This is a genomic window from Paenarthrobacter sp. TYUT067 (assembly GCF_023656375.1).
Classification (GTDB): domain Bacteria; phylum Actinomycetota; class Actinomycetes; order Actinomycetales; family Micrococcaceae; genus Arthrobacter.
In genome coordinates this window covers 75028-132698 of the sequence record NZ_JAMOIT010000016.1, presented here as the reverse complement: position 1 = coordinate 132698, position 57671 = coordinate 75028, and the positions used below count along the sequence as shown (strand labels likewise).

General features: G+C 62.5%; 51 protein-coding genes and 3 riboswitches (2 of these 54 only partly in view). Of the genes, 31 read left to right on the top strand and 20 right to left on the bottom strand.

Going from position 1 to position 57671, the window contains the following annotated elements:
• A protein-coding gene (locus MOD31_RS15395; RefSeq protein WP_250821043.1) for a cyclodeaminase/cyclohydrolase family protein crosses the window boundary here: on the top strand, positions 1-577 show its 3' portion. The gene continues 83 nt to the left of window position 1, outside the view; only the last 577 of its 660 coding nucleotides appear in the window; its start codon lies beyond the left edge, outside the window; it ends in the stop codon at positions 575-577.
• Positions 578-661: 84 nt separating this feature from the next.
• On the opposite strand, the gene MOD31_RS15390 is transcribed toward MOD31_RS15395, so the two are convergent.
• Positions 662-2212, bottom strand: coding sequence for an MFS transporter (locus MOD31_RS15390; RefSeq protein ID WP_250821042.1), 1551 nt, complete (start codon positions 2210-2212; stop codon positions 662-664).
• Between the two features lie 73 nt (positions 2213-2285).
• Here MOD31_RS15390 and MOD31_RS15385 point away from each other — a divergent pair, with 73 nt between their 5' ends.
• From MOD31_RS15385 to MOD31_RS15340, 10 genes are all read left to right on the top strand, one after another.
• On the top strand, positions 2286-2825 hold the full coding sequence (locus MOD31_RS15385; protein WP_105691509.1) for a TetR/AcrR family transcriptional regulator: 540 nt from the start codon (positions 2286-2288) through the stop codon (positions 2823-2825).
• A 93-nt stretch (positions 2826-2918) separates the two neighbouring features.
• Positions 2919-3016: riboswitch (glycine riboswitch) on the top strand.
• A gap of 180 nt (positions 3017-3196) precedes the next feature.
• Complete coding sequence (gcvP, locus tag MOD31_RS15380) at positions 3197-6043, top strand: aminomethyl-transferring glycine dehydrogenase (RefSeq protein WP_250821041.1); 2847 nt, start codon at positions 3197-3199, stop codon at positions 6041-6043.
• A gap of 13 nt (positions 6044-6056) precedes the next feature.
• Positions 6057-7205: a glycine cleavage system aminomethyltransferase GcvT gene (gcvT, locus tag MOD31_RS15375; RefSeq protein ID WP_250821040.1), complete on the top strand. Its 1149-nt coding sequence runs from the start codon at positions 6057-6059 to the stop codon at positions 7203-7205.
• A gap of 323 nt (positions 7206-7528) precedes the next feature.
• Positions 7529-7915, top strand: coding sequence for a glycine cleavage system protein GcvH (gcvH, locus tag MOD31_RS15370; protein WP_024819780.1), 387 nt, complete (start codon positions 7529-7531; stop codon positions 7913-7915).
• A gap of 173 nt (positions 7916-8088) precedes the next feature.
• Positions 8089-9501, top strand: coding sequence for an L-serine ammonia-lyase (locus tag MOD31_RS15365; RefSeq protein WP_250821039.1), 1413 nt, complete (start codon positions 8089-8091; stop codon positions 9499-9501).
• A gap of 41 nt (positions 9502-9542) precedes the next feature.
• Positions 9543-9794 carry a hypothetical protein gene (locus tag MOD31_RS15360; protein WP_142940109.1) on the top strand — a complete coding sequence of 84 codons (252 nt, stop codon included), beginning with the start codon at positions 9543-9545 and terminating at the stop codon, positions 9792-9794.
• Positions 9795-9809: 15 nt separating this feature from the next.
• The gene (locus tag MOD31_RS15355) at positions 9810-10631 is read left to right on the top strand and encodes a DNA/RNA non-specific endonuclease (protein ID WP_250821038.1); all 822 of its coding nucleotides are present in this window, start codon (positions 9810-9812) and stop codon (positions 10629-10631) included.
• 108 nt (positions 10632-10739) lie between these two features.
• On the top strand, positions 10740-11828 hold the full coding sequence (locus tag MOD31_RS15350; RefSeq protein WP_142940107.1) for a peptidoglycan bridge formation glycyltransferase FemA/FemB family protein: 1089 nt from the start codon (positions 10740-10742) through the stop codon (positions 11826-11828).
• A 110-nt stretch (positions 11829-11938) separates the two neighbouring features.
• On the top strand, positions 11939-13255 hold the full coding sequence (locus tag MOD31_RS15345) for a peptidoglycan bridge formation glycyltransferase FemA/FemB family protein (RefSeq protein WP_142940106.1): 1317 nt from the start codon (positions 11939-11941) through the stop codon (positions 13253-13255).
• A 27-nt stretch (positions 13256-13282) separates the two neighbouring features.
• The gene (locus MOD31_RS15340; RefSeq protein ID WP_142940105.1) at positions 13283-14770 is read left to right on the top strand and encodes a threonine/serine exporter ThrE family protein; all 1488 of its coding nucleotides are present in this window, start codon (positions 13283-13285) and stop codon (positions 14768-14770) included.
• Between the two features lie 94 nt (positions 14771-14864).
• Here the strand turns inward: MOD31_RS15340 and MOD31_RS15335 are convergent, their stop codons facing one another.
• Positions 14865-15704, bottom strand: coding sequence for a siderophore-interacting protein (locus MOD31_RS15335; RefSeq protein ID WP_250821037.1), 840 nt, complete (start codon positions 15702-15704; stop codon positions 14865-14867).
• 82 nt (positions 15705-15786) lie between these two features.
• Positions 15787-16554, bottom strand: a complete 768-nt coding sequence (locus tag MOD31_RS15330; RefSeq protein WP_250821036.1) for a uracil-DNA glycosylase — start codon at positions 16552-16554, stop codon at positions 15787-15789.
• Between the two features lie 110 nt (positions 16555-16664).
• Here MOD31_RS15330 and MOD31_RS15325 point away from each other — a divergent pair, with 110 nt between their 5' ends.
• The 5 genes from MOD31_RS15325 to MOD31_RS15305 all read left to right on the top strand — a co-directional run bounded on the left by MOD31_RS15325 (position 16665) and on the right by MOD31_RS15305 (position 21271).
• Positions 16665-17000 carry a DUF3263 domain-containing protein gene (locus MOD31_RS15325; protein ID WP_024819788.1) on the top strand — a complete coding sequence of 112 codons (336 nt, stop codon included), beginning with the start codon at positions 16665-16667 and terminating at the stop codon, positions 16998-17000.
• Between the two features lie 49 nt (positions 17001-17049).
• Complete coding sequence (locus MOD31_RS15320) at positions 17050-17682, top strand: LytR C-terminal domain-containing protein (protein WP_250821035.1); 633 nt, start codon at positions 17050-17052, stop codon at positions 17680-17682.
• A 171-nt stretch (positions 17683-17853) separates the two neighbouring features.
• On the top strand, positions 17854-18057 hold the full coding sequence (locus MOD31_RS15315; RefSeq protein WP_011773737.1) for a cold-shock protein: 204 nt from the start codon (positions 17854-17856) through the stop codon (positions 18055-18057).
• A 297-nt stretch (positions 18058-18354) separates the two neighbouring features.
• Positions 18355-19980: a chaperonin GroEL gene (gene groL / locus MOD31_RS15310; protein WP_142940101.1), complete on the top strand. Its 1626-nt coding sequence runs from the start codon at positions 18355-18357 to the stop codon at positions 19978-19980.
• Positions 19981-20191: 211 nt separating this feature from the next.
• A complete protein-coding gene (locus MOD31_RS15305; RefSeq protein WP_223941954.1) occupies positions 20192-21271 on the top strand; it encodes a ribonuclease HI family protein in 1080 nt (359 codons plus the stop codon).
• A gap of 131 nt (positions 21272-21402) precedes the next feature.
• On the opposite strand, the gene MOD31_RS15300 is transcribed toward MOD31_RS15305, so the two are convergent.
• From MOD31_RS15300 to MOD31_RS15285, 4 genes are all read right to left on the bottom strand, one after another.
• Positions 21403-21693 carry a WXG100 family type VII secretion target gene (locus MOD31_RS15300; protein ID WP_142940099.1) on the bottom strand — a complete coding sequence of 97 codons (291 nt, stop codon included), beginning with the start codon at positions 21691-21693 and terminating at the stop codon, positions 21403-21405.
• Positions 21694-21812: 119 nt separating this feature from the next.
• A complete protein-coding gene (locus tag MOD31_RS15295; RefSeq protein WP_166841606.1) occupies positions 21813-23276 on the bottom strand; it encodes a HAMP domain-containing sensor histidine kinase in 1464 nt (487 codons plus the stop codon).
• A 3-nt stretch (positions 23277-23279) separates the two neighbouring features.
• A complete protein-coding gene (locus MOD31_RS15290; RefSeq protein WP_024819794.1) occupies positions 23280-23990 on the bottom strand; it encodes a response regulator transcription factor in 711 nt (236 codons plus the stop codon).
• 78 nt (positions 23991-24068) lie between these two features.
• A complete protein-coding gene (locus MOD31_RS15285) occupies positions 24069-24704 on the bottom strand; it encodes a LysE/ArgO family amino acid transporter (protein ID WP_166841605.1) in 636 nt (211 codons plus the stop codon).
• A 68-nt stretch (positions 24705-24772) separates the two neighbouring features.
• Here MOD31_RS15285 and MOD31_RS15280 point away from each other — a divergent pair, with 68 nt between their 5' ends.
• Positions 24773-25732 (top strand): LysR family transcriptional regulator ArgP, encoded by a 960-nt coding sequence (locus MOD31_RS15280; protein WP_250821034.1) that lies wholly within the window; start codon positions 24773-24775, stop codon positions 25730-25732.
• 350 nt (positions 25733-26082) lie between these two features.
• Here the strand turns inward: MOD31_RS15280 and MOD31_RS15270 are convergent, their stop codons facing one another.
• From MOD31_RS15270 to MOD31_RS15250, 5 genes are all read right to left on the bottom strand, one after another.
• Positions 26083-28218: a multicopper oxidase family protein gene (locus MOD31_RS15270; RefSeq protein ID WP_250821033.1), complete on the bottom strand. Its 2136-nt coding sequence runs from the start codon at positions 28216-28218 to the stop codon at positions 26083-26085.
• 12 nt (positions 28219-28230) lie between these two features.
• Positions 28231-28704 (bottom strand): hypothetical protein, encoded by a 474-nt coding sequence (locus tag MOD31_RS15265; RefSeq protein WP_142940093.1) that lies wholly within the window; start codon positions 28702-28704, stop codon positions 28231-28233.
• 208 nt (positions 28705-28912) lie between these two features.
• Positions 28913-30571 carry a DNA repair helicase XPB gene (locus MOD31_RS15260; RefSeq protein WP_250821032.1) on the bottom strand — a complete coding sequence of 553 codons (1659 nt, stop codon included), beginning with the start codon at positions 30569-30571 and terminating at the stop codon, positions 28913-28915.
• A 13-nt stretch (positions 30572-30584) separates the two neighbouring features.
• Positions 30585-33050, bottom strand: coding sequence for a helicase-associated domain-containing protein (locus MOD31_RS15255; protein WP_250821031.1), 2466 nt, complete (start codon positions 33048-33050; stop codon positions 30585-30587).
• 53 nt (positions 33051-33103) lie between these two features.
• The gene (locus MOD31_RS15250; RefSeq protein WP_142940090.1) at positions 33104-33319 is read right to left on the bottom strand and encodes a hypothetical protein; all 216 of its coding nucleotides are present in this window, start codon (positions 33317-33319) and stop codon (positions 33104-33106) included.
• Positions 33320-33579: 260 nt separating this feature from the next.
• Between MOD31_RS15250 and MOD31_RS15245 the strand changes: the two genes are divergently transcribed.
• From MOD31_RS15245 to MOD31_RS15235, 3 genes are read left to right on the top strand one after another with little or no spacing between them, the layout of a single operon-like run.
• Positions 33580-33963 carry a cold-shock protein gene (locus MOD31_RS15245; RefSeq protein ID WP_026543217.1) on the top strand — a complete coding sequence of 128 codons (384 nt, stop codon included), beginning with the start codon at positions 33580-33582 and terminating at the stop codon, positions 33961-33963.
• Positions 33964-33970: 7 nt separating this feature from the next.
• Positions 33971-34531: a DUF3027 domain-containing protein gene (locus tag MOD31_RS15240; RefSeq protein ID WP_142940089.1), complete on the top strand. Its 561-nt coding sequence runs from the start codon at positions 33971-33973 to the stop codon at positions 34529-34531.
• Positions 34532-34574: 43 nt separating this feature from the next.
• Complete coding sequence (locus MOD31_RS15235; RefSeq protein WP_250821030.1) at positions 34575-35882, top strand: MFS transporter; 1308 nt, start codon at positions 34575-34577, stop codon at positions 35880-35882.
• A gap of 81 nt (positions 35883-35963) precedes the next feature.
• Here the strand turns inward: MOD31_RS15235 and serC are convergent, their stop codons facing one another.
• Positions 35964-37094 (bottom strand): phosphoserine transaminase, encoded by a 1131-nt coding sequence (gene serC / locus MOD31_RS15230; RefSeq protein WP_166841597.1) that lies wholly within the window; start codon positions 37092-37094, stop codon positions 35964-35966.
• A 293-nt stretch (positions 37095-37387) separates the two neighbouring features.
• Here serC and MOD31_RS15225 point away from each other — a divergent pair, with 293 nt between their 5' ends.
• The 10 genes from MOD31_RS15225 to MOD31_RS15180 all read left to right on the top strand — a co-directional run bounded on the left by MOD31_RS15225 (position 37388) and on the right by MOD31_RS15180 (position 50765).
• Positions 37388-38083, top strand: a complete 696-nt coding sequence (locus MOD31_RS15225; protein WP_142940086.1) for a metal-dependent transcriptional regulator — start codon at positions 37388-37390, stop codon at positions 38081-38083.
• Positions 38084-38264: 181 nt separating this feature from the next.
• Positions 38265-38506, top strand: a riboswitch (cyclic di-AMP (ydaO/yuaA leader).
• A gap of 4 nt (positions 38507-38510) precedes the next feature.
• Positions 38511-39347 (top strand): M23 family metallopeptidase, encoded by an 837-nt coding sequence (locus MOD31_RS15220; RefSeq protein WP_166841596.1) that lies wholly within the window; start codon positions 38511-38513, stop codon positions 39345-39347.
• 138 nt (positions 39348-39485) lie between these two features.
• A riboswitch (cyclic di-AMP (ydaO/yuaA leader) is annotated at positions 39486-39654 on the top strand.
• 4 nt (positions 39655-39658) lie between these two features.
• The gene (locus tag MOD31_RS15215; RefSeq protein WP_238703480.1) at positions 39659-40402 is read left to right on the top strand and encodes a C40 family peptidase; all 744 of its coding nucleotides are present in this window, start codon (positions 39659-39661) and stop codon (positions 40400-40402) included.
• A 99-nt stretch (positions 40403-40501) separates the two neighbouring features.
• Complete coding sequence (locus MOD31_RS15210) at positions 40502-41299, top strand: NlpC/P60 family protein (RefSeq protein ID WP_250821029.1); 798 nt, start codon at positions 40502-40504, stop codon at positions 41297-41299.
• 216 nt (positions 41300-41515) lie between these two features.
• Positions 41516-42016 carry an HNH endonuclease gene (locus MOD31_RS15205; protein ID WP_142940082.1) on the top strand — a complete coding sequence of 167 codons (501 nt, stop codon included), beginning with the start codon at positions 41516-41518 and terminating at the stop codon, positions 42014-42016.
• 42 nt (positions 42017-42058) lie between these two features.
• Positions 42059-42982 (top strand): NTP transferase domain-containing protein, encoded by a 924-nt coding sequence (locus MOD31_RS15200; protein ID WP_250821028.1) that lies wholly within the window; start codon positions 42059-42061, stop codon positions 42980-42982.
• Positions 42979-44337, top strand: a complete 1359-nt coding sequence (locus MOD31_RS15195; RefSeq protein ID WP_250821027.1) for a molybdopterin molybdotransferase MoeA — start codon at positions 42979-42981, stop codon at positions 44335-44337. Before MOD31_RS15200 ends, MOD31_RS15195 begins: the two co-directional genes overlap by 4 nt.
• Positions 44338-44388: 51 nt before the next feature.
• A complete protein-coding gene (locus tag MOD31_RS15190; protein ID WP_250821026.1) occupies positions 44389-46695 on the top strand; it encodes an FdhF/YdeP family oxidoreductase in 2307 nt (768 codons plus the stop codon).
• Between the two features lies 1 nt (position 46696).
• Positions 46697-47608: a formate dehydrogenase accessory sulfurtransferase FdhD gene (gene fdhD, locus MOD31_RS15185; protein WP_250821025.1), complete on the top strand. Its 912-nt coding sequence runs from the start codon at positions 46697-46699 to the stop codon at positions 47606-47608.
• Between the two features lie 127 nt (positions 47609-47735).
• A complete protein-coding gene (locus tag MOD31_RS15180) occupies positions 47736-50765 on the top strand; it encodes a glycoside hydrolase family 38 C-terminal domain-containing protein (protein ID WP_250821024.1) in 3030 nt (1009 codons plus the stop codon).
• 31 nt (positions 50766-50796) lie between these two features.
• On the opposite strand, the gene MOD31_RS15175 is transcribed toward MOD31_RS15180, so the two are convergent.
• The 7 genes from MOD31_RS15175 to MOD31_RS15145 form a co-directional block, all read right to left on the bottom strand.
• Complete coding sequence (locus tag MOD31_RS15175; protein ID WP_250821023.1) at positions 50797-51804, bottom strand: hypothetical protein; 1008 nt, start codon at positions 51802-51804, stop codon at positions 50797-50799.
• Between the two features lie 2 nt (positions 51805-51806).
• Positions 51807-52703: a hypothetical protein gene (locus MOD31_RS15170; RefSeq protein WP_223941966.1), complete on the bottom strand. Its 897-nt coding sequence runs from the start codon at positions 52701-52703 to the stop codon at positions 51807-51809.
• 66 nt (positions 52704-52769) lie between these two features.
• On the bottom strand, positions 52770-53576 hold the full coding sequence (locus MOD31_RS15165) for an amino acid ABC transporter ATP-binding protein (protein ID WP_142940075.1): 807 nt from the start codon (positions 53574-53576) through the stop codon (positions 52770-52772).
• On the bottom strand, positions 53563-54222 hold the full coding sequence (locus MOD31_RS15160; RefSeq protein WP_166841587.1) for an amino acid ABC transporter permease: 660 nt from the start codon (positions 54220-54222) through the stop codon (positions 53563-53565). The genes MOD31_RS15165 and MOD31_RS15160 overlap by 14 nt, the downstream gene beginning before the upstream one ends.
• Complete coding sequence (locus MOD31_RS15155) at positions 54223-55038, bottom strand: amino acid ABC transporter substrate-binding protein (protein ID WP_142940073.1); 816 nt, start codon at positions 55036-55038, stop codon at positions 54223-54225.
• A 228-nt stretch (positions 55039-55266) separates the two neighbouring features.
• Positions 55267-55974, bottom strand: coding sequence for a hypothetical protein (locus MOD31_RS15150; protein ID WP_250821022.1), 708 nt, complete (start codon positions 55972-55974; stop codon positions 55267-55269).
• Positions 55971-56693, bottom strand: coding sequence for a hypothetical protein (locus MOD31_RS15145; RefSeq protein ID WP_166841584.1), 723 nt, complete (start codon positions 56691-56693; stop codon positions 55971-55973). Before MOD31_RS15145 ends, MOD31_RS15150 begins: the two co-directional genes overlap by 4 nt.
• Before the next feature lie 209 nt (positions 56694-56902).
• Between MOD31_RS15145 and MOD31_RS15140 the strand changes: the two genes are divergently transcribed.
• A protein-coding gene (locus MOD31_RS15140; RefSeq protein ID WP_142940065.1) for an ABC-F family ATP-binding cassette domain-containing protein crosses the window boundary here: on the top strand, positions 56903-57671 show its beginning. It continues 893 nt past the right edge of the window; the window shows 769 of its 1662 coding nt (coding positions 1-769); its start codon is at positions 56903-56905; its stop codon lies beyond the right edge, outside the window.

Here is a 57671-nt window from a genome sequence, read left to right as displayed (position 1 = left end):
GGGAGGCGGTGCTGGAACCGGGGTGATGCTCTCCATCGCGGCGTCGTTGACGTCCATGGTGGCCGGATATACCGAGCCGGAAAAGTCGCAGCACCAACAGCTCGACGGCATTCACTCCCGTGCCCTCAAACTCCGGCAAACTGCCCTGCAACTAGCCGATGACGACGCTTCCGCTTCCAATGCCTTCGGCGCCGCTTTCCGCCTGGATCCCGGACCTGAACGCGAGAAGGCCATCCATCAAGCCTCCGTCGATGCCGCTAAGGCATCCGCGGTGCTCGGGGAGCGGGCCATTGATGCCATTGAAGACCTCGGGTGGCTCGCCGCCAACGGAAATCCTGCGCTGATCGCCGACGTCGTAGTGGGTTTCGGGGCACTCCGGGCAGCCATAGCCGGGGCCCGAACCAACGTAAGCTTCGACCTCGCATCCCTGACCTCCGCCGGCGCCACGCTGCAGGAAGTCAGGGAACAACACCCGGAGTTGTGGAACACAGTCAGCCAGCTCAGCGAAGCCCTCGACAGAATCGACCAACTGACTGCCGGCGTCGACAAGAAAGCGGCGCCGACCGAAGCCTTGTGAGGCCCGGTTTGCATGGCAAGTCCCTACGGAACCATGCAGAGCGGGCCTCACAACGGCATTACTGCGCCTTCGGCGCTCTGCCTATTACTGCGCCTTCGGCACACGCCGGAGCACGACGGCGGCGAGCACTGCCGCGCCAGCCATCAGTACCAGCCCAATCGCCGCAGTGATGTGGACGCCGGACTCGAAAGCTGTCCGGGCGGCATGTGTGAGCGCCTCCGACAATGGAGCCGGAAGAGCGCCCGCCGCATCAACAGCACCGGCGAGGGTTTCACCGGAATTCCCGGCGGCCTGCTCGGAGATGCCGTCCGGCATGATCAGGTTGTGCTGGTAGGACGCCGTGAGGATGGAGCCAAGTACTGCCGTTCCCAGGAGCGACCCCAGCTCGTAGCCGGTCTCGGAGATGGCCGAGGCGGCGCCGGATTTGTCGGCCGGCACCGATGCCAGGATGAGGTCATTTGAGATCGTCTCCGCCGCGCCAACCCCCACGGCCAACACGGTGAGCGCCGACAACAGGAACACGGGGCCGCTGCCGTGATCGCCCACTACGACGATCAGATAACCCACAGCGCTGAGCGTCAGGCCTGCGGCCACAACGAACCCTGGCCGCACGCGCTTGACCAATGGCACCACCAGTAGTCCGGCGATGACCGTGGCCAGGAGGGCGGGAATCATGGCGATACCGGCCTCCATAGGGGACTGGCCCTCAACAAGTTGCAAGTGCTGTGCGAAGAAGTAGATGAAACCCGTCATGGAGAACAGGGACAGCACGTTCGCCACGATGGCCGTGCTGAACACCTTGTTCTTGAACAAGGCAACATCCAACATGGGGTTCTCGATCCGCTGCTGGCGACGCACGAACAGAATGCCCATCACCACGCCAAAGCCCATGAAGGCTGCTGCGGAGGCTCCGAAACCGTGAACCGCAAATTCCTTGATCCCGTATACGAACGGCGCCATGGTGACCACGGAGAGGAGAATACTGCGCACATCCACACGTCCAGGGTTGGAGTCCATGGACTCCGGAATCAGGACCCGGCCGAAAGCCAGCAGGGGGAGAAGTAGGAATGCTGCAACCAGGAAGACGGCGCCCCACCAGAAGTGCTCCACCAGCCAGCCGCCAAAGATCGGGCCAAGGGCGGCGCCACCGGAGAACCCGGCTGCCCAGACAGCGATCGCCAAGCGGCGACGGTTGGGGTCGGTGAAGATGTTCCGGATCAAGGACAACGTGGACGGCATCAACATGGCGCCGAAGACACCAAGACCGGCGCGCCCGGCGATCAGCCATTCAGCGGACGGCGCGAATGCTGTAGCAGCCGACACCGCCGCGAAGCCCGTGCTGCCGATCAGCAGCAGCCGCCGTCGTCCGATCCTGTCGCCCAAGTTGCCCATGGAGACGAGCAGTGCTGCGAGGACCAGCGGGTACGCATCAACAATCCACAGCAACTGCACGCCACCGACATTCAGGGAGCGGGCAATCTCCGGCAAGGCAAAGGTGAGCGCGGTGTTGTCGACGGCCACCAGCAGCACCGGAAACATCAGGAGTGCCAAGGCCGTCCAGTCGCGCCACGGTGCCGCTTGGCCCTTGACGGGGTGAGCGGAACGGGGTGCTTGGGTTGAGGACGGCGAGAACATGGATTCAACTATACCGTCCAGACGGTACAGTTTCAACTATAGCCCCCATGAACCTTTAGGGAATGATGGATACATGCCACGAAAACCAATTGCCCGGGACGCCGTCCTGGATGCCTTTGAAGCCCTCCTCATAGAAGTAGGGGAGCGGGCTGCCACACTAGACGCCGTCGCCAAGCGCGCAGGGGTGTCCAAAGGCGGACTGCTCTACCACTTCCCCAACAAGGAAGCGCTGATTACGGCCCTTTTGGAGCGCCTGGACCTGCTGGCCGATGAAGATACTGAACTCATGAAGGCGGCGCCGGATGGTTCAGCGGCATACTTCATCAGGTCCTCTCTCTGGGCAGATACGCCCATGGACCGGGCATTCGTCGCCGCTACCAGGCTGGCTGAGGTGGCTCACGAGGAAACCCGCCGCAGGTTTGCCGCAATTCAACAGCGGTGGCTTGACGTGCTGGCAGAAGACGTCGGACCCGAGGTTGCCAAGGCTGTCAGCTATATGGGCGACGGACTCTATTTCAACGCGATCTTTGAAGGCGGCCAGGAGGGCGGCAATGCCGGGCGGGAGGCCGACGTCGAAATCCTTCTGGGGGTCCTTGAACGCCTGCGGAAGTAGCAGCTCATCCATTTGCTGCTGAGGCCCGAGCGTAGGACAATTAACTCTTGTGGCGTGCCCTACATGGTGCCCATACACAATTGAACATGCCTTTGATCTGCGGCGGGAGAGTCCTGCAGGCAAGTGATGCAGGCGCCGTAGGAGCAAACCCTCCCCAGGAATCTCTCAGGCCCACGCACCGCCGCGGCGAGGCAACTCTGGAAAGCAGCAGGTACTCAGCCTATCCACGGGCGAACGGGTATTGTGCTCACCGACGGTGCAAGCGATGGTTGTTCACGCAACGCGCGGAAACTCTCAGGTCCAATACAGAGCGGGGAGGAACCCAGCCGCTGTGGCGTACCCAAACGCCGCCCAAGTAATGGAGTTCCTTCGTGACGGTTAGTTCTGCCTCCACCACCTTCGTCGATCGGCATATCGGCGCCCGCCGCCAGGCCGACATTGAGACCATGCTCAAGTCCATCGGCTACGACACCGTCGATTCGCTGGTCGACACCGCCGTCCCGAACGATATCCGCCAGGATGTTGCGCTCACCCTGCAAAACGCCCTGAGCGAAGTTGAGGTTCTTGCCGAGCTCCGCAAGCTCGCCTCCAAGAACAAGACTGCCGTTCAGATGATCGGCCAGGGCTACTACGACACCGTGACGCCGCCGGTGATCCGCCGCAACATCCTGGAATCTCCGGCTTGGTACACCGCCTACACCCCCTACCAGCCGGAAATCTCGCAGGGCCGCCTCGAAGCGCTCCTCAACTTCCAGACCATGGTCCAGGACCTGGTTGGCCTGCCGATCGCCAACGCCTCCCTGCTGGACGAAGCAACTGCCGTGGCCGAGGCCGTCCTGATGATGCGCCGCGCCAACAAGAACAAAGCTGCCCAGGATGGCAAGACCGTCCTTGACGCCGACTGCCTGCCGCAGACCATCGCGATCGTGAAGGGCCGCGCGGAAGCGCTTGGCTTCGAGGTTGAGGTGGCCGATCTGTCCCTGGGCCTCCCGGAAGGCACCATTAACGGCGTCGTCCTGCAGCAGCCCGGTGTCTCCGGCCGCGTGTTCGACCACTCCGCCGTCATCGCCGCAGCCAAAGAACGCGGCGCACTGGTCACCGTGGCTGCAGATCTTCTGTCCCTGACGCTCATCACCCCTCCGGGTGAGCAGGGCGCCGACATCGCCGTTGGTTCCGCGCAGCGACTGGGCGTTCCGCTGTTCTTCGGCGGCCCGCATGCTGCGTACATGGCCGTCCAGAAGGGGCTGGAGCGTTCCATGCCCGGCCGTCTGGTTGGCGTTTCCAAGGACGACGCCGGCGTCCCCGCCTACCGCTTGGCGCTGCAGACCCGAGAGCAGCACATCCGCCGCGAGAAGGCCACCTCCAACATCTGTACTGCGCAGGCGCTCCTGGCCATCGTCGCGTCGATGTACGCCGTTTACCACGGCCCTGAAGGCCTGAAAGCGATCGCGGAGACCGCGCACGGTCACGCCCGTACCCTTGCAGCGTCCCTGAAGGCGGCCGGCGTCGAGGTCCTCCACGGTTCCTTCTTCGACACCATCACCGTCCACGTCCCCGGTAAGGCTGCGGAGATCGTGGCCGCCGCTGAGGCCAAGGGCATCAACCTCCGCGGCGTTGACGCTGATTTGGTGGGCATCTCTGTAGACGAGACCACTACATCTGAGATTGTCGGCGGTCTCCTTGAAGTCTTTGGTGCTTCGGTAACCGAAACCGCTGAAGGCTTCGCCCTGGAATCCTCCGTGGAGCGCACCAGCGATTTCATGCAGCACCCGGTGTTCAACACGCACCGCTCCGAAACCCAGCTCCTGCGCTACATCCGCAAGCTCTCTGACCGCGACCTCGCGCTGGACCGCACCATGATTCCGCTGGGCTCCTGCACCATGAAGCTCAACGCTACGGCAGAGATGGAAGCCATCTCCTGGCCGGAATTCGCCTCCATCCACCCGTTCGCACCGGACTCCCACACCGAGGGCTGGCGTGAACTCATCGGCGACCTCGAAGCCCAGCTGACCGAGATCACCGGCTACGACCAGGTTTCCATCCAGCCCAACGCCGGTTCTCAGGGCGAGCTCGCGGGCCTGCTGGCGATCCGCGGCTACCACCTGTCCAACGGCGATGATCAGCGCAACGTGTGCCTCATTCCTGCTTCCGCGCACGGCACCAACGCTGCCTCGGCAGTGCTCGCCGGCATGAAGGTAGTGGTTGTTGCCACCGCTCCGGATGGCACCATCGATCACGTTGACCTCAAGAACAAGATCGAAGCTAACCGCGACGCTCTCTCCGCCATCATGATCACTTACCCGTCCACGCACGGTGTGTACGACGCCGACGTCCGCGAAGTCTGCGACGCCATCCACGAGGCCGGCGGCCAGGTGTACATCGACGGCGCCAACCTCAACGCGCTGGTTGGCTTGGCCCAGCCGGGCAAGTTCGGCGGCGACGTGTCCCACCTGAACCTGCACAAGACCTTCTGCATCCCGCACGGTGGTGGTGGACCGGGCGTTGGCCCGGTAGCGGCGAAGGCACACCTGGCGCCGTTCATGCCCGGTGATGCCGCGTCTTGGACTGAGGGCAACGACGTCCCGATTTCCGCATCCCGTTTCGGTTCTGCCGGCGTTCTGCCGATTTCCTGGGCGTACGTGAAGCTCATGGGCGGCCAGGGTCTCACCGAAGCCACCAAGTCCGCGTTGCTCGCTGCGAACTACATCGCTTCACGCCTCAACGAGTACTTCCCGGTCCTCTACACCGGCGAAGGCGGACTTGTTGCCCACGAGTGCATCCTCGACCTCCGTGAACTGACAGCCAAGACCGGCGTCACCGCTGAGGACGTTGCCAAGCGCCTCATCGACTTCGGCTTCCACGCACCCACCCTGGCCTTCCCGGTAGCGGGAACGCTCATGGTGGAGCCCACCGAGTCCGAGGACCTTGCGGAGATCGACCGCTTCATCGAAGCCATGATCGCCATCCGTGCCGAGATCGACCAGGTTGCCCACGGCGACTTCTCCGTGCAGGATTCCCCGCTCCGCCGCGCACCCCACACGGCTGCCGCCGTCGTAAGTTCCGATTGGGACCGTTCCTACCCGCGTGAGCAGGCCGCCTTCCCGGTCCACCACCTGAAGCAGGACAAATACTTCCCGCCGGTGGGTCGCATCGACGGCGCAGCTGGCGACCGCAATCTGGTCTGCTCCTGCCCGCCAATCGAAGACTTCGAAAACTAAGGGGTTCCGGAAAATGACTGAGAAATACACAGCCCTTTACGAAGAGCACAAGAAGCTCGGCGCGTCCTTCACCGACTTCGGGGGCTGGCAGATGCCCCTCAAGTACTCGTCCGAACTGGCCGAGCACCACGCCGTCCGCAAGGCCGCAGGCCTGTTCGACCTCTCCCACATGGGCGAAGTCTGGGTCACCGGTCCCGAGGCCGCCGCGTTCCTGGACTACGCCTTGGTAGGCAAGATCTCCGCCATGGCCGTCGGCAAGGCCAAGTACACGCTGATCTGCCAGGAAGACGGCGGCATCATCGATGACCTGATCGTCTACCGCCGGGCCTCTACCGAAGAAGGCTCGGACAAATTCCTGGTGGTACCGAACGCAGGCAACGCTGCGGTTGTGGCGTCCGCGCTGCAGGAGCGCGCCGCCGGTTTTGACGTCGTAGTTGAAGACGCCTCCGCTGAGACCTCGCTGATTGCCGTGCAGGGTCCCCTCGCCGAAGCCATCCTGCTCCGCCTGGTGCCCGCCGAACAGCACGCACTGGTCACCGAACTCAAGTACTACGCGGCGGTGGAAGTACCGTTCACGTTCGACGGCGGCACGCAAGACCTGCTGCTCGCCCGCACCGGATACACCGGCGAAGACGGCTTTGAGATCTTTGTGGCCAACGAATCAGCTGCCGCACTGTGGCAGGCGATTGCGGCTGCCGCGAATGAAGGCGAACTCACCCCAGCCGGCCTCGCCTCCCGCGATTCCCTGCGTCTCGAAGCCGGAATGCCCCTCTATGGCAACGAGCTCTCCCGTGAAGGCAACCCCTTCGCAGCAGGACTCGGTCCCGTAGTGGCATTGTCCAAGGAAGGCGACTTCGTCGGCAAGGACGCACTGGCTGCACTGAAGGCCGACGGCGCCGGCTCCACCAGCGGACGGAAACTCGTTGGCCTGAAGGGCCTCGGTCGCCGTGCCGGACGCAGTCACTACCCGGTCCTCAAGGACGGCGCAGTGATTGGCGAAGTCACCTCCGGCCAGCCCAGCCCCACGCTCGGCTACCCGGTAGCGTTGGCGTATGTCGACGTCGCTTTTGCTGAGCCGGGCACCGCGCTGGATATTGACCTGCGCGGTAAGAGTGAGCCGTTCGAAGTCGTCGCACTGCCGTTCTACAAGCGGGTTCGCTGAATCAGTCGCCTTCGGCCGGCGGGTCCGACCTCCTCTGCATGCTCGGTCGCATGTGCGCCCGCTGAGCGGACGCGATGCTCCACGGGGGCCACGCCGTCCGGGTTCCCTGGCCGAGCTTGCGAGGCGAGGGGGACGGTGGGGAGCATGCTGCCGGAGGCCGGACTCGCGTGGCCGTGCGGTGGGGGAGCGGATTCCGGAAGCGTGCGTCAAAGCGACGAAGGAGCAGCACGCGGAGGAATTCGGTGCCACACCGCCAGGCCAACCACTCAGACGGCCCACACGCGACACAATTAGATGTAGCCACTACACGTAAAGGAAACAGAATGCCCAAAGTAGCGCCCGAACTTCAGTACTCCGACGAGCACGAGTGGGTTTCACGCGGAGACGGGAACTCCGTGTCCGTTGGTATCTCCGAGGTTGCCACCGACGCACTGGGTGACATCGTGTACGTCGACCTCCCCGAGGTTGGTTCCTCTGTAACTGCTGGCGAGACCTGTGGCGAAGTTGAGTCCACCAAGTCCGTCTCTGACCTGTACTCGCCGGTCACCGGTGAGGTCACCGAGATCAACGACGCCGTTGTATCCGACCCCGCCCTGATCAACAACGATCCCTACGGCGCCGGTTGGTTGTTCAAGGTCGCCGCTGAGTCCGAGGGCCCGCTGCTCTCGGCTGAGGAATACGCCTCCAAGAATGGCGGAGACCTCTCCTAACTCCCACCCCGACCGAGTCCGATTCGGGGGTTCGCTGCGGGCTGTGCCGTGCGCACGGCATGTTCTGCAGCTAGACCCCGAATTGGGCGCCGGGCTGACCGGCACACGGGGGGCGGCCCTCCGGTAGGACCATCTGCCGGACCGTTTTCAAGCTTTGTTAAGGAATCCCGACCATGGCTGTTGGCGTTTTCGATCTGTTTACTGTGGGTATTGGCCCGTCGAGTTCTCATACTGTGGGGCCGATGCGGGCCGGGGCGGTGTTTGCCCGGGAGCTCAAGGACGCTGGTGTCCTGGGTTCGGTGGCTTCGCTGCGGGTTGATTTGTATGGTTCGTTGGCTGCGACGGGCCGGGGGCATGGGACCATGACGGCTACGTTGCTGGGTTTGGAGGGTTATCACCCTGAGCTGATCCTGCCGGACGAGGTTGAGGAACGGCTCGCTGCGATCGCCGAGACGGGTGTGCTGAATCTGGCTGGTGCTTCGGGTGGGGGTGTGGAGTTGCCGTATGCGGTGGAGGATATGGTTCTTCATCCGTTGACGGTGTTGCCGCGGCATACGAATGGGATGAAGTTTCAGGTCTCTGATGCTGAGGGGAACGTGGTGCGGGAGGCGACGTTCTTTTCGGTGGGTGGTGGGTTCATTGTCCGGGAGGGTGAGGAAGACGCGGCTCTGGAGGATCTTGAGGAGTCGAAGAAGGAGTTGCCGTTGCCGTTTAGGACGGCGGCGGAGTTGATGGGCCGGTGTTCGTCCAAGGGGTTGGGCATTAGCGACATCATGTTCATCAATGAGCGTGCCAGCAGGTCTGAGGAGGAGATCCGTGAGGGTCTTCTGCATATCTGGTCCGTGATGGAGGCCTGTGTTGAAACGTCGTTGAAGCGTGAGGGTGTGTTGCCCGGGGGTTTGAAGGTTCGTCGTCGTTCTCCTGATTGGTTGGAGCGGCTCCTGAAGGAGGACAAGGACCGGAATGATCCGAAGTATTGGCAGGAGTGGGTGAACCTGATCGCGTTGGCGGTCAATGAGGAGAACGCTTCCGGTGGCCGGGTGGTAACGGCGCCGACTAATGGTGCGGCGGGCATTATTCCGGCGGTGTTGTATTACGCGTTGAACTATGCCCCGGGCATGGACAAAGCTACCCAGCAGGACCGGGATGATGTGGTGGTGAAGTTCCTGCTCGCTGCTGGTGCTGTGGGGGTTTTGTATAAGGAGCAGGCGTCCATTTCGGGTGCTGAGGTGGGGTGTCAGGGTGAGGTGGGGTCGGCGTCGTCGATGGCTGCTGCCGGGTTGGCGGAGGTGATGGGCGGTACGCCGGGTCAGGTGGAGAACGCGGCGGAGATCGCCATGGAGCATAATCTGGGGCTGACGTGTGATCCGATCGGGGGGTTGGTGCAGATTCCGTGTATTGAGCGGAACGCGATCGCGGCGGCGAAGGCCATCAACGCGGCGAAGATGGCGTTGTGGGGGGATGGGACGCATCGGGTGTCGTTGGACGAGGTGATCGTGACCATGCGGGAGACGGGCAAGGACATGTCCCATAAGTACAAGGAAACCGCGATGGGCGGCCTGGCCGTCAACGTCGTCGAATGCTAATTCTGTAGGCTGTGGGTTCACAACTGTCTCTGGGGGACCGTATGAATGATCAAGTAAATCCCATTGTTCCCACGCTTTGGGAAGCCGCAGTGGTGGGGGCCGGGCTAGTGTCACTGCTTCTGTTTGTAGCTGCCCTGATCCTGGTACTTCGCACTAAGTCCTTCTCACCGGGCGTTCGGTTCGCGTTGGCGCTATTGGCGCTTGCTGTGCCCGTCGCCGGCCCAGTGGCGGCCGTTGTGGTGGCACTTCTTGAGCAGCGAAGGGCCCGGCGCCCCATTACTGTCAGCCCCTGATGTCATGCTGTATCCATGAGCGGGGGATACAGCAGGGACTTTCTGCGGACACGGCTTGAACTGCCCAGTCCGTCGGCAACCACCATTCTTTTGGACTACACCCACTTCTCCGTGCGGTTCCGGGTTGCCCGGAAGCTCGCGGCAATTGTGGGAGTGAACATCAACGGCAAGGAACTGGTGCCGCTGGCCCGTGAGGGGTCATGGCGTGTGGATGACAGAATCCCCCGGGAGCAGCAGGCCGGCCCGGATCTGTACAAGAACAATGCGTTTGATCGCGGCCATCTGGTCCGGCGCCTGGATCCGGTGTGGGGCGATTCAGCAACGGCGAAGAAAGCCAATCAGGACACCTTTAGTTACACCAATGCGGCACCACAAATTGATGACTTCAATCAGGGCAAGGAGCTCTGGGTGGGGCTCGAAGACCACGTTCTTGGCCATGCTGATGCCTATGACGCAAAGCTGAGCGTGTTCACGGGGCCGGTGTTTGTCGATGACGACCCCGTATATCGGGGTGTTCAGATCCCTCGAAAGTTTTGGAAAATTGCGGCATGGACCAACGACGCCAAGCTGGCCGCCGTCGGCTTTGTCCTGGACCAGTCACCCATGCTGGGCAAGGTGGAGCTGAAGAAGGCAATCGTCCAGCGGCTCCTTGAGGGCGAGCCACCGCCGCTGGGCCCCTTCAGGACGTTCCAAGTGCCCATCGGGCAGATAGCGGATCTGACCGGGCTCAGCCTCAGCAGGCTGATCAATGCGGATCGGCTTGTGAGCGGCCAGCGGGAATCCGGCGTGGAACCCAGGGCCATAGAGCTGGAGAGCATGGAGCAGATCAGGCTCTGAACCGTGGTGATCCAGCAGAATCGGGCGATATCCACATACCCCGATAGACTTGGGGCTGCATGTCCGCATGCGCACTACGCTTTTGAACACTGCACCAAAACCCTGAGATTGGACACGGCCACCTTGCGAGAATTTACCGCCCGCTTTGCCACCGCCGAGGAAATCGATAACTGGGACAAGCACGTCACGGCAAATCCGAACGGCGGCAACATGCTGCAGTCGGACGCCTACGCGGCGGTCAAGGACGGAAACGGCTGGCTCGTCCGGCGGCTCGTCGTGGAGACTCAGGAGTACTCCAGCTACAACCTGCTCCTGGAGAAGAAGTTCCCCGTAATGGGTCGGCTCTGGTACCTGATCAAGGGACCGGACGTCCTGGAGGTCAGTGACATTCAGCCGGCCCTGAAAGCAGTGGCCGCGCTGGCTCGCGAGAAGAAGATGAACGTCTTCAGCATCAAGATCGAGCCTGACATTGTGGACTCGGCTGAGGCCGTGGCAGAACTTAATGCCGCCGGACTGGTCAAAGCTCCCAACATCCAGTCCAATGACTCCACGGCTCTGCTGGATATCTCCGCGCCGGCCAATGAAGTCCTCCGCAGCATATCCTCGCGTGCCCGTAATGCCGTGCGTAGGGCGGAGCGTGAAGGCTGCGAGGTAGTTCAGGCCGAGCCGGGTGAGGACAGCTACCGCAAGCTCTACGCCCTCATGCGGAACACCATGGACGCTAAAGGCTCCATGCCGCTGCGGAGCTACGAGTACTACTCCAGGTTCTGGGAAGAGTTCTGCAGCCGTGGGCAGGGCCACTTCTTCTTCGTATATGAGGACGGCGCACCTAGCGTTGGTGCATTCGTCATCAATTACGGATCGAAAGCGACGTACAAGGACGGCGGCTCTACCCAGAACCGCAAGCAGTACGGCGACTCCCATCTGGTCCAATGGGCAGCGATCCAGCGTATGCAGGAGCTCGGTTGCGTGGAGTACGACTTCTGCGGCACACCCTCTGCTGACCGGATCAAGGACAAGAGCCACCCCCTGTACGGACTGGGATCGTTCAAGACAAGCTTCACCAAAACCGTGACGGACTTCGTGGGTTGTTATGACCTTGTCCTGGGCCCCGTCCGCCACAAGCTGTGGCTCAAGGGCGCTGAGAAGGTGTTCAGAAGGCTCGAAACCAGGCGTACCGGCGGTCAGTTCTACTGACGGCCACCCGCAGCCAGCACGCCAAATTCAGGCCCGCCCCGGCCACCAACGGGTGCAATCTACTTTTAGGTGAGGTAATTTCTTTGACTCCGATTGAGGCTGGAACCGACATGGAATTCGTGATTCTCAGTGACGCTGATTTCGAGACATTCGCCAAGGGACACCCGCAGGGGAGCTTCATCCAGTCCATGGATCTAACGCGTTTCCAGCGCGCCCGTGGGCAGGAAGTGGAACTCTTCGGTGTGACTCGCGGCGGCACCCTCATTGCTGCGGGAAAGCTGGTGTACACGTCCAACCGCATCGGGTACAAGACCGCAGACTGCGCCAAGGGACCCCTGATGGACTACAGCGACCCCACAGTGGTGAGCTTCGTCGTCGAGCGGTTGAAGAAGCATGCGGCCTCCAAGAAGGCTGCCGAGCTGCGCATTTCGCCCAACATCCGGTACATCGCGCGGGACGAAGAAGGCGCCGAACACCCCGAAGTTGAAGACAACCGCCCGCTGCTGAAGGAGCTCAAAGGGCTTGGCTTCACGCACCAGGGCTTCGACATGAACTTCGCCAATATCAACTGGATGTTCATCAAGCAGCTCGACGGGATCGCTGACTCCGAAGAGCTCATCATGGGGATGAACTACCGCACGCGCAAGGCCATCCGTAAAGCCGAGAAGAACGGCGTCTACCTGGAACAGGCCACGCTGGAGACGCTGGACGATTTTTACAACGCGCTGAGCACCGCTGGTGATGAGAAGGGCTTCACGTACCGCGAACGCGAGTACTACGAGCAACTCCTGCGGAATACCTCCGATGAGTTCACCAAGCTCATGATGGCCAAGATCAACATTCCCGAGTACCGGGCCTCCATCACGGAGCGCCTGGAAGCCGAGTCCAAGACCTTGGCCGATCTGAAGCGCGAGGTCGAGGAGACCGGCAGCAAGAAGAAGGCCAACCGGGTCAAAGTGGTCCAGGACCTGGTGGACAGCTACGAGCGCAGCCTCAAGGACATTGAACGCTTCCCCGATTCCGTGGGTGTGGCTACGGTGGCCGCCATCCACTTTGCGTGCTCCGGCGACGAACTGGTGTGCGTCATTGGCGGAACAGTGCAGGACTACATCTACTTCAACGGCGCCACGTCCCTTTACTGGGGCATGATGCTGCACGCGTTGAACAACGGATACTCGCGCTACAACTTCTATGGCACGTTCGGTATCCAGGGCCAGGATGAAACCGGCCATGGAGGCTACGAATTCAAGAAGGGCTTCGGTGGCGAGGTGGTCCAGTTGGTGGGCGATTTCGTAGCGCCGGTGAACCCGCTCATCTTCCATGGCTACCGCGCGGTCAGGAAGCTCGCAGGGGCCGCCCAGACAGTTCTGGGACGATTGCCCCTTGAGAAATTGCCGGTAGTAGGAAAATTTCGGAGGAATCGCTAATCACACAAGCCAAGGGAGGATCACCGCGTGACTGAACGCCCCGACGGGTCCGCCAACAGGCCCCATACCGACGGGTTGCCTAAAACCCAGCCGTTGCGGCCATCCCAGGTCCGGCAGAACGTCAACGCCAAGCGCATGCTGATGCGTTTGGTTCAAGGCGATAGCCCGCCCACCGCACCCATGAACATCGTGGACCGGTTGGCCGGAAGTCCTTACGCCAACCCCACCATTCAAGTGGTGGGTGTGGACGCTTCGGCCCGCAAGACCATCGACTTCGCTCTGCATTTGGCCGAAGTCATGTTCCGTTATGGTGCAGGTGCCCTTGAGGTGGAGACCAGCATGATTGCGGTCACAGCAGCTCTTGGCCTTAAGAACGTTGAAGTGGACATCACCAACCAGTCGGTGGCCATCAACTATGCGCCCAAAGACCAGACTCCCATCACGCTGCTGCGTGTAGTGCGCTCCTGGACCAACAACTACGCTGGCCTGGCTCAGGTGCATCAGTTGGTCACGGACATCGTGGCAGGGGGAGTAGGCCGTGACGAAGCCGTGCGCAGGTTGAACGAGATCATCCGCAGCGCCAAACCGTTCCCCCGGTGGATGGTCACCATAGCGTTCGGTATTTTCTCGGCGGTATTTGTTGGCGTACTGGGTGGGGGACTGGGCGCGTCGGTGGTTGCCTTCTGCTCCAATATCCTGATCAGCCTGCTCTCCCGGCAGCTAGCACGGTGGCGCACAGCGGACTTCTTCAACACCATGGCGTGCGCATTCCTGGTTACCTTTATTGCCCTGATGCTGCGGTGGGCGGGTGTGGACATTGCTCCTTCCATTGTGGTTGCCGGCGGAATCCTGCTGCTGCTGCCAACGGGTCGACTTGTCTCATCTGTTCAAGACGCGATCAACGGCTTCCCGGTAACGGCGGCGGGCCGCTTTCTTTCCACGGCACTGACATTCGGTGCGATCGTGGCAGGTATCGGCGTCGCCGTGGTGGTGGGAACGCTCATGGGCAGCGCCGTCCTGGACGTCACGCAAACCTTCCCGGACGCGTATCCGCTGTGGATCCAGGCAGTGCTCATTGCCATCGCGGTGGTGGCCATCGGCGTCACCGAACAGACTCAAATGCGGCTGTTACTCCCGACGGCGGCAGTTGGCATAGTGGGCTTCTTCGTCTTGTGGGGGGTGGGCGAAGCCGGCCTTGGCGACCGCTTGTCACCAGCGGTCGCCGCCGTGGCCATCGGCTTGTTGGGCCGTGTAGTGGCGCTCAAACTCGGGGCACCGCAGCTTGTGGTGGCTGTTCCAGCTGCACTGATCCTGCTGCCAGGTCTGACGATCTTCCGCTCCATGTACGCGCTCACCGTTGAGGGGGGCAACATCCTTCTGGGTGCGGGTGGAATGCTCAACGCCGGCGCCATAGTGCTGGGAGTGGCGGCGGGCATTGTGCTGGGCGACAACTTGGCCAGACCGCTCACGAAGGGGTTGTCCAGCAACGAACGGCGCAGGGTACGCAGGCGCTAACCACAAAAGCCGAACGGCGCTGCCCAATGAGGCGGCGCCGTTCGGCTTTAAGAAGTGACGCTTGATCTGTCCTGAGTCTAGATTTGACCTGAGTCTAGATTTGTCCGACGGGGAGCTTCTTTTCTGCCTGGAAGACTTCCTCCACGCGACCCTGCGCCCAATACCCGGAGAGCGATACCTGCGAACGCTCCAAGCGGCGCTGCACGAAGAAGATCTCGCGGAGACCCTTCATGTAGCCCCGCTCGCCGTGAGCGAAGACATCCACTCGTCCCGGCAGCCATTCGGTGTTTCTTAGTGCTTCAAGGAGCAGGTGGCTGGATCCCGCCTGAATCCCTTTGCGCAGCAGCCAGTGCAACTCCACACCTGCGGGTGCGGAAATCGGAAGAATGTCCGCCTCGTTGTCCACTTCAAGGAACACGGTGCCGCGGGCATCCGGAGCAAGGGCCTCAACACAGGCCGCAATGGCCGGTATGGCGGCGTCGTCGCCGGCGAACAGGTACCAGTCGGCGTCAGGTGCGGGGTTGTAGGCACCGCCCGGACCTGTGAACGTCAGTGAATCGCCGGGCTTGGCCGCTGCAGCCCAGGGGCCAGCCAGTCCTTCGTCGCCGTGGACCACAAAGTCGATGGCCAGTTCCTGAGCTTCCAAGTCCACCCAGCGGATGGTGTACGTACGAGTGTGGGGCCACTGCTCGCGGGGCATGGTGTCGCGGATGGCCCACAAGTCCAGCGGGAGTTCGTACTCCACGCCGGGTTGGGGGAAGACGATCTTGACGTATCGGTCCACGTATTCGTTGTTCGCGTAGTCACTGAATCCTGGTCCGCCTGCAACGATCCGAACCATGTGCGGTGACAGGCGTTCGTTGCGCAGGACGGTCAGGGTCACCTGCGGGCGAGTCTTGCGTGAAGCGGATGAAGTGACGGGGAGTGCAGTCATGTAGGCAAGCCTAAGCTAATGACCTGCGCACCGGCTGGGTATGAGTCGAAGGTTACAGCTGCCGGAGGTTGCAGCCGTGAGTCTACAGAACCGGAAGTTCCCAGTTGATGGGGTCCGCGCCCAAACCCACCAGGAGATCGTTGGTCCGGCTAAAGGGCTTTGAGCCGAAGAAACCCCTCGAGGCCGACAGCGGACTCGGATGGACGGACACGATGGACGGCGCCCCGCCCAGCAGCGGCACCACGCCCTCGGCGTCCTTGCCCCACAGGATCGCCACCAGCGGACTTTGCCGCCCATCGCCGTCTGTACGGTTTACGACGGCGGTGACCGCCGCCGTCGTAATGGCCTCCCAACCTTTGCCGCGGTGGGAACCGGCGTTCCCGGCTTCGACGCTGAGGACTCGGTTCAGGAGCAGGACGCCTTGCTCGGTCCAGGCGCCGAGATCGCCGTGGACGCGCGGTGGAAGTCCGAGGTCGTCGTGGAGTTCGCGATAGATGTTGACCAGGCTTCGGGGGATGGGCCGTGTTTGCCGCGACACTGCGAAGGAAAGTCCAACGGCGTGGCCGGGAGTCGGGTAGGGATCCTGGCCGAGAATCAAGACTTTGACATCGGCCAGCGGTTGCCCGAAAGCCCGCAGCAGGTTTTTGGCCGCAGGAAGAACCTGTGCGCCGTTTGAGGATTGGCCGGCCACGTACTTCAGGGTCTCCCGGAGTTGGCCTTCCACAGGGCGCAAGGCGTCGGCCCAGTCGGGAGCCATCAGGTCTTCGAGCGGCGCCTCACACAACGCGGCGAAGCCCGGGTCGGCCGAGTCGGCAGGTTCAAGATCAAAGAGTGCATCCTCGCCAGTCATCACGCTATTGTCTCCCGCGCGGCACCCGCACTGCGAATGACAGCCTTGTTATTCGCCCGTAGCATGGGGGTAGGACATTTTCCCCCCAATAAGCGTCGAAGGAGTGTGCCGTGGCAGAACCAGCACCGGAACCGATGGCGTCGCAGGCCACAGGTTTCGCGCTCGAGGACCTCGCAGCCGAGACCCGCAGCGACTCTCCGTTGAGCGAACGGGATCAGCAGATGCTGGCACTGGAGCGGCAGTGGTGGAAGTACGCCGGGGCCAAAGAACAGGCTATCCGCGAGCTGTTCGACCTCTCCGCCACCCACTATTATCAGATCCTGAACGCGCTGATCGATACCGAGGACGCGTTGGCCCACGATCCCATGCTCGTCAAGAGACTGCGTAGACTACGTACGTCCCGCCAGCGTGCGAGGACTGCACGTCGCTTGGGGTCCGACGCGTAAATCGCCAGGCTGATCAGTCAGCAGCAACCAGCAAGGACACCGCTTCACCATGACCAAATATGCCAAGGACGAATTCGACCGGGTTCCGCAGAACACGTCCCGTCAAGGCGTTCACCGCGACGCCCAAGAGACCGCACGCCCCACCCTGTGGCCGGTCCTGACCGTTGGGGCAGTGGCCTTGGTGCTCGGACTGGTGGCCTTCCTGATCCTCCCCAACCTTGGGCTGGTATCACCGGGCGCAGCATCAAACGCCACGACGCCGTCACCCCAGCAGACTTCAACAGCACCGTCAGCTGCACCCACTGAAGCGAGCAGCGCGCCGTCCGCCTCCGGCGATCCCGGCAGTCAAGCCAGCACCGAACCGGCGCCGTCGGATTCTCCTTCTGCGACTCCCTCCTCGGCTCCTGTGGACAAGACCACTCCGGTAGCTGTGTACAACGGCGCTGGAACAGCCGGCTTGGCCGGGCGTGTGGCCGGCCTCGTTCAGGGTGATGGTTGGGCGTTGAGCACGGTGGGGAACTGGGGTGGACTGCCGCAGCAGACGTCCGTGATCTTCTACAACGCCCCGGAGCAAAAGGCGAACGCTGAGGCCCTGGGAACCTTGCTGGGCATTCAAACCATTGTGGAAACGCCTGAGGTTCAACAACCCCTGGTGGTTGTGGCCGGCCCCGGTTTCCAATAAGAATCACGCCCGGCTGGAAGCGATAAGGCCCAACTCGGTTAAGCCTCAATAACAAAAGCGGTGCCTTCGCTCTTTGGGGCAGCGCGGTGATGGTGACAGTGGTTACAGTGGATTGATTCCGGTACGGAGATCCCGGCAACCGGTCTTGGCTACTGCGAAAGTGTGGGCATTATGGCTTTGGGAACCGTCAAATGGTTCAACGCCGAAAAAGGCTACGGATTCATCACTGTGGATGAATCCGGCGACGACGTCTTTGTGCATTGGTCGGCCATTCAGATGGATGGCTTCCGCGCCCTCGAAGAAGGTCAGCGTGTTGAGTTCGAACTTGGGGAGGGCCAGAAGGGTCCGCAGGCCGAAGGCGTCCGCGTCGCGTAGGTCAGCCCACGGCTGAAAGCCCTCCCATTTGTAGCGGGAAGTGGCATCCCTGCTTGCACTCTCACCGGTCGAGTGCTAATTATTGAGTTAGCACTCCTACGGTTCGACTGCTAAGTCCGGCCCGGCTCATCCCGGCGGCGGGCAGGCGTCGAATCTGCGGAGGATCAAGAAACACCTTGGTGGGGTGAGGTCCGGAGCGCGTGGCATACAGAGGCCGCAAGCAATGGACCGTCCGTCGCGGGCACCCCATCTGACAGGTACCTTCTTAACGACTGTCCCGAAAGGACTACCGCCGTTATGGCCAAGATCATTGCATTTGATGAAGAGGCACGCCGCGGCCTCGAGCGGGGCCTGAACATCCTCGCAGACGCCGTCAAGGTCACCCTCGGCCCGCGTGGACGCAACGTCGTCCTCGAAAAGAAGTGGGGCGCCCCCACGATCACCAACGATGGCGTTTCCATCGCCAAGGAGATCGAACTGGACGACCCCTACGAGAAGATCGGTGCAGAACTTGTCAAGGAAGTTGCCAAGAAGACGGATGACGTCGCTGGCGACGGTACTACCACTGCAACCGTCCTCGCCCAGGCACTGGTGAAGGAAGGCCTGCGCAACGTTGCCGCCGGCGCCGACCCGCTGTCCCTCAAGCGCGGTATCGAGAAGGCTGTTGAGGCAGTCATCAGCGAACTGCTCGCCTCCGCCAAGGAAATCGAGACCAAGGAAGAGATCGCAGCTACCGCTTCCATCTCCGCCGGCGACCCGGAAATCGGCAGCCTCATCGCCGAAGCCCTGGACAAGGTGGGCAAGGAAGGCGTCATCACGGTCGAGGAATCCAACACCTTCGGCCTGGAGCTCGAACTCACCGAAGGCATGCGCTTCGACAAGGGTTACATCTCCGCTTACTTCGTCACCGACGCAGAGCGCCAGGAAACGGTCCTCGAAGACCCGTACATCCTCATCGTCAACTCCAAGATCTCCAACGTGAAGGAACTCGTCACGGTTCTGGAGAAGGTCATGCAGTCCAACAAGCCGCTGCTGATCATCGCCGAAGACATCGAGGGCGAGGCCTTGGCCACCCTGATCGTCAACAAGATCCGTGGCACCTTCAAGTCCGTTGCCGTCAAGGCTCCGGGCTTCGGTGACCGCCGCAAGGCACAGCTGGCCGATATCGCCATCCTCACCGGTGGCCAGGTCATCTCCGAAGAAGTTGGCCTCAAGCTCGAAAACGCTGGCCTGGAACTCCTCGGCACCGCCCGCAAGGTTGTTGTCACCAAGGACGAGACCACCATCGTTGAAGGTGCCGGCGACGCCGATCAGATCGCAGGCCGCGTGGCCCAGATCCGCGCCGAGATCGAGAACTCCGACTCCGACTACGACCGCGAGAAGCTGCAGGAACGCCTGGCCAAGCTGGCCGGCGGCGTTGCAGTCATCAAGGCCGGTGCCGCAACCGAAGTTGAGCTCAAGGAACGCAAGCACCGCATTGAGGACGCAGTCCGCAACGCAAAGGCTGCTGTTGAAGAAGGCATCGTTGCCGGTGGTGGCGTAGCCCTCATCCAGGCTGGTGCCAAGGCATTCGCCAACCTCACCCTCCAGGGTGACGAGGCAACCGGTGCCAACATCGTCAAGGTTGCCATCGATGCACCGCTGAAGCAGATCGCCTTCAACGCTGGCCTTGAGCCGGGCGTTGTGGTGGACAAGGTTCGCGGCCTGCCTTCCGGCCACGGCCTGAACGCTGCCACGGGCGAGTACGAAGACCTTCTGGCTGCCGGCGTCAACGACCCCGTAAAGGTCACCCGCTCGGCTCTCCAGAACGCTGCTTCCATCGCTGGTCTCTTCCTGACCACCGAGGCCGTAGTTGCTGACAAGCCTGAGAAGAACGCTCCGGCTCCCGGCGGCGACGACATGGGCGGCATGGGCGGCTTCTAAGTCTCCCTGCTGTAGCGATACAGCACCCGGCATCACGCTGAATAGCATTACGACGGCGGTCCTCACCATTTGGTGGGGGCCGCCGTTTTGCGGTCCCAGCCCAACTAGGTCGCATAAGTGCGCGTTTAGAGGGCTCAGAACGCGCACTGATGCGACCTAGTTGGGTGCTAGCACGGTTTCAGTGTCGGTGGGGTCTGGCAGGATTAACCCCATGACGATTATTGCTGCCGCCGATGGGTCTGCCCTCGGTAATCCTGGGCCGGCCGGTTGGGCCTGGTATGTTGATGACTCCTGTTGGCGAGCAGGGGGTTGGCCGCACGGTACCAACAATCAGGGCGAACTAATGGCCGTCCTGGACCTGTTCCGGTCCACGGCCCACGTGCCGCAGGAAGAACTGCTGATCCTTTGCGACAGCCAATACGTCATTAACTGCATCACCAAGTGGATGCCGGGATGGAAGCGGAAGGGTTGGCGCAAGGCCGACGGCAAGCCCGTGCTGAATGTGGACCTTCTCAAGGACATTGACCAAGTGATCGTTGGCCGTAAATACTCCTTCGAATGGGTCAAGGGCCATGCTGGTCACCCCCTCAATGAAGCAGCAGACGAGCGCGCCCGCGCTGTTGCTACCGCCTACCAGCAGGGCGTTGCGCACCGAGCAGGCCCTGGGTTCCCTGGAGCCCACGAGGGCGGTCCGAGCCAAGAGCGGGAAGGCTCGCAGCAGCAGGCTGAGTCGCAGCGGCAGGCTGAGTCACGTATGCAAGACAGTGCTCCTCTGCCCGTCTCTTCAAGCACCGGTGCCGGCGCCTCCGCTGTGGGCGCTGCTTCCACGGCCACGAAGGCAGACCGAAGCCTTCGACCGCATTTTGAGCCGACGCTCTTTGGCGAATCCGGCATCTTTGGCCAGGCCGATCTCTTCAGTGAGCTGGAGGATGACGCCTCGTCCCAGCAGTTGTCGGCGGAGGACACCGTCTTGGCGCTGGAGCGGGAACTGCTTCGGCCCGATGTGAGGGCGGACATTGGCAGGATTGCTGTGCTGCTCCACCCGGACTTCGCGGAGATCGGGAGTTCGGGCAGGTTCTGGACGCGGGACGCCATGATGGTGGCTTTGGAAGAGGACCCGGGAGAACCGACTGAACTGGAACTGCTCAGCGCAGACCGGCTCAGCGACAACACCATGCTGTTGAATTACCGAAGCTTCGCAACCACGGGCTCAGCACTTCGCAGTTCCGTCTGGATGCTGGACCGCGGCCAATGGCGACTTCGTTTCCACCAGGGGACTATTGAAAGCTAGGTCGGATGAAAGCTAGGCCGGAGAACTGACGCTGAACGGAAGTTACTCCTGACCTGCGAGGCGGCTGCACAGGGGGAAGACAGCCCGCCCCGCAGGAGTTCATGGGAGGGTAAGTAACTCGACAGTGTGAGCTAATAAGTGAAGCGCTGCGTGTTTCCCTGCTCCACTTCCAGGTAACTTGTGGCCGCTGTTGACAGAGCCAGATTGATGGAGGCCAAGGACGCCTCCACCTTGCTTTGGGTCAGGGACCACTCCATGACAAGCGCTTGGAAGTTGGTGGCTGCTGTTCCCCGCCAGGTCGCCTCGAGTTCCTCAAGGCCGCGCCGCATGGTGTGGACATCGGAACTGATGCGATCCACAGTTCCTTTGACGTTGGCTGACTTGAGTTGGAGAAGTTCGGTATCGACTGAGATAACGCTCATGGTGATGCCTTTCGACGAAGATGTTCCGCGTGGTGCGGGGGATGCGTGGCTACAACATTGAGCCTAGGCAGCCGCCCGCAGTCGCAGAACAGTCATACGTCGCTATGTGGACAACAGCGCTATGTGGACAACAGCTCGGCTGATTCCTGGTGGAAGGGGAGGCTGACTACCAAAGTGGCGCCGCCGCCGTCGGTCTCTGCAACCTGGACCGTACCGCCGTGCGAGCCAACAATCGCTGCAACAATTGCAAGGCCGAGACCACTGCCGCCTGTTTCCCGGGTCCGCGACGTGTCAGCACGGTAGAAGCGCTCGAAGATCTTATTGGTTTCGGTCTCCGGAATGCCTGGCCCGTGATCGCGGATCTCGATGACTGAAACGGAACCCGACGGAGTGTTTCGAACACCGACAGCGAGTTCTATGGGGCTGCCTTCGGGGGTGTACCGCAGTGCATTTCCCACCAGGTTCCCAATGACCTGCCGGAGTTTGGCTTCGTCACCTTGAACGGGCGCGGCAGTGGGGGAGGCATCGTCGAGCCCGGTGAGCCTGATGGTTCGGTCTCCGGAGGAGGCCTTGGTGTCCACTACGGCATCGTGGGCAAGGAGCTGGAGATCCACTGGCTTGAGTTGAAGGGGCCGCTGCTCATCAAGCCGGGCAAGCATCAACAGGTCTTCCACCATGGACCCCATACGCTTGGCTTCGCTTTCAATCCTGCCCATTGCCATGGCTACGTCTTCTTTGGTGGCCAATGCTCCGTGACGATAAAGCTCGGAGAAGCCACGGATGGTCACCAAAGGGGTGCGCAGCTCGTGGGAGGCGTCCGCTGCGAAGCGACGCATGCGCCCCTCGGAAGCAGCGCGGGCAGCAAAGGAAGCTTCAATATGGGCAAGCATGGCATTGAGGGAACCGCCCAGCCGGCCAACCTCAGTGTGCGGGTTATCCACCTCCACGCGGCGGGACAGATCACCGGCCGCGATGGCTGCAGCCGTCTTCTCCACCTTGGCAAGCGGACGGAAGGACCGCGCCACGGTCCACGTGGCGATGAAGAACGCCAGGACCAACGTCAACAGGCCCACGCCTACAACCACCAGAACGGCGTGCTCCATCACTTTGTCCACCGGGGTGAGAGGCAGCCCGATGATCACTACGCCGTTTTGGCCGTTGGCGGTGACCCCGATGGCCACCACGCGCCAGTTGGTTCCGGCCGTGCCTTTGACTTGGAAGGGGGAGTTGCCGCGAAGCTTGGCTTCAGCTGCGGTGATATTGGCGATCGCCGGACGATCACTCTGACTGCCGCCGAAAGGATAAGGCTCCAGACCTGGAACGTACAGCGTTAGCGAGTAGTCCGTGGGCACGGCAGTGTCGGTAGGAGTTGAGGGGTTGGGCTGGGCCAGCTTGTCGAAAGACTGCTGGTCCTGGGCCAGGGCGACGGCGGCTTTGAGTTTGTCGTCCACTTGGCCTTGCAGGTAACTCTTGACGAGCGTCAATGTTCCCGCGCCCGTGGCCGCCAGGGCGAGCAGCAGCAGGCCCATGATGATGGCGACGAGCTGGGACCTCAGGGACGCCGACTTCCAGCGAAGCAGCAAGGGTCAGCGCTTCTCTGCCGTCCGCAGCACGTAACCCACGCCGCGCTTGGTCTGAATGAGGGCTGCGGCATCGGGATCGATGTCCACCTTGCGGCGCAGGTAGGAGATGTAGGACTCCACGATCGAAGCATCGCCGTTGAAGTCGTACTCCCACACGTGGTCCAGGATCTGGGCCTTGGATAGGACGCGGTTGGGATTGAGCATGAGGTAGCGCAGGAGCTTGAATTCGGTGGGGGAGAGCTCGATCACGGTGCCCCCGCGACGGACCTCGTGGGCGTCGTCGTCGAGTTCAAGATCGTCCACGCGGATCACGGCGTCGTCGTCTTCCAGCGGCTGGGTGCGGCGAAGGACCGCGCGGATGCGCGCCACCACTTCGTCCAAGCTGAAGGGTTTGGTGACGTAGTCGTCGCCACCGACGGTGAGGCCGGTGACTTTGTCCTCGGTATCATCCTTCGCTGTGAGGAACAGCACCGGGAAGTGCTTGCCTGCAGCGCGGAGTCGACGGGTGACCGTGAAACCGTCCATGTCCGGCAGCATGACGTCCAGAACTGCCAGGTCCGGTGAGTGGAGGTCGGCCGCGGCGAGGGCTTCGCGACCATTGGCGGCCGCAACAACCTCGAAGCCTGCAAAACGCAGCGACGTGGACAGCAGCTCGCGGATGTTGGGTTCGTCGTCGACTACGAGAAGCTTGGCTTCAGGACCGTTCTTTTTCATGACACCCATGATGCTCCCAGAAACTGGGAGTTTTCTGGACGCCGCATGGGAGCCGCCTGCGTGGCTAAGGGCGGCAGGTCAGGCCCCCAGCACCAACCCCGCTCCCAGCGCCACCATGGTTACGGCGATCCCGCCATCCAGGAATCGCCAGGACAGTGGCCGGGCAAAGAAGCCGCGGAGGTAGCGTGCTCCAAATCCCAATGAGCTGAACCATAGGATGCTGCCCAACATGGCGCCAGCCCCGAACCACCACTGCAGCTGGTCGCCCTGGGCGCTGGCTATCGAGCCCAGAAGTGCTATGTCCAGATAGACGTGCGGGTTGAGCCAGGTTAGCGCCAGGACGGTGGTGACGGCGGCAGCGAGACCCCGCTTCGCGCCGGCGTCGTTGACGCGCCCTTCACTTGCTGTCAACGACTGCGGACGGAGGGCGCGCCGGGCGGCCACAATGCCGTACGTCACCAGGAAGGCGGCGCCCACATAGCGAAGAACCACGACGGCGGCAGGGGCTGCCGTAACAAGCGCACCCGTGCCTAATACACCGGCCGCGATCAAGACGGCGTCGGACAAGGCGCAGACCGCCACGATGGGCACAATATGCTCGCCCCGGATTCCTTGCCGGAGGACGAAAGCGTTCTGGGCTCCGATAGCGACGATCAGGGCGAGGCCTGTGGCCAGGCCGAGGCCAGCGGATTGGAAGAAATCAGTAAAGTTCACCCTTCGAAATTACGGGCGCAACAACCTTTAGGCCAGCTAAAGATTCTCATACGGCATAAGATATTCTTATGCCGCAATTTCCTTCTGACCAGCTCCTTACGTTCGCCACGGTCCTTTCAGAAGGCACTCTTGATGCTGCCGCCCGCATGCTTCACATCACGCCGTCGGCCGTCTCCCAACGGCTGAAGGCACTCGAACAGTCGGCCGGGAGGGTCTTGCTTCAACGCAGCAACCCTGCCCAGGCCACGGAAGCGGGCGAAGTGGTCCTTCGTCTGGCGAGGCAGGTAGCGCAACTGGAAGCTGATGCCGGACGCGAACTAGGGCTGGATGGGGACAGGGCCCAGTTGGCTGTACCCATTGTGGTCAACGCGGATTCCTTGGCGGTGTGGTTCCTGCAAGCGCTGGCCCACGTGCCTGAGGACCTCAACGTCACCTTCGACCTCCACAGGGATGATGAGCAGCACTCCACATCCTTGCTTCGCTCCGGGAAAGTGATGGCCGCCGTGACGGCAACTCCAGAGCCCGTGCAAGGGTGCCGCGTAGAGAGTCTTGGCGTGATGCGCTACCGCGCGGTTGCAGCCCCGCAGTTCGTGGAACGGTGGTTCCAGAAAGGTGAGAAGGGTTTGGACAAGCACCCGGACAAGCACCCGCGCAGCCACGTGGACGGAGCCGCACTCAATGCGGCCCCCACCGTGGACTTTGATCGCAAGGACACCTATCAGTGGGCGTTTGTGCAGTCGGCGTTCAAAGCTGAGGGCGGCGCGGTTCCGGACTGGAAAGGACCCCGGCATTACGTCCCGGCTTCCCAGGACTTCGGCGACGCGATCCGTTTGGGCCTTGGCTGGGGCTTGATCCCGGAAGTTCAATGCGGGCCCGACATCGCCGACGGACGGCTCATCGAACTCGCCCCGGACCGACCCTTCGATGTGCCGCTCTACTGGCAACGGTGGAAGACGGCGTCAAGGGTATTGGACGTCCTGAGCGACACGGTCCGTGAGGTGTCCGGCCAGTACCTGGCCAAGCCCTGAATCCACGAAATCCCAACACGCCTGCGGATGCTTCCTATAATGTCAGTGCCCCGTTCCACACTTAAAACATGGCAAACACAGCAGCTCCCGCAAGCATCCACCAGAACCGCACCAGGGACGTCGAGTTCCATGTGACGTATCTGGATACCGATTCAGGCCGTATTAGGGCGCGAGGATTTTGACGACCTGGCCGCGGCCGAACGGTTTGCCAGTGCCCAACTTCGCGATGAGGACGGCTGGGCCGTGGTGGATCACGTAAAGATTGAGGTCACCAGCAGAATGGTCGCCTAAGGTTCACCCCTCTCAGGCCGTCCGTTTACTCAGGCCGTCCGTTTCCTCAGGCCGTCCGTTTACTCAGGCCGGTTGTGTGATTGGCCGCCGTGCACGAACGGCGATGACACGCCTTGGTACTTCAGGAGCATCATCATTCCTTCGGCAGCGTGGTCCAGGTTGTGGCAATGATCTATCCAGATCCCAGGGTTGTCAGCATGGAGTAGTAGTTCCCACACTTCGCCCGGCAGCACGTCCACGGTGTCCAGGTTGAGTGGTGACCCGCTGGGGACCACGCCGTTCCTGCTGAGGACCTGCACGTGGTGACCGTGCGGGTGCATCGGATGTGGCTCTGAGGTGCGGTTCACTACCGTCACTTTCACGGTGTCGCCCTCAGCCACTTCAATGGACGGAACCAGCGGATACGCTGCCCCGTTCACGGTGAAGGCGTACCGGGGAATCCCGTCGACAAATCGGAATTGCCGGTCCAGCACCATCACTTCTTCCCGCGTGATGGGACGGACGGGTCCAGAGCCATCACGGCTCCTATCCAGCGGTTCGACCCTATCCAGCGGTTCGACCCCATCCAGCGGTTCGACCCCATCCAGCGATTCAACCCGATCCAGCGGTTTGCCATATTCCAGAAGGTCGAGCACCGGCGTGGTGGTGAAGACCCCTGCCGGCGCCTTCTCCCGAGCCAGTTCCTGGGAATCTGCGTCTGCTGAACCTGGCGGAGCAATGACCACGACGGCGCTGGCTGCTGCGTCCGAACGCACGGTGACGGGCGTGGCGGGCATGGTGAAGGCGACGTCCACCCGGCCACCGGCGCCAAGGCGTACCAGTTTGCCGGTCACTTCCTGGGGCTGGTTCACTTCGGTTCCGTCCACGGCTACGGCCTTGAAGGCCACGCCTTGAATCAGGTACCGCTGCTGCACGGAATCGGTGTTGATCAGACGAATCCGCACACTCGAACCAGGTGTGGCCGTATGCACGGTGGTGCGGTCTGAGGAGCCCAGCAACCCCAGACCGCTGAGGTCGTGCCCCGCCACCACAATGTCCGTATCGGCCCGGGGGGATGTGGGGTGGTGCACGACGAACGTGCCATAGAGGCCCTTGCGGACCCCCTCGGCGGAATCCTGGTGGGTGTGGTACCAGTAGGTGCCGGTTTGGGCGGCGGTGAAGCGATACGTCATGGACCCTCCGGGCATGACGGCGTTCTGGGTAGCCCCTGCCACCCCGTCCATGGCGTTGGGGACGTCGTACCCGTGCCAGTGCAACGTCACCCCCGCAGCCACATCGCGGTTATGGAGCACCACCTCCATCACTTCTCCCAGTTGGGCTTCCAAGGCCGGCCCGGGGAGGCTGCCATACGTCCAGGCCTCCGTGGCCTGTCCGGATGGAAGCGTTACCTGTTCCATTCGCGCCGTCAGTTCGTAGCGCCGGACCACAGCGTCCGCGAAGGCATCGCCCACCAGGCTGGTCACCGGCGTCGGATCCTTCACCGCAACGCCAGCACCGCCGTGATGACCGACGGCGGCGGTGATGGTGGCGCCGTCCACCGACCGGCTCCCAAGCCAGGCAAAGACCCCCGATCCCAAAGCGGTACAGATCATAAGCCCGGCCACCGCGGCAGCCGCCGTCGGCCGCCGGACAACGGCAGAAGCGCCGCCGCCGGGAGCCGCGCCGGACCGAGGTGCGACCTGTCCTGTCTGAGGAAACAGTGCGAGCTTTGCGGTCAGCACAGATGCCGCCACCATGAACAGCACCACCGCTAGGCTCCAAAGTGAGGGGAATGGCCCCAGGACGAACGTCAGCGCCAGCGATGCCACGGCGGAAGCGGCAGCAGCCACTATGGCCAGGACGGCCCATTCGCGGGATCGTCCAGGATCTGGTGTGACAGGTTTGGAGCCGGTGTTCCGCCTCCTCAGCAAGAACGGAACACCGCCCGCCGCGGCCCAAGCCGCGGGGATGGCGGTCAGAGGCACGTTGATGGTTATGCGTTCGCTGGCAAACCACCAACTGCCCGCCACCAAAGCGGGAAGCAATGCGTACCGTCCCACTGTCACTGCGACGGCTGTACCCAATAGGAGCAATGCAAGGTCAGTCCGGCGGGACTTGTCCTTCAAGGACGCGCTCATCCACGCCGCGCCGATCCAGGCGCCGGCCGACACGAAAGACAGCAGCAGATCTACTGCCAGCAGCTGCGAGGTGTTCACAGCTGCCGGTGCTTAGGCTGTGCTGGGGGACGTGGAAGCATCCGAAGATGCAGCCTTGGGAGGCAACGGTTGAGGGTTGAGGGCGGCAGCTTGTGCGCGCTTGAACAACCAATAGGACATGAAGATCATCATCGCGCCCACGATCGGGTGGATGGAAACCACCCACGAGCCCGAAGGAGTGATGAACTCCGGCGAGGATCCGGTCAACATGCCGCCAACAATAAAGATGATCAGCTGAAGCCATGTCAGCAGGAAAATACCTGCCGCCAGCCAGATGGTGCGGGACCCCGCCTTGGCAATGGCTGCTACGATCGCGGCCAGCAAAGCTGAGTACCGAAGCACATATTGGCCGTTCACGGCATGGTAGACGCCGGCTTCACGCTGGGCTTCGATGGTGTTTTGGAAGTGGAAGTATCCGGCGAAGAACAGCTGTGCGAGTGCTGACAGCAGGACAATCGCGGAGAGGACCAAGAGGGCTTTACGCATTGGGGAATCCTCTGGTAATCAATTCACAGATTCTTCAAGGCCTTCGAACCATCGGCTCCCTGGCTGCGGGATTCCCCCACCGCCGATGGCTGGCCGCCAGGCTGCCTGGACCAGGGGCAACCATTAAGGGCGGAGAGCTTCTCTAGGAATCGTAAAGTTGATGGAAATGAATAGCAAGAGGCGTGGGAACATTGTTCCGGCTGGCTTCCTACTGCTCCTGCCCAACGTCCTTGCCCACGTCTTTGGCGTCCATGATTCTGTAGGCGTAGCCCTGCTCAGCCAGGAACCTTTGGCGCTTTGCCGCGAAATCCTGGTCCAGCGTGTCCCGTGCAACCAAGGAGTAGAACCGGGCTGCGCGGCCATCTTGCTTGGGACGCAGGAGGCGTCCCAACCGTTGGGCCTCTTCCTGCCGTGAGCCAAAGGAACCTGAGACCTGGATGGCGACCGACGCCTCAGGCAGGTCGATGGAGAAGTTGGCCACCTTGGACACCACCAACGTGTGAATCTCACCTTTGCGGAAAGCATCAAAAAGCTTCTGCCGTGCCTTGACGCTGGTTTCGCCCTTGATCAGGGGAGCGTCCAACCGCTCGGCGATCTCGTCCAGTTGGTCAATGTATTGGCCGATCACCAGCAACTGTTCACCCTTGTGGACTGCCACGAGCTCTTCAACCAGTGTGGTTTTGGTTTCCGAGGTGGAGCAGAGCCGGTATTTGTCGGCATCGTCGGCCATCGCATAGGCCACCCGTTCGTCGCGGGGGAGGTCTACCCGGACTTCAACACAGTCGGCGGGCGCGATGTAACCCTGCGCCTCGATGTCCTTCCATGGTGCGTCGTAACGTTTGGGACCGATCAGGCTGAAGACCTCGCCTTCGCGCCCATCCTCCCGCACCAGCGTTGCTGTGAGGCCTAGCCGACGCCGTGCCTGGAGGTCGGCGGTCATCCGGAAAATCGGGGCGGGCAGCAGGTGGACTTCGTCATAGATAATGAGTCCCCAGTCGTGCCCGTCCACGAGTTCCAGGTGCGGATAGAGTCCACCGCGCTTGGTGGTGAGGACCTGGTAGGTGGCAATGGTGACCGGCCGGACTTCCTTGATTGCACCGGAGTATTCGCCGATTTCGTCTTCGGTCAGTGATGTCCGCTTGAGCAGTTCGTCCTTCCACTGCCGGGCGGAGACGGTATTGGTGACCAGGATGAGCGTGGTGGTGGAGGATGTAGCCATCGCTGCTGCGCCTACCAGCGTCTTTCCCGCACCGCAGGGAAGCACGACGACGCCGCTGCCGCCGGCCCAGAAGTTCTCCGTGGCCAACTTCTGATAAGGGCGCAGCTGCCAGCCGCTTTCGTCCAGCATGATGAGGTGCGGTTGCCCGTCGACGTAGCCGGCCAGGTCCTCCGCGGGCCAGCCCAGTTTGAGGAGCAGCTGCTTCAACTGTCCGCGCTGGGAAGAGTGCACCACCACGGTTTCGCCGTCGATCCTGGGCCCCAGCAGGGGAGCAATCTTTTTTGCACGGATGACTTCCTCCAGCACCGGGTAGTCATCGGTGCGCATCACCAGTCCGTGCTGGGCGTCCTTTTCAAGCCGTAGCCGGCCGTAGCGGGACATGGTCTCTTCGATATCGATCAGCAGGGAGTGCGGGACAGGAAAACGGGAGTACTTCAGGAGGGTATCGAGCACCTGCTCCGCATCCAGCCCTGCAGCCCGGGCGTTCCAGAGACCCAGCGGCGTCAGCCGGTAGCTGTGCATGTGTTCCGGGGCGCGCTCCAACTCGGCGAAGGCGGCGATTGCATGCCGGGCCTCGATGGCGAGCTCGTGATCGACTTCCAAGAGGATGGTCTTGTCACTTTGTACGATCAGCGGACCGTCGGTCACTGTTGAGTCCTTTTCATGAGCGCAGCTCTCCTGCGGGTTCCACATCGATGATCCGGTGGATGGACAACACCCGTTCGGTGTCCTTGGCGGGATCGAACACCCTCACACGCCCACCTGAGACAGATACAGGAACAACGGTTTCAGTGTTGGCATTCCCCAAGCTGTCCACCACGTTCATGGTGACCGCCTGTTTGAGCCGGATAGCCGTTTGCAGAGTCTCCAAGCCGAGCTGGGTGGACGCCTCGCCGGTGGTTTCGGCCGGGACGGCACGGTGTTGGCGCAGCACCGAAAGCTGTGCCTCCACGTCGTCCTCCGGCGGAGCCGTTCGGGGCGCTGTGTAGACCGGACGGGCGCTGCCAGGCAGCGCCGTGGTTCGCTTGAAACGCACGACGGCGGTCTCGGCCTCCTGCACTGCAGGCGATAGTCCCAGCTCGCGAAGGACGCGCGCAGTCTCTCGCGGGCTGGCAGAGGAGGTCAGGACAGTGGGTGCGATGCGCACCAAGCTCAAAGCCGACGTCCGGGCTTCGCGGAGAAGATCGGTAATGGCGGTCTCGTCGTCGCTCTGGATGAAGCTGGCACTCGTTCCGATTCGGAGGCGGCCGTGCCGGGAAGCGGTGTCCTGGATAAGGTACTCCAAAGGTTGGGGCACGTCCGTGGCCGAATGCTCACGGAGGAACGCCAACAGAGATTCCGCATCCTGTCCGGCGTCCAAGGCCCTCCGGATGGAGGTGGCCGAGAACCGGTAGATCGACGCCGGACCCTGGCCCTCGGCGTCGGCCATCAGCAGCAGCGTATCGCCCAGCTCCGGCGCGAGGTACCCGGGCGCCACTGCTGTGAGATCGGCTTGGAGGAGAATATGGTTCACGGCGGCCGGTAAATGCTCACCAAGGATGGTCAGGGCTTTTTCCGGCTGGGCATCGGCAATGGCCGCACCCAATTGGGTTAACGCCCCTGATCCCATCAGGCCCAGAAGCGTGGCTTCCTCAAGGATGCCTCGGACCAGTGAACTGAACCGGCGGGACATCCGCGGCTGGGACCACTCGGCCCGCTGCAGTACAGCCCTGGCGTCCAAAACAGGCGCTTTGCCATCCGGTGCGGCCGCTTCGGCTGTGAGCTCATTGAGAATTTCAAGGACCCGACGGCGAACAACAGGGGCGTCGGGCCGTTGCGCTTCCGCGGACAAAGCGTTGATGGTGGTACCGGCCGTGCCTTGATGGGCGGCCGACGACGTCGGGCCGGTGAGGGGCTGCCCCACCAGGGAAGGTGCCCTCTCGCTGGCCAGCCAGGCATTGACCAGCCACAACCACTGTTCCTGCCGGGGAAGGTTGAGCCATTCGAGCGATGGCGGCTGGACCCACGTGGAACTGTCCACGTCCAAACGGAGCAATCCCGCCATGGCGCACAACTCCAGGAGGACGGCCGTTTCATGGACACCCAAGCGGATGGATTCGGCCAATCGCCGCAACTCGCGCACACCCACACCGCCGCTTCGCAGCGTCGCCAGGGGTTGTTCCCGCACCGCGAACAACAGCTCAGCAGTCAGCCGCAGGATTTCCGCGATCGCCCCCATGGCCGCATTCCGTCGCAGGGCAGCACTGGTATGGCCGAGTTCCGGAACAGGTGGCGTCAGCGTGAAGTCGTCCACGATCGCACCTCCGCGCAACGCAAGACCCACGCTGTGGGGCAGCTCCACGTGGCCGGCATCCAGGGGGACCAGCAAACCGCGGGCCAACAGCCAGTCGATAGGGCCGACGTCGTGACTTTCGTGGGTGACCGAGGCCCGGCGCTGCGCTTGGGGCACTGCGCCCATGGCCCAGCTGCCGAATTTGTCCAACAAGCCCGTGGTCCGCGCCGGCGCCGTCGCAAGGATGGCGCGCAGATTCTCAGGGTTGGATGTCCAGCGTTGCAATGCCAACGCAGCGTCCATGGGAGTGCTGGCGGGGTGGATGCCCGCGCCGCTTTGATGAAGCTCGGCCACCAACTGCACTACCCGCTGGGCAAAGGCCGGTTGTAACCGGACAAGTTCGGTGTAGCTGCGCCCGAGTCCCGCCGGGTAGATGCCGATCACGTCCTTGAGGCTGCCCACCGGAAGATAAAAGCGCTGACGGGACGATGTTGCTGGTGACCCGGTGGGCGGATCCGCCCTGTGGACCAGTGCCAGTTCCTGCAGCTTTGCGAGGATGGGATCCAGTGCCGAAAGGGTGGAACCGGCAATGACCTTCTTCAGCCCGGCCGCGGAAATACTGTGGCCGGTATCGGCATTGGTACACAGGTGCAGCGTCTCCAGCACCTGCATTTCCGGTTTGTTCAGGCGTTCCAGGGCCCGTTGGACACTGACCCGGGCGCTCGCCCTCGCAGCCAGGGCCGCAAAGTCGGGCGCCATGGGGGAGATCAGGTCCGGCCGCGCGGCAAACAAGGCCCGCAGCGAATCGTCGCTGCGCGCTTCCAATTCCTTGCTGAGCGCGCGAATAAGGGACATCAATCCAACGTTACCGCTCCGGGGCCGCTGGTGCCTGTCAGCGGGGGCGCAGGTTATTGCCGGCGCCGCTGGCGAACGGAGTCAACTACCAGGAATATGCCGAGCATGAAGGCCACGGGCAGTCCGTAAAGTGCCGTCCAGGTTACCCACACCGGCGCAACTCCCTCATTAAAAGCCACAGCCATGACCGTGCCCACTGCGGCCAGGGAGAGGACTGCAATGACGGCGGCGATGATCATGAGGGGGCGGCGGTAACCCGGGAAAGTCATGGGCACAACGCTAGCAGTTAGGCCGCAGAGGGGACTTCTGTCTGCACCATTGTTGCCGCTCTTGTCCTGTTCGCGTGCTGCCTGTGTCTTGTTCCGGTGCTGCGTGGTCGCGGCAAAGCGGGAATAGGGGGTCCGGCAGGATAACCTTGAAGGAACAGACCAACACGGACCGGGCTGTCACCCTCGATCCCGCAGATCCCTGCGGATGCGGTGATTGGCCCGACGTGTCTCCCAAAGCAAGAACGAAGAAGGTTGATTACGTGCCTACCGGCAAGGTCAAGTGGTATGACAAGGAAAAAGGCTTCGGATTCCTCGCGGCAGAAGACGGGCAGGAAGTATTCCTGCCCAAAACGTCCCTGCCCGCGGGCGTAACTGAGCTCAAGGCCGGAACCCGGGTGGAGTTCGGCGTTGCCGACGGCCGCCGTGGCGCCCAGGCGCTGGGACTGCGCGTCCTGGAGAAAACGCCGTCCATCGCCAAAGCCAAGCGCATGAACGCCAAGGACCTTGCACCCATGGTGCAGGACCTGGTGACGGTACTGGATAACCTCTCCGGCTCCTTGTCTTCAGGCAAGTACCCCGACGGCAACAAGGCAAAGGCCATCAGCCTGGCCCTGCGCAAGGTTGCCGACGAGCTGGAAGCTTAGGACCGCCATGACTTCGGAATCCGCACAGGACACCAAGGCCGGCCCTGAAGCTGCCCAGGCTCCTGGAAACGGGGAAGCCCCCGCGCGGAAGCCTGTCGCGGCCAAACCGCGCACCGGGTTACCCGTGTGGCGCACCGGCAAGCCTGACGCGTTTCTGGCTGCCGCCGTCGATGCTGCTCGTGTTGCAGTTGAAGGCATCGCCAGCCCGGGTGAAGTGGGGGCGCACCTTGGCGCCAAGTCGGAGGGCGACCGTGTGGTGACCCACCTGTTCGAGTCCCGCCTCGCCGGCTACGGCGGCTGGCAGTGGTACGCCGTGCTCACCCGGAACTCCCGCTCCAAGGTGGTAACGGTGAGCGAGCTCGGTTTGCTGCCCTCAGAGGATTCCATCCTGGCCCCGGAGTGGGTGCCGTGGGCCAAGCGCGTCCGTCCCGAGGATGAGACGCCGTTGGTGGAAGAGACTGTTGAGGACGTCACGGAGGAGTCCGTGCAGGCCGCAGAAGACGAGGCCACCGAGGCAGCCGAGGATTCCGACGACGCTGAAGACGACGACGAAACCGGGGCTGAATAGGCATTGCGGAAACCCGGGGTGACCACAGTGAAGGCGGACGCTGATGTCCACCTTTAGGTCACTCGGAATCCTCAACTACCGCATCTGGTTCTTCGGTGCGCTGATCTCCAACATCGGCACCTGGATGCAGCGGACGGCGCAGGACTGGTTGGTCTTTGACCACTTGACCGCGCACGACGCCGGGGCCATGGGCATTACCCTGGCACTCCAACTCGGTCCCCAGCTTTTCCTTGCTCCGTGGGCGGGGCTGCTGGCCGACCGCTACAGCCGGCGGAAGCTCTTGCTCCTTACTTTGGTGGCCATGGCCCTCCTCAGTACGGGCCTGGGCGTGTTGGTACTGCTGGGCGTCGCTGAACTCTGGCACGTCTACCTCTTTGCCCTCATGCTTGGAATAGTCACTGCCGTGGACGCCCCCGTCCGCCAGACTTTCGTCTCCGAACTCGTCACCGACGATTACCTGCCCAACGCGGTTGCGCTCAACAGCGCCTCCTTCAACGTGGCGCGGATGATCGGCCCCGCTGTTTCCGGTGTTCTGACGGTGGTGGTGGGCCCCGGCTGGGTGTTCCTCATCAACACGGTGTCTTTCGTTGCCATGCTGTGGGCACTGAAACTTATTCCTGCGTCCTCACTCCGCAGTCAACCCCGGGCAGCCGCGGGCAAGGGGCGGATCAGGGAGGGATTGCAGTATGTCAGGAACAGGCCCGACATCCAGGTGGTCCTGGTGGCGATCTTCATCGTGGGCACGTTCGGGCTCAATTTCCCCCTGTTTATCGCAGCCATGGTGGGCACCCAATTCGGCATGGATGCGGGTGCCTTTGGGGCCTTGAACTCGGTCATGGCCATTGGCTCGGTGACCGGTGCGCTGTTGGCCGCCCGGCGAGGCAGGCCGCGCCTCAGGTTGATCTTCGGGGCCGCCGGCGGGTTCGGACTTGCCAGCGCCCTGGCCGCATTGGCACCCAACGCCGTGCTGTTCGGGCTCGCCCTGATTCCGTGCGGACTCTTCGCCCTGACCCTTATCACCAGCGCCAACGGCTACGTTCAATCCACCACGGAAGCCGTGATGCGCGGGCGGGTCATGTCCCTCTACATGGCCATCTTCATGGGCGGCACCCCCATCGGGGCACCGCTGGTGGGGTTGGTGGCCAACGTCGGTGGCCCACGGTGGGCCGTGGGCGTCGCCGCGGTTGCCGGCGTCAGCACCGCCGTCGTGGGTTTGCTGTGGATCATCCGTGCGAAACAACTGCGGCTCCGTTTTGACCGCCGGGCCCGCGGACTGCGGCACTTCCGGGTGGAGTCGCTGCTTGCCCCTCCGGATACGGACGACGACGGCGCAAGCAGGCAGGGCGGGTAGCGCACCTTAAATGGCGGCGGCTTAAATGGCAGCGGCGCCGTACGGGAGCTACCCGCACGACGCCGGCCAAAGCCCGTGGTGCTACTTCTTCAGTTCTCCCACCACGTAGTCGATGCTGGCGAGCAGCGCGGAAACGTCGTCCGGCTCGATGGCGACGAAGGTGGCGATGCGGAGCTGGTTGCGGCCGAGCTTACGGTACGGTTCGGTGTCCACCACGCCGTTGGCGCGCAGGACCTTGGCGATGGCCGCGGCGTCAATGGAGTCGTCAAAGTCGATGGTGGCGATGACGTTGGAGCGGTCCTCGGCGTTTGCGACGAAAGGCGTGGCGTACTCGGAGGCCTCAGCCCAGGAGTAGATGCGGTTGGCAGAATCTGCCGTGCGCTTGCTGGCGAAGTCCAGGCCGCCGTTGCTGTTGAGCCACTGCACCTGTGCGTCCAGGGTCACCAGGGTGGAGAGCGACGGGGTGTTGTAGGTCTGGTTCAGCTTGGAGTTATCAATGGCCGTCTGCAGGTCCAGGAAGTCCGGGATCCAGCGGTCGCTGGCCTTGATGCGTGCAGCACGCTCCAGGGCTGCGGGGGAGAAGAGGCCCAGCCAGAGGCCGCCGTCGGAGGCGAAGTTCTTTTGCGGGGCGAAGTAGTAGACGTCCGATTCGGCAACGTCAACGTCCAGCCCGCCGGCCGCCGAGGTGGCATCCACCAGGACGAGGGAGCCTTCATCAGCACCCTGGACGCGTTTGACGGGCGCAGCCACGCCCGTTGACGTTTCATTCTGGGGCCAAGCGTAGACGTCAACGCCGGCTTCGGCCTGTGCCACCGGGCGGGTTCCGGGTTCGGCCTTGATGATGGAGGAAGCATCGAGGAAGGGTGCCTTGTTGGTGGCGGCAGCGAACTTGGAACCGAACTCACCGAAGGACAAGTGCTGTGCCTTCTTCTCCACCAGGCCAAACGCCGCCACATCCCAGAACGCCGTTGAGCCGCCTACGCCGAGGACAACCTCGTAACCTTCCGGAGCGCGGAAGAACTGGCTGAGTCCTTCACGGACCGAACCCACCAGGTTCTTGACCGGAGCCTGGCGGTGGGAGGTACCCAGGATGGTGGACGATGCTGCAGACAACGCCTCGATCTGTTCCGGGCGAACCTTGGACGGTCCAGCGCCGAAGCGTCCGTCCTTGGGCAGAAGGTCGGCGGGAATGGTGATGCTGTTGTCGCTCACGTGGCGCTCCAATGGGTGTCGGCTAGAGATGGGAGGTGGCATGGGGCATCAACTGCCCCTTCGACACCCCAATTCTGCCTGACACGGCCCGGCCTCAGGAACCTGCCACCGTCATAGTCCGCCACGTGGAATGCGGTCCCACCGAATGCGACCGGAATTATCCAGAGTAATTCCAAATAAGCTAGGCTGGGGGTTGGCGTTCAGGGGGCGGCGGTGCACACCGTCCGCCCTTGCCAGGGACGCGGTACGGTGGAGATTACGCAAGGAACTGCGTTCGAGGAGAGCTGAGCTGGATGACGGATCTGATCGATACCACTGAGATGTATCTTCGGACCATTTTGGAGCTTGAAGAAGAAAACATTGTGGCCCTGCGGGCCCGCATCGCCGAGCGCCTGCGGCACTCCGGCCCCACTGTTTCCCAGACCATCGGACGCATGGAGCGCGATGGCCTGGTGATTGTGTCCAACGACCGCCACCTGGAACTGACGGAAGCGGGCCGGAAGCGCGCCACCGAAGTCATGCGCAAGCACCGCCTCGCGGAGCGCCTGCTGGCCGACGTCATTGGGCTCGATTGGGCCTACGTCCATGATGAAGCGTGCCGCTGGGAGCACGTCATGAGCGAGCGTGTGGAGCGTCGGCTCTACGAGCTCTTGGAACACCCCACGGAGTCTCCCTACGGCAACCCCATCCCCGGACTTGAAGCGCTTGGCGGCCTTGCCAGCCAGCCCTTCCCTCGGCTGGATGTCAACCTTCTCCAGGCAATGGACGGATATGCCGCCGCTACCCGCGTGGTGGTCAGCCGCCTCGCGGAGCCCATCCAGGTTGAGCCGGAGCTCCTGACCCAATTGGACGAAGGCGGAATCCGTCCCGGCGCAAGTGTCTCGCTGGAGCGCGTCGGCGAGTACATCTCCGTCCGTGTTCCGGGCATCGAAGGCGCTTTGGAGCTGCCGCCCGAGGTGGCCGCGCACGTCTTCGTATCCCTCAACTGAGTGTCGCCGGCAGCGCCGTGTCAAACCTCACTTCTGTCACTTTTTAGCGTGCGTGACCTGCGGTTTTCCGAAAATAGTGATAAGGGCTTCTCGCTCTGAGCCCGATCCTGTTGATAACGAATTTATTACCGAAGGCCTTAATCCCCTATAGTTATTTACTAGCGCTGATACCAAAGCGTTACCTGATCCGGAGCCGAGCTCTGCCAGCGGATCAGGTGTGTCACCCACCACTGGCAGAGGCGGGGGAACCACAAGCGGCTGTCTAAAGAAGCAGCCTTGGGGTGAAGTCCGCAGCAGAAGTGCCCACGTATACAAGTCCCTCTTGGGATACCTGTGTGCCGTGAGCGCCTCGCGCGGACCGGGTCTTTGTACTCTCTGACCCGAATCCGACAGCTAACTTCGCAGGCTTTTGAGAGAGGAACAGAGTTTGACATCGCAGAACGTCAGGGGTCGCCGCCGCGCGTCCGGCCCCGCTGCTGAGCTGCGGCCAGCCACCGTCGTCACGGAGATCCGGCCCCGCGCCACCGAGCGTCAAGTGCGCCGCCGTAAGAGCCCCCTGCGCCAGGTTGCCGACTTCGCCGCTGCCAGCGGCGTCGGGCAGAAGGCCGGTGTTGCGCTTGCCGCCACCGGGCTTGCCCTGACTGTCGGCCTGCCGGCCACCAGCCCGGTCATGGCCACCTCGGAATCGGGCCAGACCGAGTCCGCCCTCGCCGTCGCAGCCCCCGCGGGCAGCCAGCCCGAGGTTTCCGCGGCAGCGTCGGCAAAGATCGACTTCAGCCGAGCCGCAGTCGCCACTGCCGCTGACCCCGATGGGAAGTTGAAGCAACTGCTCAGCGCCCAGTCGGCCGGAAGCATCCAGCGCGCATCATCCGTTGGCACCATGGCCAGCCCCCTTGACACACTTACCACGGCATCGCCCTTCGGCTACCGTGTCAGCCCCCTCACGGGCGGCGCCGGCGACTTCCACCGGGGCCAGGACTTCGTTGCCCAGTGCGGCACCGCTGTCCACGCAGCAGCAACCGGCAAGGTCACTTTCGCCGGATGGCACGAATATGGCGGAGGCAACCGTGTGGTTATCGACCACGGCAACGGCCTCGAGACCACGTACAACCACCTGTCGTCCTTCACCGTCCAGGTGGGACAAACCGTCAACCGTGGCGATACCGTCGCGCTGAGCGGCACCACGGGCGCTTCAACCGGCTGCCACCTCCACTTCGAGGTTCAGGTCAACGGTGAAGTCGTAGACCCCATGGGCTGGCTCTAACCAATCTGATGGTCGCCTCTCGCATGTGCGGGACACCCCGTGACCTGAATGTGACATTTGCGTTCAACTGTTGTAGCGTACAGAGCGCATCGGCTTTTTAGGGGGCCGGTGCACTTGAGTGGATTGCCTAGCTCTGCCACCTCTCAAGGTCCGTTCGCATAAATCGTCTGGCAGGGGCGGGGGAACCACTTCTGGTCTTCGTGAGAAGGCCTTGGGGTTAAGTCGCAAAACTTCCTTGGAAGCGGCGCGGCCGGATGACTCCCATCCGAATCCGACAGCTCACCTCGCAGGCATTGGGAGAGGCTACCTACGTGTCATCACGCACTACCCCTGCGCGCCATCGCGCCCAAACGGTTCGCACGAACCCGTTGAACACGCTTTCCAAGGCTGTATCCACCAACGCCGGAACCATGAGCCGTCAGGCCATCGTTCTGGCCGCAGCCTCAGGCCTCGTCCTCACCGTCGGATTGCCCGCACAGGCAGCCGACGCCGATGTTTCCAAGACTGAAGCCTCCAGCACCCAGCAGCTGGTTGTAACGGCAGTGGTTACCGCAGAGCCAACAGCCACCGTTTCCTTCGAGAGCCCCACCGTGGCCACCAAGGAAGCCCCCAAGGTAGTCCAGCGCGCAGCGCAGGTTACCGAACGAGCAACGGCCACCACGGACGAAGCCCCTGAAGCCGTGACGGCTAAGTCCTCCGAGGCCAAGGACCCGGCTGCCAGCGCAGCTGCTTCCGGCCTTGCTGCTATTGCCTACACCGGCATCGGCTCCCCGTACGTTTGGGGCGGAACAACACCTAACGGCTGGGACTGCTCCGGCTTCACCCAGTGGGTCTACGCCCAGGCAGGCATCAGCATCCCGCGCGTGAACGCCTGGACGGCTATGACGCCCACCAGCACTCCTTCTCCCGGCGACCTCGTCATGCAGAACGGCGGAGCCCATGTGGGCATCTACGTCGGCAATGGCATGATGATCAGCGCTTTGAACCCCGGCCAGGGAACGCTGCTGCACTCCGTAGCGTCCACCGGCACCTCCTCGTTCTACACCCTCCGCTAGAAACAACCCGGTTCGGGGTGGGCCGGCATGCCCGCAATGCCGGTCCTACCCGCTACCCGTGTGCACCCCAACGGCGCTCGGATACGAAAAGAGAAAATCATGACCAGTGCAAACAAGCTTGCACGGCACCGCGCTGAGGCCCCCAAGACCAGCTCGCTTGCCGTCATTGCCAAGGCTGTCAGCTCCAACGCCGGTGGCGTTGGCCGCCAGGCAGCAGTGATCGCCGCAGCTTCAGGCCTGGTCCTGACCAGCGGCATCGCGGCCAACGCAGCCGAGACCAACGTTGATCGTGAGTCGACCTCCACGTCCACATTGGACGTCCAGTCCGTAGTGCAGGCCACCATCGCGGCCGACTCCACTGTGGCTATCTCTTACGAGCGTCCCGTGGTTACCACGGTGGAAGCTCCGGCTCCCGTTGTGGTGGAAGAAGCGCCGGCCAAGGTTGAAGCCAAGGTTGAAGCCAAGGAAGCACCTGCGGTTGCCGCCAAGGCCGCTCCTGCAGCCAACGCCACCGTGGCCGTCAGCAACTCAACCCCCGCTCCGGCAGCTCCGGCGGCTTCCAGCGGACTCGGCGCAGCCATCGCTGCAGCTGCTTACGCCCAGCTCGGCGTCACCCAGGACTGCACCATGCTGGTCACCAACTCCCTTGCAGCCGTGGGAATCAACTTCCACGACTGGCCTGCAGGTTACCTCTCCTTGGGCCGCACGGTCAGTGCAGCAGAAGCCCAGCCCGGCGACCTCGCCTACTACGCAAACGGTGGTTTGGCCGGACAGGCGCACATCGCTGTATACGTGGGCAACGGCCAGGCAGTTCACGGTGGATGGAACGGATCCACCACGGCACTGTTCAGCGTCAACGTCGGTTCCGGCCCGGTTTTCATCCGCGTCAACGGCTGATTCACTTTCTTCAGAACACCCCGCAGGCTCCGGCCGGCGGGGTGTTCTGCTTTAACCGCGCATGAACTCTTGCCGACACTGTGAGCGAAACGACAGAAAAATTCGTTGATACGGCATATAAGTGCTTACCCTTATGTTGTCGATCCACAGCCCGTACATGCAGAGGGCAGCCGGCCCTCGTGCCCCTGACGGGTGCGGCCGTGAAGAGGTACGTGCATGCGCACACTCGTTCTGAATGCTGGATATGAACCGCTGGCGGTAATAACATTCCGCCGGGCGCTGGTCCTTGTGCTCACTGGGAAAGCTAGCGTAGTGGCCGAAGGCGACGAGCCTGTCGTCGGGCCACAGGAAATTCTTGGACGCCCGTCCGTGATTCTCCTTAACCGCTACATACGTCCCAAGTACAACAAGGTCACCGCCGTGAGCCGCCGCGGGGTGCTTCGCCGCGACGGTCACCGGTGCGCCTATTGCGGCAAAACAGCCCACACCATAGACCACGTCCACCCCAAATCCAGGGGCGGCGCGGATTCCTGGGAAAACCTGGTTGCGGCGTGCTTGAAATGCAACAACGCCAAAAGCGACCACACACTGGCTGAAATGGGTTGGAAGCTCCGTTTCAAACCCGGGGTGCCCCAGGGAACCATGTGGCAGATCAAAGAACTCGAGAAACCTGCGCCGGACTGGGACCCGTTCCTGTTGCCGGAATCCGCTGCCTGATCGATTTCTGCTGACCTCCGGCCGCCCGGGTAGTCTGGGCGGATGGAGTTCAACGCCGTGATTTTGGCGGGTGGCAGGGCCACCCGCCTCGGCGGCGTGCCCAAACCATGGTTGAAGTACGACGGCGACACCCTCCTTTGGCTCGCACTTCAGGCTGCCCGGGGTGCTTCGGCGGTGGTTGTGGTGGGGCCGGATGAGCCCGGCTCAGGCGGCGGCGAGCAAGGAACCGCCGGGCATCTACCGGACGCTGTTCTGCGGACACGCGAAGAACCTGTATTCGCAGGGCCGGCAGCTGCCATCGCGGCCGGCTTGAGCGCGCTGAAGAATGGCGGTAGGAGCACTCCATGGACGCTGGTGCTTGCCTGCGATATGCCGCATGCATCCCGCGGTGTTGGCCTCCTTTGGGCCGCTCTTGAGTCCAGTCCCGGAATGGAAGGAGCCATGGCCGTCTCTGCCGACGGCCGGAAGCAGCCACTTCTGGGGGCCTACAGTACAGAGGCCCTGGAAAGGGAAGTGGCCGTAGCTTCGGGAGGTTCCGGGTTAACGAACTCATCAGTGTTCCGCCTGCTTGCTAGGCTGAACGTGCTGGACGTTGAAGTCCCCGCTGGGTCCACCGATGACGTGGATACATGGGAGGACGCTGCGGCCTTGGGCATTGACTACGAGTTGGAGGCGGACGTGAAGAGCCAGGAAGAGACGCTCGAGGAATGGTGCCGGACACTGCTTCAGGCATTCGAGCTTGAGGGCGTGGAAGTGGACATCAACGAGGTCCTCGCGGTGGCTGGAGTAGCAGCACATTCCGTGGTGCGCCCCGCCGCACCCCTGACCACGTTTATTGCAGGTTACGCGGCCGGAATGGCCCGCGGAATCGGCCAAGCCAGCGATGACGCGTCCATGAACGCTGCCTTGGAACTGGCCCGCAAAATTGCCCGTGAGTACTCGGAGTCCGGGACCGGCCCGGAATGACGGAGGCCCCCAACGAGGGCCATCACGCGGCGCACACATGGCATGAGGCCCGGCAGCGTGCGTTCGACGTCGCCACACCCATTCCGTCGGGCCCCGTGCCGCTCAGCTCAGCGCTCGGGCGCACCCTGGCCTCGGATGCCCTGGCAGTGCAGGACATGCCCCATTATGCGTCTTCCGCCATGGATGGATGGGCCGTTAACGGCAGCGGTCCGTGGATCCTCAGCGAACCGGGGCAGAGGCTTGCACCGCACCAGGCCAGTCCCATAGTTACGGGCGGGCTTATTCCGCCCGGTGCCAAGGCAGTACTGCGCAGTGAAAGCGGCGTGATAGCTACTGACGAGGATGGCCTGCCGGTTCTTGCGCTGGGAGGCAGCGCCAAACCGGGGGAGCCCCGCAACGGCCAACATATCCGAAAGGCTGCGGAAGAGGCCGCTGAGGGTGATGTCCTGCTCAAGGCCGGCACGGTGCTGAATCCGGCCCATATTGCCTTGGCAGCGCTTGCGGGCCTGGACCATCTTGTGGTGCTCGGAAAACCCTTGGTCCGTTTCCTCCTGACGGGCTCGGAAGTAGTGGCTCACGGTGTTCCCTTGCCCGGCCAGGTCAGGGATACCTTCGGTCCGCAGCTGGGCGCCGTGGTGGAGCTTTTGGGCGGCATTGCCGGGGAGCAGCTCAGGGTGGGTGACAGCTATGAGGAGTGGATCGACGCACTCCAGGACACCGAGCCAACGCTGGACGAGCCGGGACCCGGGGACCACTTCGGTGAAGCGGAACCTCCTGCCGACGTCGTTATTACCACGGGCGGCACGGGACGCTCTGGAACGGACCACCTACGCAAAGCCGTAGCTGAACTTGGCGGGAATTTGCTGATTGATGGGATCGCCATGCGTCCCGGACATCCGGCGGTGTTGGCAGAGTTGCCCGATGGTCGGTTTGTGGTGGGCCTGCCTGGAAATCCGCTGGCGGCCATGATGGCTTTGTTCACCGTGGGTGGACCGCTGCTGGCGGCCTTGGGCCATGGCCGTTTGGAGGAGGTGGGCGAGGTTCCCTGTGGCACCACCCTTGATGCTGAGCCCGGTCGCACCCGCCTGATGCCGTTCAAGCTGGTGTATGGGTTGGCGTCGCCAGCCAATCATGCAGGCCCTGGAATGATGCGTGGCCTGGCCGGCGCCGACGGGGTCATGGTGGTGCCGCCGCATGGTGTCCAGCTGGGCGAAGCGGTGCCCGCCTTCGCCGTACCCTGGGGAAAAGCGCTTCCCGTGCCGAAGGCGCCGGAAGAGAAGAGCCGCAAGGCCGTGCCTCGGCAACAAAGGAAGGCTCCTTCCGGCCCTGTGGACTGGAGTGCGTTGGACACCTGAGGCGCGTCATGAAGGGGTTTGGCTCTGCTGACAAAGTGCAATGATGGACACATGAACAGGCATGCTCCCGAACAGGACATCAATGAAGATGACCTGCAGATCCACCCGCCCAAACAAGCCGCGGCAGGCCTTAAAGCTGTCACGGTTGCCCTCGAACGAGGTTATGCCCAGGCCGGCGTGGGCCGCACGGTCCGTTCCATGCTCAGGGTCAACCAGCATGACGGGTTCGATTGTCCGGGCTGTGCGTGGCCGGAATCAATCACGGGCAAACGCAGTCCCGCAGAGTTTTGCGAAAACGGTGCCAAGGCGATCGCCGAGGAGAGCACCACCAGGACAGTCGGTGCCGAATTCTGGGCTAAGCATTCCCTGGCAGAACTTGAGGACAAAACAGAGTACTGGCTGGGGAGCCAGGGAAGATTGTCCGAGCCTGTGGTCATCAAACCGGGTGACACCCACTACTCGGCCATCACATGGGCCGACGCCTTTGCCTTGATCGGCAAACACATCAACGCCACAACTCCGGATAAGTGCGTGTTCTACACCTCCGGCAGGACGGCCAACGAGACCGCGTTCATGTACCAGCTGTTTGCGCGAAGCCTCGGAACCAACAACCTCCCCGACTGCTCCAACATGTGCCATGAGTCATCCGGTAGTGCCCTCAACCCCACCATCGGGATCGGAAAAGGCACTGTGTCGTTGGAGGACATCCACCACGCGGAGCTGGTCCTGGTAGTGGGCCAAAACCCTGGAACCAACCATCCGCGCATGCTCTCCGCCCTCCGCGACTGCAAGAACAACGGCGGCAAAATCATTGCGGTCAACCCGCTTCCCGAAGCCGGCCTCCTGAACTTCAAGGACCCCCAGTCCCTCAACGGCATGATTGGCGGTGGGACCACCATTGCCGATGAGTTCCTGCAGATCAAGGTAGGCGGCGACCTCGCCCTCTTCCAGGCGCTCGGCCACCTGCTCCTGGAGGAGGAGAAACGGAACCCGGGGACGGTCGTCGACCATTCCTTCATCGCCGGGCAGACCGAAGGTTTCGCCGCCTACCAGGAAGCCCGTTCGGTTCTGGACTGGGACGAAACGGAGCGGGCAACAGGGCTGAGCCGGGAGGAGATTACCAAGGCGGCTTCGATGTTGGCGGCCTCGAAGGCAACCATCATCTGCTGGGCCCTTGGTTTGACCCAGCAGCCGCACTCGGTGGATACACTCCGGGAGATCATTAACCTCCTTCTGCTCCAGGGCAACTTCGGCAAACGTGGAGCCGGTGCCTGTCCCGTGCGGGGCCACTCGAACGTCCAAGGCGACCGCACCATGGGCATCTGGGAGAAACCCAAGGAATCCTTCCTTGCCGCGCTGGATGCCGAATTCGGCTTCCACATGCCACGGGATCATGGCTATGACTCCGTGGAAACCCAGCACGCCCTGGAAAAGGGCGAGGTGGATGTTTTCGTCTCCATGGGCGGAAACTTCGCAGCGGCGGGATCGGACACGGCAGCCTTGGAGGAAGGCTTGAAGAAAGCCGGACTGACGGTCCACATTTCCACCAAGCCCAACCGCGCCCACGTGGTGCACGGCAAAACGTCCCTGATCCTGCCCACGCTGGGCCGGACGGACACAGACGACAAGCACCCCAAGGGCAAACAATTCCTCTCCGTGGAGGACTCCATGTCCGTCATCCACAAAACACAGGGGCGGCTGGAGCCCGTGTCCGAGCACCTGCTGAGCGAACCGGTGATCGTGGCCCGCATGGCGCAAGCAACGCTGGGGGACAACCACAGTGTGGACTGGCGTGCCATGGCCGAGGACTACGACGTCATCCGGGACCACATCTCACGCGTCATCCCCGGCTTTGAGGACTTCAACGCCCGGGTTCGAACCAAGAATGGCTTCGTCCTGCCCAACCCGCCGCGCGATACCCGCACCTTCGCCACGGACATCGGCAAAGGACGTTTCTCCGTGCGGCCCTTGGAGTACCTTGAAGCGCCGGCGGGCCACCTGATTCTCCAGACGGTTCGCAGCCACGATCAATACAACACCACCTTCTACGGTTTGGATGACCGGTACCGCGGCGTCTCGGAGGGGCGTCGTGTAATCCTGGTCCACCCGGAGGACCTGATGGAACTTGGCTTCGAGGACCGGGACCTGGTGGACGTCATCTCCACCTTCGCGGGAACTGAACGGCGTGCCAACAAGTTCCGGCTGATCGGGTACCCCACGGCCAAGGGCTGTGCCGCAGCGTATTTCCCGGAGGCCAACGCCCTGGTGCATCGCGAACTGGTGGCACGGGAATCCAACACCCCCGGGTACAAAGCCATGACCGTGCGCTTTATCCAGCATGAGGAGAACGGATCCTGATATGGGACGTGTAACCCAGCGCCGCAAGGTGCACAAATTTGTCCTGGACAGCTCGCCCCAGGCATTGGAGCATCCCGTCCGGTTCAAGGAAGACGTCCTGGCCGTTGAGGAGCCGCTGGAGATCCGCTTGGGCGAGATGTCCTTTTCCGTGACCATGCGAACCCCCGGAGACGACTTCGATCTCGTCGCGGGGTTCCTGGTGTCCGAAGGGATCATCTGGGAGCCCGGACAGTTGATCTCGGAGCGCTTCTGCTCCGGGGAGGACGAAAACGGTGTGCAGACCTTCAACGTGGTGGATGCCCAGCTCAGACCGGACGTGGAACGGCCCGACACCGGCCGCAATGTGTTCACCTCCAGCTCGTGCGGAATCTGCGGTACGGATTCCATCGAGGCCGTCCGCAAGTCCTCACACCACAGCCCGCGCGAGGATAATGTGACGGTCCCGGTCCGGGCCTTGGCTGCCCTCCCGGACCGCCTCCGCGAGGCACAGGCTGTTTTTGATAAGACCGGTGGCGTTCACGCCGCGGGACTTTTCAGGATCCACGACGACGGCACCACCGAGTTGCTGTGCCTCCGCGAGGACGTAGGCAGGCACAACGCCGTGGACAAGGTGGTGGGCTGGGCTTTGCGCGCCGGTATGCTCCCGCTGAAAGGGACGGTGCTTCAGGTGTCCGGCAGGGCTTCGTTCGAACTCGTCCAGAAAGCTGCCATGGCCGGTATCCCTGTGCTGGCCGCCGTGAGCGCACCGTCCAGCCTCGCGGCGGAACTGGCGGAGGAAACGGGAATCACGCTGGCCGGCTTCAGCCGTGGGCTCAGCCTCAATGTGTACGCCGGACGGGACAGAGTGGTTGCCGAAGCCCCGGATGCGGACCCGTTGTCCGTTGGTGATAGCCCTCAGTCACTTGGCTATTAAGCTGGAACAACGTAGATTTTATCCATCGATTGGAAGCGTGGCGATGCCACATTCGCCGTCCGCACCCAGCACTACCGGGTCGCGGTAACCAAGCTAACTACCCAGCGAACGCCCAAAGGGGAACTCATTGCACGACGACCGCCGGATCACTGAACAGCGTCTCGATCGATTTGTTCGGGAACGCATTCTTCCGGCCATTTATGGCAGGGCGATCCCGCTTCAGCTGAGCAGCTGGGATGCGCCTGGCGAGCCAGTGCCGGCCGCCGAGGCGCTGCGCCAGGTCTATGCACCGCAGGAACCCGGCGTTGCATGGGGTAAGGCGTGGAGCACCAAATGGCTGCGCCTGCAGGGTGAGGTACCGCAGGACTGGGGCATGGCTGAATCCACAACGGTGGAGATCATTGTTGATCTTGGATTCAACAGCGATGTCCCCGGGTTCCAGTGTGAAGGCACGGCGTGGCGCGCTGATGGAAGCATCATCAAAGCAATTTCGCCACGGAATTACCATGTGCCGCTCAAGCTCCTGGGTGGAGGTCAATCCGTGGATTTCTACGTGGAGGCCGCAGCCAATCCAGACGTCGCCCAGGGTTGGTCGTTCGCCCCCACCCTGCTGGGGGATAAAGCCACCTCCGGTGATGAGCCCCGATACCGGTTTGGCCGCATCGCCATCGCTGAACTGAACGAAACCGTGTGGGAACTCAACCAGGACATTTGGACGCTCAGCGGTCTGATGCACGAACTTCCCATGGAAATGCCGCGTCGCCATGAGATCCTGCGCGCCCTTGAACGCATGATGGACGTCATGGACCCGGACGACGTCGCCGGAACCGCTGCCGCAGGCCGTGCTGAGCTGGCCGAGGTCCTTAGCCGTCCCGCATATGCCTCGGCCCATGAACTGTTGGCTACCGGCCACGCACACATCGACTCCGCCTGGCTGTGGCCCGTCCGCGAAACCATTCGTAAGTGTGCCCGCACTTTCTCCAACGTGGTGGCGTTGATGGATGAGGACCCCGACTTCGTGTTCTCTTGTTCCTCGGCCCAGCAAATGGCGTGGATGAAGGAGTTCTTCCCAGAGCTCTTTGTGCGCATCAGGGAAAAGGTAAAAGGCGGCCAGTTCGTTCCAGTCGGTGGCATGTGGGTGGAATCGGATACCAACATGCCAGGCGGCGAGGCCATGGCCCGCCAGTTCGTGGAAGGAAAGAGCTTTTTCCTCAACGAGTTCGACGTCGAGTGCCAGGAAGCCTGGCTGCCCGATTCCTTCGGTTACTCCGGCGCCATCCCGCAGATCGTCAAGGAAGCCGGCTCGCGGTGGTTCCTCACCCAGAAGATTTCCTGGAACAAAGTCAACAGGATGCCTCACCACACCTTTGCTTGGGAAGGCATCGACGGCACCCGGCTGTTTACCCACTTCCCACCGGTGGATACGTACAACGCTGAGCTGCACGGACGCGAACTGGCCCACGCGGAGCGCAATTACCGTGATCACGGCCGCGGAACCATGTCACTGGTGCCGTTCGGCTATGGCGACGGCGGTGGAGGACCTACTCGCGAAATGGTCGCCGCTGCGCATCGTACGGCGGATTTGGAAGGCTCCCCGAAGGTCCGGATGGGCGCAGCCCGGGACTTCTTCATCCGAGCTGAGGCCGAGTACACCAATCTGCCGGTTTGGGTGGGTGAAATGTACCTGGAGATGCACCGTGGAACGTACACCAGCCAGGCAAAGACCAAGCTTGGCAACCGTCGGAGCGAACATCTCCTTCGCGAAGCGGAGCTCTGGTGCGCCACGGCCGCCGTCCGCCTGGGCGGGGCCTACGCCTATCCCGCCGACGAACTCAAGCGACTCTGGCGGCTGGTCCTCCTCCAGCAATTCCACGACATCCTGCCCGGCAGCTCCATCGCCTGGGTCCACCAGGACGCTGAACGGAACTATGAAGCCATAGCCCGGGACCTTGAGGGCATCATCAGCCACGCCACCCAGGCCTTGGTGGGGGAAGGTGATCAGCAGTTCCTGCTGAACGCCGCTCCGCATCAGCGCAACGGCGTCCCAGCACTGGGGGCGGCCGAGGCCACAGCACCGCACTCCGGCGTCCAGGTGGACGAGCTCGACGACGCCTACGTCCTGGACAACGGCATCATCCGGGCCGTCCTGAACCGTGACGGACTCCTGACATCGCTGGTGGACCACGCGAGCGGGAGGGACGCCATCGCCCCCGGGCACACCGGTAACCTGCTGGAGCTGTTCCGCGATACCCCGAATGAGTGGGATGCCTGGGACATCGAGGAGTTCTACCGCCGTAACGTCACCCCGTTGACCCACGCGGATGCGATCGACGTTGAGCGTTCGGCGGAGGCCGTCGTCGTGGTGGTCAAACGCACGGTAGGTGCCTCCACCATCACGCAACGCCTGACTCTCGACGCCGGTGCGGCGTCGCTGGGTATCAGCACCACGGTGGACTGGCAGGAACGCGAAAAGATGCTCAAAATCGCGTTCCCGCTGGACGTCAGGGCGGACCGTTCAGCGTCGGAGACCCAATTCGGCCATGTCTTCCGCCCGACGCACACCAACACTTCCTGGGAAGCTGCCAAGTTCGAGATCTGCGCCCACCGCTGGATCCACGTCGCCGAGCCCGGCTACGGCGTTGCAGTGAGCAACTCCTCCAGCTACGGGCACGACGTCACCCGGGCGGTCCGTGCCGATGGCGGAACCACGACGACGGTCCGCACCTCGCTGCTGCGTTCGGCGCGTTTCCCGGACCCGGAAGCAGATCGGGGCGAACACACGCTCGAGTTGTCCATCAGGCCCGGTGCTGCGATCGCTGATGCCGTGGAAGAGGGCTACCGCACCAACCTGAAGCCAAGGTTCGTCACAGGCGGACAATCGGTGGAACCCCTGCTCTCCGTGTCCAACCCTGCCATTGTGGTGGAAGCGGTGAAGCTAGCCGAGGATGGCTCCGGTGACGTTATTGTCCGGCTCTATGAATCGTTAGGGGAGCGTTCAACGGGAACCCTGAGGGCCAACTTTGAGAGCTCGGATGCGATGGCCACAGACCTGCTGGAGCGCACCACCGAAACCCCCGGCGTGACCGTGGAGGAAGGCCCCGTGGTCAAACTGGTACTCCGGCCCTTCCAGCTGGTCACGATCAGGCTCGTTCGCTGAGGTGGCTGGCGGAGTTACTGCGTTTGTTGGGTTACTCCGCCAGTTCCGCGTCGAGGGCATCTTTGAGCACTTGCACCCGGATGGGGATCACGGCGTCGTGGTGTTTGATCTGGTCTGCGACGTCTTTTGTGAACACATCTTCAACCAAAGTGGGCATGTCCCTCACACCGTTGACGTAGCGCTTGGCTGCAAAGTCGAACTCTGACCTGTTGTTTTTTATCCGGGTGTTGAGGGCTTTGAGTTCGTCGGCAATCGTACGGTATTCCGCGTCGGGGGCATTCCGGGCGGTGGCGTCATCGATCTTCTTGACGTACTCGTCCTTGAGCCGGACAAATTCGTTGTAGTTCTCCTCGGACTTTGCCGTTGTTTCAGCATGTGTTTCCAACTGGGCAATCTGGTTGTCCAGTGTGCGGGCAAACTCTACGTAGGACACGTTCTTCGATTGTTTGAGTTGGTTTACGGCTTCGCGGCACTGGACTGCTGCCTGTGCCAGGAGTGTTTGGCGTTCCCGGAGGTTGGCTGCTTTGGAGCCCACAAAGAGTCCGCTGCACCCGGCGTCCTGCCTGAAGAGGCCTTCGAACAGAGGGTAGGACTCCACCAGTCCTTCCATGGAGTCGAGGTAGGCCTGGTAGGAATCGCCCAGCATAGCTACTGCGCCGGAGACCGTTTTGTCTTCTGCGCCGGCGGTGTCGCTGGTCTGCACTTCGTTCAAGGCCGTGCGGGCGGAGTTGATGGCCTGCTGGAAGTCGTCCCGTTCCTTGGCGGAGCCTTTCTCAGCTTCCTCACGTGACGCGGGGGCATTGCGGGCCTTCTTGTACGCGGCCAGGTAGGTGTTCACGGCGGGCTGGATCTTGCCTCTGGCCTCATCGAGTGCCGTCAGGCGCTCATCCTTGAGGAGGACCAGGCTTTCCCTGCGCTGCTGAGCGGTCATGGTGCTCACGGAAATCACCACAGCCGAGGCAATCAAGGCCAGCACGACGGCGAGGGTGAGGGCAATCAGGACCGGGTGGCGCTTCTTGCGAACAGGCTCAATGGTCATGGCTATTTCCCCTCACCGGACGCGGCATCGAATTGCTCAAGGCTCTTCTTAAGGACGCCTTCCAATTCGGTGTTTGAGCTGTTGGCATTTTCAATGATTTTTGTGTATTTGTCTTTGCTGGCAGTTTCATAAGTTGCCTGCGCCTTGCCGAATGCCTCATTGATATCCAATAGTGCAACGGCGGCAACGGTGCTCTTGGCGAGGCGCTCCAAGGGGTCCTTGCTGTTGAGCACTTCCTGTTGCTTGTCCCGCTGTCCACGGATGACGGACTCCACCTCCGTGAGCAGGGTAGTAGTCTCGGCGTCGGCGCCGTCCTTGGCTGTGCCAAGGGCTGCCAGGCACTCATCTGCACTCTTGACATAGTCCTCGGAGTAGGACTCGCTGGCCACGTTCAGTGATGAATGCAGGGCCGCGCAGGGACCGCCTACAGACCGGTAAATGTTGGCAGTGTTGATCAGCAATTGATCGTTGTACGCGATCACCGCAGTGTACTGATCCTTGAAGCGGTTGAAGGATTCGGCGACTTCTTGATCCTTCAGGGCCGGCGATTCTGACATTTGCTCCAGCCGGTCACGGTTTGCCGCGGACTCGCGTACTATCCGTTCACGGTCCAGGCTGAGGACTTTCTCCTCTTCAGGCTGTCCTGCTTTTTCGGAGATGGCGTTCGAGTACCGTCCGGAGAACTGTTGGACGAGGGGATCGTACAGATTCATGGAGTTGTCCACAATGACGCGGTGCTTGTCCAAACGGAGCACGTCTGCGCGGTCTGTTCCGGCCGGACGGGAAAGGGCAAACCACGTGCCAATCCCGACGGCCACCAACGCCGCGACGAGGAGAACAGCAATGATTGCCGTGCGTTTGGAGCTACCCCTGCCGGGCGCGCTGGCTGTCTCTTCCAAGGATTTATCCCCCATATTTGCGAACTGCTTGGATCCTGCGAAACCTGACAAATCCTGGCTAACAACCTAGACGTCGTGCTGGAGCCGCTTCACGAAGAGCTTGGTCCGCTCCTGCCGCGGTTCCCGCAACACCTCAGCTGCCGGCCCGCGTTCCACCACGACGCCGCCGTCCATGAAAATTACCTCATCCGCCACATGCTGGGCAAAGGCCAACTCATGGGTAACGATCACCATGGTCCAGCCCTCTTCGGCGAGTTCTTTGATGACGCCCAGCACGTCCCCCACGAGCTCGGGGTCCAGCGCCGAGGTGGGCTCATCGAAGAGGAGCAGCTGGGGCTTGAGGGCCAACGCCCGGACGATCCCCACGCGCTGCTGCTGGCCGCCGGAGAGTTCAAAGGGGTAGGCGTCGCGTTTATCGGCCAGGCCAACGCGCTCCAGAAGGCGTTCGGCGTCGGCAATGGCCTCAGCGCGCGGCCGTTTTTGTACCTGGACGGGGCCTTCAATGATGTTCTTCAGCACGGTCATGTGAGGGAACAGGTTGTAATGCTGGAAGACCATGGCACTGCGGTCCCGGAGGGCAGCCACCTCTTTCTTCCCGACCTTGGCGCCGAAGTCTATGGCGAGCTCTGCTGAGGCATCGCCGCTTCCAAAGGTGACCGTTCCGGCGTCGGGAATTTCCAAGCCGTTGAGGGAACGCAGGACCGTGGTCTTGCCCGAGCCCGATGGCCCGATCAATGCCACCACCTGACCGCGCCGGATGTCGATGTCGATGTCTCGCAAAACGACGTTGCTTCCGAAGGCCTTGGCCAGGCTCCGCGCCTTCAGGACTGAGGCGACGGGCGGCTGCTGTAGGGATTCGTTAGTGGGCGACATAGCGGTCCAATCTCTTTTCCACCGCGGATTGGGCCGTGGAAAGGACCAGGCAAATGACCCAGTAAACCAGGGCAGCCTGGAGGTAAAGGGCCATGAACTCCTGGCTGAACGCAGCGATTTGCTGGGCGTTGCGGAACAGTTCGGTGACCAGGATGAGTGAGGCGAGGGAGGTGTCCTTCACCAGTGAAATGAAGGTGTTGGACAACGGTGGAACGGACACCCGTGCCGCTTGGGGAAGGATGATCCGCACCAGTGCCTGCGGCCGGGACATGCCAATGGTGTGGCCGGCTTCCCACTGGCCCTTCGGGACTGACAGGATGGCCGCACGGATGATCTCCGCGGCGTACCCGCCCACGTTCAGTGAGAAGGCGATGATGGCGCTGGGCCAAGGGTCAAGCTTCACTCCGATGCTGGGGAGCCCGTAGAAGATCACAAAGAGTTGCACCAGCAACGGGGTGCCGCGGATGACCGAGACGTAGAAACGGCCGATGCCCGACAGGACGATGTTGGGGCTCAACCGAAGCAGGGCAACCACCAGTGCGAGGACGAGGCCGATGGCAAAGGAGGCCAACGTGAGGGGAATGGTCCCCGTGACCGCGCCGGTAATCAGCGGACCGAAGGAACTCCAGATGAGGTCCCAGTTCATCTATTTGGTGACGTCCGCGCCGAAGTACTTCTCCGAGATCTTAGCCAGCGTGCCATCAGCCTGGAGATCGGCCAGTGCCTTGTCCACAGCTGCAGTGAGCTCCGTGGAGCCCTTGCGGAACACCATGGCGCTCTCGGTCTTCTCCGGGGCCTCTGCCGCCACCTTCAGGCCGGAGTCGGGCGTGTTCTTGGCGTAGTCCAAGTAGGTGAGCTTGTCGTTCACAGTGGCATCCACGCGTCCCTGCTGCACCAGCGTGGCGGACTGTGCCCAGCCTTCCACTGCCTGGACGTTGGCACCGGCTTCAACGGCCATTTTGTAGAAGTTGCTGGTCAGTGACTGCGCGGTGGTCTTGCCCTTGAGGTCCGCAAAGCTGTTGATGCTGTTGTTGTCCGACTTCGTCACCACAACACCGGTGGAGATGGTGTACGGGGTGGAGAAATCGTACTTGGCCTTGCGCTCGTCATTGATGGAGATCTGGTTGGCGATGGTGTCAAAGCGCTTTGACTCCAAACCTGCAAAGATGCCGTCAAACTGGGTCTCCTGGAAGGTGGCCTTCACCCCGAGTTTCCCGGCCACCGCCTGGGCGATCTCCACATCAAAACCTGTGAGCTCGCCAGCGCCGTCAGCGTGGAAGCTGAAGGGACGGTACGTACCTTCGGTGGCGATCACGAGTTCGCCCTTGGATTTGACGTCGGAAAGGGACGTATCGCCACCGGACTGGGCGGGCGCGGACCCTCCGCCGCACGCGGAAAGTGCAAGGGCGGCCGCGGCCACGGTTGCTGCGAGGACAGAGCGGCGGGTACGAAGGCTGTTCATGGAGCCATCTTAGTCACCGCCCGGGGCAGGGGTGGCGGCGGCGTGCAAAAGCGCGTTAAAAAGGCTGAGTGGGGGCGGTCCCCAACAGCCCGCCACCACTCATCCCCCCAATTGTGATCACGTGGGCGCCACATCCACCGGAAACCCGTTCTCTGATTCCGGTGTCAGGCTGCAAGCCGCGTTCACACATTCATGATTGTGCCACGATCTAATGGTTTTGTGAAAGTCTTACGCCGAAAGTCGCGTCTTCCGGCGGGCGAATGCCTTGGAGACCCAAATACCGGCAAGCCCAATGGCCGTGAAAGTGGCCGCTGAGTAGTTGATAAGAACCCGCAACCACGCCTCGGAAAACGGGATCAGGGGGAACAGCTGGGACAGCAGGAGCAGCGACAGGCCGAGCAGCAGCACCGAAGAGGCGATCCGCAGCAGGACTGGGGCTGTGCTGACTACGGTGCGCCAGATGGCGGGGACCAGGCAGGCGGCAACAAAGCCGGGGTAGAGACGTCCCATGAAGGCGTAAGCCTCCAATGAGGGCCCCCAGCGCAGGGCGCTCATACCGGCCGATGATCCCTCTGTATCCGTGATGAGGAAGAAGTAGATGGTCAAAACACCTATAAGGATGGCGGCGGTGATGCCGAGGGGTCCTCGAATCGCTTTCACGGCAGCGGGTGAGCCGAAAGCCGTGGCGATCTTGATGCCCATGAAGTAGAAGGTTCCGTACAGCAGGAAACGGAGGACAAGATTGCAGATGTTCATCCCGCCCAACCACCCGTCAATGACCAGGTAGGGGGCCTCGATGCTGATGAAGATGCTCAAAGAGATCAGTGCAAAAATGTAGAAAACCTCGCGGTTTTCACCCCGTAACGCGCTGGGAACCCGGGCCAGGGTTATCGCCAGGCACACCACCAGCGTGACCCAGGGCAGGACAGCCGTCATCCGAGGTTCTCCCAAATTCGTTCAGTTCGTTCCTGGTCTTGTTCCTGCCGGCGCAGTGTTTTGCCGAGCGCCAAAAGACGTTCGCCGGCCAACGTCACCAGTCTGCCCTGTGACAACTTATCCAGCGCTTCCTGCCGGGAATTGGGCGGCCATCCGGCTTCGGCCTCCGTAATCAGCCCACCAGCCACCAGCCCGCCCGCAGGTCCCACCCCGGCGGCGCGTGAGGTGGCGATCGCCAACTCGGGCGGGAGCCTGTTGGCGGTCAGGTGGGCGGAGAAGTTCTGCGGCGCAATCCCAGTGGTGTCGCTGACCCTGTGCCGCAACTCGCCGTCGTCGATCGCGTCCACCCAGTTCCGCACGGAGGTGGGGTGGGGTGGTTCCGAGAGGCGCGGGGCGGGGGCGGAGCCGGGTTCGCTGCGGTCAACTACTGCTCGCAGCAGGTCGATAGTGGCCACCTGGCTGACGAGCTCGCAGGGCGTGGGGGGAATGGGATCGCCCCGAAGATCGGCGTAAAGGTCAAAAGTGGACAGGGCCTGTACCGGATTGATGTTGAAGCCGCGGCTGATACTCACCAAGGTGGATTCGGCAACCTTGCCGCGGACCAGCTGTTGGGCCAACGTTGTCCGCTTGATGCCCGCGATCCTGCAGACGTCAGCGGTGCTGGCATCGGGTGCAACACCATGAAGCCAGCGCTGGAACGCCTTGGACTGTAAGGGCATGGAGAACTTTCCTGGATGGGCCGCGAAGGCAAAGGCACGATGAGACCTAAGTGGGAGTACGAAACGATTTTACGCCGACGCCACATTGAATTATGCTTGATGATTGAACCCGCTGGTCCGTACACCCCCCAAGTCCGGACCAGCGGGTTTTTCCATGCCCGCGGGAATCGCGGCCTGAATTTCTGCGTTCCCTTGCTGGAGGATAGACAATGACTGCAACTTTGGTGGCCAAGGATCTTGCCGGTGGTCATGGCCACCGCACGCTTTTCGCGGACCTCTCCCTGACCGTTGCGCCGGGCGATGTTGTGGGCGTGGTGGGAGCTAATGGTGCTGGTAAATCCACGCTGCTTCGCATCCTGGCAGGAGTGGACCAGCCGCAGGCTGGGACCGTCAGCCTTGCGCCCTCGGATGCTTTTGTGGGCTGGTTGCCGCAGGAACATGAGCGCACCGGCGGCGAAACAATCGCCGCCTACATTGCCAGGCGAACCGGCTGTGCCCAGGCGACAACCGAGATGGAATCCACGGCCGAAGCCCTTGGCTCGGGAGCTCCCGGAGCTGACGACGCGTACTCGTTGGCCTTCGATCGGTGGATGGCTTCCGGTGCTGCCGACCTGGAGGACCGGATCCCGGCCGTGCTGGCGGACCTCGGCCTGGACCTCGGCGCCGATGCCCTGATGACGGGGCTTTCCGGCGGGCAGGCTGCACGCGTGGCTTTGGCCGCTCTGCTGCTTAGCCGCTTCGACGTCGTCCTTTTGGACGAACCCACCAACGACCTCGACCTTGACGGACTCGCCCGGCTGGAGGCCTTCGTCCAAGGCCTGCGGGGTGGTGTCATCTTGGTGTCGCACGACCGCGAATTCCTGGCCCGCTGCGTCACCACCGTGGTGGAGCTGGACCTCGCCCAGAACTCCGTAGCCGTCTACGACGGCGGTTATGAAGCGTTCCTCGAAGAACGCGCCGTGGCCAAGCGCCACGCCC

What these genes read in the sequence shown, in the direction of transcription:
- MOD31_RS15255 (WP_250821031.1), bottom strand. Translation starts at nt 33,050, where the DNA reads ATGTCCCTTATTCGCGCGCTCAGCAAGGAATTGGAAGCGCGCAGCGAC.
- MOD31_RS15155 (WP_142940073.1), bottom strand. Translation starts at nt 55,038, where the DNA reads ATGAACAGCCTTCGTACCCGCCGCTCTGTCCTCGCAGCAACCGTGGCC.
- MOD31_RS15300 (WP_142940099.1), bottom strand. Translation starts at nt 21,693, where the DNA reads ATGAGCGTTATCTCAGTCGATACCGAACTTCTCCAACTCAAGTCAGCC.
- MOD31_RS15290 (WP_024819794.1), bottom strand. Translation starts at nt 23,990, where the DNA reads ATGAAAAAGAACGGTCCTGAAGCCAAGCTTCTCGTAGTCGACGACGAA.
- groL (WP_142940101.1), top strand. Translation starts at nt 18,355, where the DNA reads ATGGCCAAGATCATTGCATTTGATGAAGAGGCACGCCGCGGCCTCGAG.
- MOD31_RS15150 (WP_250821022.1), bottom strand. Translation starts at nt 55,974, where the DNA reads ATGACGGCTGTCCTGCCCTGGGTCACGCTGGTGGTGTGCCTGGCGATA.
- MOD31_RS15145 (WP_166841584.1), bottom strand. Translation starts at nt 56,693, where the DNA reads ATGCCCTTACAGTCCAAGGCGTTCCAGCGCTGGCTTCATGGTGTTGCA.
- MOD31_RS15305 (WP_223941954.1), top strand. Translation starts at nt 20,192, where the DNA reads ATGACGATTATTGCTGCCGCCGATGGGTCTGCCCTCGGTAATCCTGGG.
- MOD31_RS15315 (WP_011773737.1), top strand. Translation starts at nt 17,854, where the DNA reads ATGGCTTTGGGAACCGTCAAATGGTTCAACGCCGAAAAAGGCTACGGA.
- fdhD (WP_250821025.1), top strand. Translation starts at nt 46,697, where the DNA reads ATGGGACGTGTAACCCAGCGCCGCAAGGTGCACAAATTTGTCCTGGAC.
- MOD31_RS15365 (WP_250821039.1), top strand. Translation starts at nt 8,089, where the DNA reads ATGGCTGTTGGCGTTTTCGATCTGTTTACTGTGGGTATTGGCCCGTCG.
- MOD31_RS15390 (WP_250821042.1), bottom strand. Translation starts at nt 2,212, where the DNA reads ATGTTCTCGCCGTCCTCAACCCAAGCACCCCGTTCCGCTCACCCCGTC.
- MOD31_RS15160 (WP_166841587.1), bottom strand. Translation starts at nt 54,222, where the DNA reads ATGAACTGGGACCTCATCTGGAGTTCCTTCGGTCCGCTGATTACCGGC.
- MOD31_RS15320 (WP_250821035.1), top strand. Translation starts at nt 17,050, where the DNA reads ATGACCAAATATGCCAAGGACGAATTCGACCGGGTTCCGCAGAACACG.
- MOD31_RS15235 (WP_250821030.1), top strand. Translation starts at nt 34,575, where the DNA reads ATGTCCACCTTTAGGTCACTCGGAATCCTCAACTACCGCATCTGGTTC.
- MOD31_RS15190 (WP_250821026.1), top strand. Translation starts at nt 44,389, where the DNA reads ATGAACAGGCATGCTCCCGAACAGGACATCAATGAAGATGACCTGCAG.
- MOD31_RS15225 (WP_142940086.1), top strand. Translation starts at nt 37,388, where the DNA reads ATGACGGATCTGATCGATACCACTGAGATGTATCTTCGGACCATTTTG.
- MOD31_RS15280 (WP_250821034.1), top strand. Translation starts at nt 24,773, where the DNA reads ATGCCGCAATTTCCTTCTGACCAGCTCCTTACGTTCGCCACGGTCCTT.
- gcvH (WP_024819780.1), top strand. Translation starts at nt 7,529, where the DNA reads ATGCCCAAAGTAGCGCCCGAACTTCAGTACTCCGACGAGCACGAGTGG.
- gcvT (WP_250821040.1), top strand. Translation starts at nt 6,057, where the DNA reads ATGACTGAGAAATACACAGCCCTTTACGAAGAGCACAAGAAGCTCGGC.
- MOD31_RS15355 (WP_250821038.1), top strand. Translation starts at nt 9,810, where the DNA reads ATGAGCGGGGGATACAGCAGGGACTTTCTGCGGACACGGCTTGAACTG.
- MOD31_RS15330 (WP_250821036.1), bottom strand. Translation starts at nt 16,554, where the DNA reads ATGACTGGCGAGGATGCACTCTTTGATCTTGAACCTGCCGACTCGGCC.
- MOD31_RS15200 (WP_250821028.1), top strand. Translation starts at nt 42,059, where the DNA reads ATGGAGTTCAACGCCGTGATTTTGGCGGGTGGCAGGGCCACCCGCCTC.
- MOD31_RS15195 (WP_250821027.1), top strand. Translation starts at nt 42,979, where the DNA reads ATGACGGAGGCCCCCAACGAGGGCCATCACGCGGCGCACACATGGCAT.
- MOD31_RS15240 (WP_142940089.1), top strand. Translation starts at nt 33,971, where the DNA reads ATGACTTCGGAATCCGCACAGGACACCAAGGCCGGCCCTGAAGCTGCC.
- MOD31_RS15385 (WP_105691509.1), top strand. Translation starts at nt 2,286, where the DNA reads ATGCCACGAAAACCAATTGCCCGGGACGCCGTCCTGGATGCCTTTGAA.
- MOD31_RS15345 (WP_142940106.1), top strand. Translation starts at nt 11,939, where the DNA reads ATGGAATTCGTGATTCTCAGTGACGCTGATTTCGAGACATTCGCCAAG.
- MOD31_RS15335 (WP_250821037.1), bottom strand. Translation starts at nt 15,704, where the DNA reads ATGACTGCACTCCCCGTCACTTCATCCGCTTCACGCAAGACTCGCCCG.
- MOD31_RS15205 (WP_142940082.1), top strand. Translation starts at nt 41,516, where the DNA reads ATGCGCACACTCGTTCTGAATGCTGGATATGAACCGCTGGCGGTAATA.
- MOD31_RS15175 (WP_250821023.1), bottom strand. Translation starts at nt 51,804, where the DNA reads ATGACCATTGAGCCTGTTCGCAAGAAGCGCCACCCGGTCCTGATTGCC.
- MOD31_RS15250 (WP_142940090.1), bottom strand. Translation starts at nt 33,319, where the DNA reads ATGACTTTCCCGGGTTACCGCCGCCCCCTCATGATCATCGCCGCCGTC.
- MOD31_RS15360 (WP_142940109.1), top strand. Translation starts at nt 9,543, where the DNA reads ATGAATGATCAAGTAAATCCCATTGTTCCCACGCTTTGGGAAGCCGCA.
- MOD31_RS15165 (WP_142940075.1), bottom strand. Translation starts at nt 53,576, where the DNA reads ATGTCGCCCACTAACGAATCCCTACAGCAGCCGCCCGTCGCCTCAGTC.
- MOD31_RS15265 (WP_142940093.1), bottom strand. Translation starts at nt 28,704, where the DNA reads ATGCGTAAAGCCCTCTTGGTCCTCTCCGCGATTGTCCTGCTGTCAGCA.
- MOD31_RS15210 (WP_250821029.1), top strand. Translation starts at nt 40,502, where the DNA reads ATGACCAGTGCAAACAAGCTTGCACGGCACCGCGCTGAGGCCCCCAAG.